The organism is Kitasatospora sp. NPDC001664 (assembly GCF_053596675.1).
The window spans coordinates 1-47,806 of record NZ_JBSFGS010000046.1; the positions used below are offsets into that span (position 1 = coordinate 1).

At 72.9% G+C, this 47,806-nt stretch carries 40 protein-coding genes; 24 read left to right on the plus strand and 16 right to left on the minus strand.

Annotation, left to right across the window (positions count from 1 at the left end; genetic code table 11):
- Positions 1–127 precede the first annotated feature (127 nt).
- From efeB to ACWCYY_RS37970, 5 genes are all read left to right on the plus strand, one after another.
- A complete protein-coding gene (gene efeB / locus ACWCYY_RS37950) occupies positions 128–1,423 on the plus strand; it encodes an iron uptake transporter deferrochelatase/peroxidase subunit (protein WP_345288747.1) in 1,296 nt (431 codons plus the stop codon).
- Positions 1,424–1,467: 44 nt separating this feature from the next.
- A complete protein-coding gene (gene efeU / locus ACWCYY_RS37955; protein WP_345288746.1) occupies positions 1,468–2,298 on the plus strand; it encodes an iron uptake transporter permease EfeU in 831 nt (276 codons plus the stop codon).
- 86 nt (positions 2,299–2,384) lie between these two features.
- Positions 2,385–3,548: a magnesium and cobalt transport protein CorA gene (locus ACWCYY_RS37960; protein ID WP_345288744.1), complete on the plus strand. Its 1,164-nt coding sequence runs from the start codon at positions 2,385–2,387 to the stop codon at positions 3,546–3,548.
- Between the two features lie 31 nt (positions 3,549–3,579).
- Positions 3,580–4,332 (plus strand): GntR family transcriptional regulator, encoded by a 753-nt coding sequence (locus tag ACWCYY_RS37965; protein WP_449798641.1) that lies wholly within the window; start codon positions 3,580–3,582, stop codon positions 4,330–4,332.
- 174 nt (positions 4,333–4,506) lie between these two features.
- Positions 4,507–6,009 carry an alkaline phosphatase family protein gene (locus tag ACWCYY_RS37970; protein ID WP_449798642.1) on the plus strand — a complete coding sequence of 501 codons (1,503 nt, stop codon included), beginning with the start codon at positions 4,507–4,509 and terminating at the stop codon, positions 6,007–6,009.
- Positions 6,010–6,013: 4 nt separating this feature from the next.
- Here the strand turns inward: ACWCYY_RS37970 and ACWCYY_RS37975 are convergent, their stop codons facing one another.
- Positions 6,014–6,523: a GNAT family N-acetyltransferase gene (locus ACWCYY_RS37975; protein ID WP_449798643.1), complete on the minus strand. Its 510-nt coding sequence runs from the start codon at positions 6,521–6,523 to the stop codon at positions 6,014–6,016.
- Between the two features lie 101 nt (positions 6,524–6,624).
- Complete coding sequence (locus ACWCYY_RS37980) at positions 6,625–7,299, minus strand: scabin-related ADP-ribosyltransferase (RefSeq protein ID WP_345288740.1); 675 nt, start codon at positions 7,297–7,299, stop codon at positions 6,625–6,627.
- Positions 7,300–7,498: 199 nt separating this feature from the next.
- Here ACWCYY_RS37980 and ACWCYY_RS37985 point away from each other — a divergent pair, with 199 nt between their 5' ends.
- Positions 7,499–8,530: an aminoglycoside phosphotransferase family protein gene (locus ACWCYY_RS37985; protein ID WP_449798644.1), complete on the plus strand. Its 1,032-nt coding sequence runs from the start codon at positions 7,499–7,501 to the stop codon at positions 8,528–8,530.
- A gap of 95 nt (positions 8,531–8,625) precedes the next feature.
- Here ACWCYY_RS37985 and ACWCYY_RS37990 read toward each other — a convergent pair whose 3' ends face one another.
- On the minus strand, positions 8,626–9,249 hold the full coding sequence (locus ACWCYY_RS37990; RefSeq protein ID WP_449798645.1) for a hypothetical protein: 624 nt from the start codon (positions 9,247–9,249) through the stop codon (positions 8,626–8,628).
- 169 nt (positions 9,250–9,418) lie between these two features.
- On the opposite strand from ACWCYY_RS37990, the gene ACWCYY_RS37995 reads away from it, so the two are divergent.
- Genes ACWCYY_RS37995 through ACWCYY_RS38005 form a run of 3 tightly spaced genes read left to right on the plus strand, consistent with a single transcriptional unit; the run spans position 9,419 to position 15,232 of the window.
- Positions 9,419–14,341: an HD domain-containing protein gene (locus ACWCYY_RS37995; RefSeq protein WP_449798665.1), complete on the plus strand. Its 4,923-nt coding sequence runs from the start codon at positions 9,419–9,421 to the stop codon at positions 14,339–14,341.
- Positions 14,334–14,657: a hypothetical protein gene (locus ACWCYY_RS38000; protein ID WP_345281777.1), complete on the plus strand. Its 324-nt coding sequence runs from the start codon at positions 14,334–14,336 to the stop codon at positions 14,655–14,657. Before ACWCYY_RS37995 ends, ACWCYY_RS38000 begins: the two co-directional genes overlap by 8 nt.
- Positions 14,654–15,232 carry a hypothetical protein gene (locus ACWCYY_RS38005; RefSeq protein ID WP_449798646.1) on the plus strand — a complete coding sequence of 193 codons (579 nt, stop codon included), beginning with the start codon at positions 14,654–14,656 and terminating at the stop codon, positions 15,230–15,232. The genes ACWCYY_RS38000 and ACWCYY_RS38005 overlap by 4 nt, the downstream gene beginning before the upstream one ends.
- 59 nt (positions 15,233–15,291) lie before the next feature.
- Here ACWCYY_RS38005 and pdxR read toward each other — a convergent pair whose 3' ends face one another.
- A complete protein-coding gene (gene pdxR / locus ACWCYY_RS38010) occupies positions 15,292–16,704 on the minus strand; it encodes a MocR-like pyridoxine biosynthesis transcription factor PdxR (RefSeq protein WP_449798647.1) in 1,413 nt (470 codons plus the stop codon).
- 78 nt (positions 16,705–16,782) lie between these two features.
- Here pdxR and ACWCYY_RS38015 point away from each other — a divergent pair, with 78 nt between their 5' ends.
- Together ACWCYY_RS38015 and ACWCYY_RS38020 are read left to right on the plus strand one after the other, a co-directional pair.
- Positions 16,783–17,535 carry a metallophosphoesterase gene (locus ACWCYY_RS38015; protein WP_449798648.1) on the plus strand — a complete coding sequence of 251 codons (753 nt, stop codon included), beginning with the start codon at positions 16,783–16,785 and terminating at the stop codon, positions 17,533–17,535.
- 281 nt (positions 17,536–17,816) lie between these two features.
- Complete coding sequence (locus tag ACWCYY_RS38020) at positions 17,817–20,327, plus strand: collagenase (protein WP_449798649.1); 2,511 nt, start codon at positions 17,817–17,819, stop codon at positions 20,325–20,327.
- Between the two features lie 77 nt (positions 20,328–20,404).
- Here ACWCYY_RS38020 and ACWCYY_RS38025 read toward each other — a convergent pair whose 3' ends face one another.
- Together ACWCYY_RS38025 and ACWCYY_RS38030 are read right to left on the minus strand one after the other, a co-directional pair.
- Positions 20,405–21,595 carry an aminotransferase-like domain-containing protein gene (locus tag ACWCYY_RS38025; protein ID WP_345281794.1) on the minus strand — a complete coding sequence of 397 codons (1,191 nt, stop codon included), beginning with the start codon at positions 21,593–21,595 and terminating at the stop codon, positions 20,405–20,407.
- An 80-nt stretch (positions 21,596–21,675) separates the two neighbouring features.
- Positions 21,676–22,710, minus strand: a complete 1,035-nt coding sequence (locus ACWCYY_RS38030; RefSeq protein ID WP_449798650.1) for a phosphatidylinositol-specific phospholipase C domain-containing protein — start codon at positions 22,708–22,710, stop codon at positions 21,676–21,678.
- 201 nt (positions 22,711–22,911) lie between these two features.
- On the opposite strand from ACWCYY_RS38030, the gene ACWCYY_RS38035 reads away from it, so the two are divergent.
- A complete protein-coding gene (locus tag ACWCYY_RS38035; protein WP_449798651.1) occupies positions 22,912–24,258 on the plus strand; it encodes a M14 family metallopeptidase in 1,347 nt (448 codons plus the stop codon).
- 72 nt (positions 24,259–24,330) lie between these two features.
- Here the strand turns inward: ACWCYY_RS38035 and ACWCYY_RS38040 are convergent, their stop codons facing one another.
- Complete coding sequence (locus ACWCYY_RS38040) at positions 24,331–25,167, minus strand: helix-turn-helix transcriptional regulator (protein WP_449798652.1); 837 nt, start codon at positions 25,165–25,167, stop codon at positions 24,331–24,333.
- Positions 25,168–25,325: 158 nt separating this feature from the next.
- Here ACWCYY_RS38040 and ACWCYY_RS38045 point away from each other — a divergent pair, with 158 nt between their 5' ends.
- Both ACWCYY_RS38045 and ACWCYY_RS38050 read left to right on the plus strand, forming a co-directional pair.
- Positions 25,326–26,369, plus strand: coding sequence for an NAD(P)-dependent alcohol dehydrogenase (locus tag ACWCYY_RS38045; protein WP_449798653.1), 1,044 nt, complete (start codon positions 25,326–25,328; stop codon positions 26,367–26,369).
- 7 nt (positions 26,370–26,376) lie between these two features.
- Positions 26,377–26,664, plus strand: coding sequence for a putative quinol monooxygenase (locus ACWCYY_RS38050; protein WP_449798654.1), 288 nt, complete (start codon positions 26,377–26,379; stop codon positions 26,662–26,664).
- Here ACWCYY_RS38050 and ACWCYY_RS38055 read toward each other — a convergent pair.
- Together ACWCYY_RS38055 and ACWCYY_RS38060 are read right to left on the minus strand one after the other, a co-directional pair.
- A complete protein-coding gene (locus ACWCYY_RS38055; protein WP_449798655.1) occupies positions 26,657–27,535 on the minus strand; it encodes an Fpg/Nei family DNA glycosylase in 879 nt (292 codons plus the stop codon). The two genes, ACWCYY_RS38050 and ACWCYY_RS38055, sit on opposite strands and share 8 nt — an antisense overlap.
- A 75-nt stretch (positions 27,536–27,610) precedes the next feature.
- Positions 27,611–29,050: an aminotransferase-like domain-containing protein gene (locus tag ACWCYY_RS38060; protein WP_449798656.1), complete on the minus strand. Its 1,440-nt coding sequence runs from the start codon at positions 29,048–29,050 to the stop codon at positions 27,611–27,613.
- Here ACWCYY_RS38060 and ACWCYY_RS38065 point away from each other — a divergent pair.
- Both ACWCYY_RS38065 and ACWCYY_RS38070 read left to right on the plus strand, forming a co-directional pair.
- Positions 29,049–29,999, plus strand: a complete 951-nt coding sequence (locus ACWCYY_RS38065) for a DMT family transporter (protein ID WP_449798657.1) — start codon at positions 29,049–29,051, stop codon at positions 29,997–29,999. The genes ACWCYY_RS38060 and ACWCYY_RS38065 overlap by 2 nt on opposite strands.
- A gap of 53 nt (positions 30,000–30,052) precedes the next feature.
- On the plus strand, positions 30,053–30,580 hold the full coding sequence (locus ACWCYY_RS38070) for a hypothetical protein (protein WP_449798658.1): 528 nt from the start codon (positions 30,053–30,055) through the stop codon (positions 30,578–30,580).
- A gap of 80 nt (positions 30,581–30,660) precedes the next feature.
- Here the strand turns inward: ACWCYY_RS38070 and ACWCYY_RS38075 are convergent, their stop codons facing one another.
- Both ACWCYY_RS38075 and ACWCYY_RS38080 read right to left on the minus strand, forming a co-directional pair.
- Positions 30,661–31,743 (minus strand): sugar ABC transporter substrate-binding protein, encoded by a 1,083-nt coding sequence (locus ACWCYY_RS38075; protein WP_345279341.1) that lies wholly within the window; start codon positions 31,741–31,743, stop codon positions 30,661–30,663.
- Positions 31,744–31,960: 217 nt separating this feature from the next.
- Complete coding sequence (locus tag ACWCYY_RS38080) at positions 31,961–32,920, minus strand: EamA family transporter (RefSeq protein ID WP_345279339.1); 960 nt, start codon at positions 32,918–32,920, stop codon at positions 31,961–31,963.
- A 250-nt stretch (positions 32,921–33,170) separates the two neighbouring features.
- On the opposite strand from ACWCYY_RS38080, the gene ACWCYY_RS38085 reads away from it, so the two are divergent.
- Together ACWCYY_RS38085 and ACWCYY_RS38090 are read left to right on the plus strand one after the other, a co-directional pair.
- Positions 33,171–34,595 (plus strand): lipase maturation factor family protein, encoded by a 1,425-nt coding sequence (locus ACWCYY_RS38085; RefSeq protein ID WP_345279337.1) that lies wholly within the window; start codon positions 33,171–33,173, stop codon positions 34,593–34,595.
- Positions 34,596–34,787: 192 nt separating this feature from the next.
- A complete protein-coding gene (locus tag ACWCYY_RS38090; RefSeq protein ID WP_449798659.1) occupies positions 34,788–36,515 on the plus strand; it encodes a hypothetical protein in 1,728 nt (575 codons plus the stop codon).
- 58 nt (positions 36,516–36,573) lie between these two features.
- On the opposite strand, the gene ACWCYY_RS38095 is transcribed toward ACWCYY_RS38090, so the two are convergent.
- Complete coding sequence (locus ACWCYY_RS38095; RefSeq protein ID WP_449798660.1) at positions 36,574–37,062, minus strand: cupin domain-containing protein; 489 nt, start codon at positions 37,060–37,062, stop codon at positions 36,574–36,576.
- Between the two features lie 155 nt (positions 37,063–37,217).
- Between ACWCYY_RS38095 and ACWCYY_RS38100 the strand changes: the two genes are divergently transcribed.
- Positions 37,218–37,583: a hypothetical protein gene (locus tag ACWCYY_RS38100; protein ID WP_345279331.1), complete on the plus strand. Its 366-nt coding sequence runs from the start codon at positions 37,218–37,220 to the stop codon at positions 37,581–37,583.
- Positions 37,584–37,613: 30 nt separating this feature from the next.
- On the opposite strand, the gene ACWCYY_RS38105 is transcribed toward ACWCYY_RS38100, so the two are convergent.
- The 3 genes from ACWCYY_RS38105 to ACWCYY_RS38115 form a co-directional block, all read right to left on the minus strand.
- Positions 37,614–38,315, minus strand: coding sequence for a GNAT family N-acetyltransferase (locus tag ACWCYY_RS38105; protein WP_449798661.1), 702 nt, complete (start codon positions 38,313–38,315; stop codon positions 37,614–37,616).
- Between the two features lie 112 nt (positions 38,316–38,427).
- Positions 38,428–40,647, minus strand: coding sequence for an NADP-dependent isocitrate dehydrogenase (locus ACWCYY_RS38110; RefSeq protein ID WP_345279327.1), 2,220 nt, complete (start codon positions 40,645–40,647; stop codon positions 38,428–38,430).
- Positions 40,648–41,016: 369 nt separating this feature from the next.
- Complete coding sequence (locus ACWCYY_RS38115) at positions 41,017–41,748, minus strand: maleylpyruvate isomerase family mycothiol-dependent enzyme (RefSeq protein ID WP_449798662.1); 732 nt, start codon at positions 41,746–41,748, stop codon at positions 41,017–41,019.
- A 174-nt stretch (positions 41,749–41,922) separates the two neighbouring features.
- Here ACWCYY_RS38115 and ACWCYY_RS38120 point away from each other — a divergent pair, with 174 nt between their 5' ends.
- Positions 41,923–42,567, plus strand: coding sequence for a DUF6426 family protein (locus tag ACWCYY_RS38120; protein ID WP_345279323.1), 645 nt, complete (start codon positions 41,923–41,925; stop codon positions 42,565–42,567).
- A gap of 32 nt (positions 42,568–42,599) precedes the next feature.
- Positions 42,600–43,637, plus strand: a complete 1,038-nt coding sequence (locus tag ACWCYY_RS38125; protein ID WP_345279321.1) for a Fic family protein — start codon at positions 42,600–42,602, stop codon at positions 43,635–43,637.
- Between the two features lies 1 nt (position 43,638).
- On the opposite strand, the gene ACWCYY_RS38130 is transcribed toward ACWCYY_RS38125, so the two are convergent.
- Positions 43,639–44,115, minus strand: a complete 477-nt coding sequence (locus ACWCYY_RS38130) for a hypothetical protein (protein WP_449798663.1) — start codon at positions 44,113–44,115, stop codon at positions 43,639–43,641.
- 159 nt (positions 44,116–44,274) lie between these two features.
- Between ACWCYY_RS38130 and ACWCYY_RS38135 the strand changes: the two genes are divergently transcribed.
- The 3 genes from ACWCYY_RS38135 to ACWCYY_RS38145 all read left to right on the plus strand — a co-directional run bounded on the left by ACWCYY_RS38135 (position 44,275) and on the right by ACWCYY_RS38145 (position 47,715).
- Positions 44,275–45,036 carry an EI24 domain-containing protein gene (locus tag ACWCYY_RS38135; protein ID WP_345279319.1) on the plus strand — a complete coding sequence of 254 codons (762 nt, stop codon included), beginning with the start codon at positions 44,275–44,277 and terminating at the stop codon, positions 45,034–45,036.
- Positions 45,037–45,098: 62 nt separating this feature from the next.
- A complete protein-coding gene (locus ACWCYY_RS38140; RefSeq protein WP_380150536.1) occupies positions 45,099–46,346 on the plus strand; it encodes a cytochrome P450 in 1,248 nt (415 codons plus the stop codon).
- 94 nt (positions 46,347–46,440) lie between these two features.
- Entirely contained in the window at positions 46,441–47,715 is a 1,275-nt protein-coding gene (locus ACWCYY_RS38145) for an ATP-binding protein (RefSeq protein ID WP_449798664.1), read from the plus strand.
- Positions 47,716–47,806 lie beyond the last annotated feature (91 nt).

Here is a 47,806-nt window from a genome sequence, read left to right on the forward strand (position 1 = left end):
AGGTCGGCGACACCGAGCGCAAGGCCTTCTCGGACGCCGTCAACGCCCTGGCCGAGCCGCTCTCCAAGCTCGCCGCCGCGACCGTCGTCAACTGAAGTCCGAGAGTCCGAGAGCCCGAGGGGCAGTCATGACCGAGCAGCAGGAGACGGCCGCGGCCGTCGCGACGACCACCGAGGCGGACGCCCCCGCCGGCGTCAGCCGCCGAGCCGTGATCGGCTGGGCCGGTGCCGGGGTGGCGCTCGGCGCCGCCGCGGTCGGCACCGTGGCCGCGGCCACCCGGGACTCGTCGGAGCAGGCCGAGGCCGCGCTCAAGGCCGTCCCCGAGGTCCCGTTCTACGGGGAGCACCAGGCCGGCATCGCCACCCCGGTCCAGGACCGGCTGCACTTCGCGGCCTTCGACGTCTCCACCACCAGCCGCGACGCGCTGGTGCGGGTGCTGAAGGAGTGGACCAAGGCGGCCGCCGTGATGACCGGCGGCCGCGAGGTCGGCACCGGCGCCACCGGTCTGGCGGAGGCTCCGCCGGACGACACCGGCGAGGCGCTCGGCCTGCCGCCGTCCCGGCTGACCCTCACCATCGGCTTCGGCCCGACCCTGTTCGAGAAGGACGGGGTGGACCGCTTCGGCCTCAAGGCCAAGCGGCCCGAGGGCCTGATCGACCTGCCCAAGTTCCCCGGCGACGCGCTGGACCCGGCCCGCAGCGGCGGCGACATCTGCGTGCAGGCCTGCGCCGACGACCCGCAGGTCGCGGTGCACGCGATCCGCAACCTGGCCCGGATCGGCATGGGCGTGGTCAACGTCCGCTGGTCCCAGCTCGGCTTCGGCAAGACCTCCTCCACCACCCCGGACGCGCAGACCCCGCGCAACCTGATGGGCTTCAAGGACGGCACCCGCAACATCGCGGGCACCGACGACAAGACCCTCGCCGAGCACGTCTGGTCCGCGCCCGGCGACGGCCCGGAGTGGATGACCGGCGGCTCCTACCTGGTGGCCCGTCGGATCCGGATGCACATCGAGACCTGGGACCGCACCCCGCTCAAGGAGCAGGAGGACATCTTCGGGCGGACCAAGCGCGAGGGCGCCCCGTTCGGGAAGTCCAAGGAGCACGACGCGCCCGACCTCGCGGCCATGCCCAAGGACTCGCACGTGCGCCTGGCCCACCCGGAGAGCAACGGCGGGGCCCAGCTGCTGCGCCGCGGCTTCTCCTTCACCGACGGCACCGACGGCCTCGGCCGCCTGGAGGCGGGCCTGTTCTTCCTGGCCTACCAGCGCGACACCCGCAAGGGCTTCGTCACCGTCCAGCGCCGGCTGGCCGCCAACGACGCGCTCAACGAGTACATCCAGCACGTCGGTTCGGCGCACTTCGCCTGCCCGCCCGGCGTCCGCAAGCCCGGCGAGTGGTGGGGCCAGTCGCTCCTCGGCTGACCCCCTGACCACCCGTCACCAGCATTGAAACGGAGGACACGCGCGTGTTCGGCAACTACCTGATCGGCCTGCGCGAGGGTCTGGAAGCCAGCCTGGTGGTCTGCATCCTGATCGCCTACCTGGTCAAGACCGAGCGCCGCCAGGCGCTCACTCCGGTCTGGACCGGGGTGGGCGTCGCGGTGGGCCTGAGCATGGCCTTCGGCGCCCTGCTCACCTACGGCTCCTCGCAGCTGACCTTCGAGGCCGCCGAGGCGCTCGGCGGCACGCTGTCGATCATCGCCGTCGGCCTGGTCACCTGGATGGTGTTCTGGATGCGCCGGACGGCCCGTCACCTCAAGACGGAGCTGCACGGCAAGCTGGACGCCGCCGTCGCGATGGGCACCGGCGCGCTGGTGCTCACCGCCTTCCTGGCGGTCGGCCGGGAGGGCCTGGAGACGGCCCTGTTCATCTGGGCCGCCGTCGAGGCGACCAGCGACGGCATCCGTCCGTTGGTCGGCGCCGCGCTCGGCCTGCTCACCGCCGTGGTGCTCGGCTGGCTGTTCTACCGGGGCGCCCTGAAGATCAACCTGGCCAGGTTCTTCACCTGGACCGGCGGGATGCTGATCGTCGTCGCGGCCGGCGTGCTCGCCTACGGCGTGCACGACCTCCAGGAGGCCGGCTGGCTGCCCGGTCTGCACACCCTCGCCTTCGACATCTCCTCGGTCATCCCCAAGGACAGCTGGTACGGGACCCTGCTCAAGGGCGTGTTCAACTTCCAGCCCGACCCGACGGTGCTCCAGGTCGCCGTCTGGCTGCTCTACCTGGCGCCGACGGTCGTGCTGTTCACCCGTCAGCAGAACACGCCGGTCAAGCCGGCCCCGGCGCCCGCCGCCTGATTCACCCCTCCGCGTCACCCCGACCCGCCGCGCCACCGTGCGCGGCGGGTCGTCGCGTCCCAGACTGGTCGGCGGAGGTCCTTCCCATGTCCGACTGGCGTTCCCGCGCGGCCCGAGCCGGTCTGCGGCCCTTCTCCCGCACTGACGGCCGGTCGGCCGAGCGGGCACCGGAGCATTCGATGGACCCCCGCTCCGAACGCGGCCGGGAGGAGCCCCGGGTCTCCCTGGAGCGCTCCGTGGTGGACGCCGCCGTCTACCGGGACGGCCGCCGGATCGCCGGCGCCGACACCCTGCCCGAGGTCTACCGCCAGGTGCCCGGGGAGCCGGGCACCATGGCCTGGATCGGCCTCTACCGCCCGGCCGAGGCCCAGGTCCTGGAGGCCGCCGAACGCTTCGGCCTGCACGACCTGGCGGTCGAGGACGCCATCGTCGCCCACCAGCGCCCCAAGCTGGAGCGGTACGGCGACACCCTCTTCGTGGTGCTGCGGGCCGCCCGCTACCTGGACGAGACCGAGCAGGTCGACTTCGGCGAGATCCACCTCTTCGTCGGCCCGCAGTTCGTCCTGACGGTGCGCCACTCGCAGGCGCCGGACCTCTCGGTGGTGCGCCGCCGCCTGGAGGCCGACCCGGAGCTGCTGGCGCTCGGCCCCGAGGCGGTGCTCTACGCCGTGCTCGACGCGGTGGTGGACGGCTACGCCCCGGTGATCGCCGGCCTCCAGCACGACATCGACGAGATCGAGACCGAGGTGTTCGGCGGCGACCCGGGCGTCTCCCGCCGGATCTACGAACTCTCCCGCGAGGTGATCGAGTTCCAGCGCTCGACCCGGCCGCTGCTGGACATCATGGGCAGCCTGGAGGCCGGCTTCGGCAAGTACGGCACCGACGAGGAGCTCCAGCGCTACCTGCGCGACGTGGCCGACCACGCCACCACCGCCGCCGAACGGGTCGACAACTTCCGCCAGTTGCTCCAGAACGTCCTGGTCCTGAACGCCACCCTGGTCTCCCAGGCCCAGAACGAGGAGATGAAGCAGCTCGCCGAGGCCGGCCACGCCCAGAACAACGAGATCAAGAAGATCTCCTCCTGGGCCGCCATCCTGTTCGCCCCGACCCTGATCGGCACCGTCTACGGGATGAACTTCTCCCACATGCCCGAACTGGAGTGGGTCTACGGCTACCCCTTCGCCATCGCCCTGATGGCCCTGGTCTGCACCGGCCTCTACCTGGTCTTCAAGCGCCGGGACTGGCTCTGAGCCGGTCCGCCCGGGCTGAGAGGATGGCGGGGTGGAGAACGCCGCCGACCTGCCGAACCGTTCCGGAGTGCCCGAGCACGGACGGGTGCCCAAGTACTACGCCGTCAAGGCCGAGTTGGAGGCCCTGCTCGACCGGCTGGGGGAGGGCGGGGCGCTGCCCACCGAGCGGGAGCTGGCGGCGCGGTACGAGGTGTCCCGGGAGACGCTGCGGCAGGCGCTGCGGGACCTGCTGATCCAGGGGCGGGTGCGGCGCCGGGGGCGGCAGACGGTGGCGGCCGGGCCGAAGCTGGAGCAGCCGCTGTCGCTGGCCAGCTACACCGAGGGCGTGCGGCGCCAGGGGAGGGTGCCGGGCCGCACCCTGATCGGACTCGAACGACTCGGCGCCGAGCGGCAGTTGGCGCAGCAGCTGGGGCTGGCGGAAGGGGCGCCGGTCTGGCACCTGGAGCGCGTGCTGCTGGCCGACGGGGAGCGGGTCGGCCTGGAGAGCACCTATCTCTCGGTGGCCCGGCTGCCCTCGCTGGAGGAGGAGTTCGACCCGTCCTCCTCGCTCTACGCCTTCCTCACCGAGAAGCTCGGCATCGGCTTCGGCGGCGCCCAGGAGCGGATCGAGACCGTCCTGGCCACCCCGCGCGAGGCCCTGCTGATCGGCACCCCGCCCGCGCTGCCCATGCTCCTGCTGCACCGCCTCACCCAGGACACCGAGGGCGTCCCGCTGGAGCGCGTCCGCTCCCTCTACCGCGGCGACCGCTTCAGCTTCACCACCCAGCTGGGGCCCGTCGCCTGACGGTCCGAAGGGCAGCGCGTGCGGGCCCGTACGGTCACGAGAAGGTAACGGGTCTGGACCGAAGTTCGGGCGGTGTTCATGCGTGGTACGGCGATTGGGGGAGACCGCGCCACCGGCCGGCCGGACATTGGTCGGCGCCCCGCCCCGCTCCCGACGCTTCCCCAGGAGAACGCCGTGACCGCAGGACTCCCCCGCCGCAGCGTGCTGTTCGGCGCCGCCGGCACCGCTGCCGCCGCCCTCACCGCCGGCCCGCTCGCCCGGACCGCGCTCGCCGCCACCGCCCTCACCCCCAAGGTGCTGGTCATCGGCCTGGACGGCACCATGCTCAACCGGATCAAGGACGCCGACGCCCCGAACCTGGACGCCCTGATGGCGGGCGGCATGACCTCCGCGAGCAGCCTCTACGCCAACCCGATGGCCGAGACCTCCTCCGGCCCCGGCTGGTCGACCATCGCCACCGGCGTCTGGCCGGACAAGCACAACGTGGTCAACAACAACTTCACCGCGCCCAACTTCGCGGCCTACCCGGACTGGCTGACCCGCGCCGAGAACGCCCGCCCGGGCCTCTCCACCTACGTGGTGGCCTCCTGGGCCTCGATCCCCAACACCATCTACTCCTCCAAGGTCGACACCCGGATCGCCACCCCGAGCGCCGAGTACGACACCGGCACCACCTCCCGCGCGGTCGCCCAGCTGAGGGACGCCAACCCGGACGCGGTCTTCGTCCAGCTCGACAACGTGGACCACGCCGGCCACGCCAGCGGCTCCGCCAGCCAGGCCTACCTGGACGCCATCAAGGGCGTGGACGCCCAGGTCGGCCAGATCGTCGCCGCCGTCCGGGCCCGCGCCACCTACGCCCAGGAGAACTGGCTGATCATGGTCACCGCCGACCACGGCCACACCCCGACCGGCGGCCACGGCGGCTCCACCTGGGAGGAGCGGCAGACCTTCGTCATCGCCAACGGCGGTGGCCTGGCAGCCGGTTCGGTCCGCTACGACGTGCGGATGGTGGACATCGCCCCCACCGCCCTGGCCCACCTCGGCATCGCCATCGACCCGGCCTGGGGCCTGGACGGCGCCCCGATCGCCAGCCTCACCCCCGACGCCTTCGACTCGCTGCGCCCCCAGCTCACCGGCCGGGTGGACGAGACCGGCATCGCGGCCGGCGTGCTCGGCTTCACCCACACCCCGCCGAGCGGCTGGGCGGTGGACAACTCGGCGATGGGCACCGGCGGCGTCACCGAGTGGCGCGGCTGGTCCTTCACCACCGACGAGTTCTGGACCAAGACCCAGCGCGACCAGTACCGCGAGCTCAACGTCCGCTCCCGCAACGTCTTCGCGGTCGCCGACTCCGACGAGTGGGCCGACAAGTCCTTCTCCGGCAACTACGACACCACCCTGGTCAGCCCGGCCTACCCGGTCTCCGGCCTGACCACCGTCAAGGTCGAGTACACCTGCTACTACCAGCAGGAGGGCTCCCAGGCCGCCAAGGTGCTGGCCTCCTGGAGCGGCGGCACCCCCGTCCAGATCGCCTCCTACAGCGCCCTGGTGAACGGCCGTCAGACCCTGACCCTGACCGTCCCCGCCGGCGCCACCGACCTGCGCCTGCGCTTCCGCTACACCGGCAGCAACAACTGGTACTGGGTCCTGGACAACGTCCGGGTCTACGGCGCCTGATCCGTCAGGCGGTGGCCTCCCGGCCCAGGCTCCGACGGAACGTCAGGGCCGGGAGGCCACCGCTGAGCGTCGTCTCCCCGGTGACGCTGAACCCCGTGCGGGCCAGCACGGCCCGGGAGGCGGCGTTGCCGACCGTGGTGCCGGCCCGCAGGGCGGTCAGGCCGTAGTCCCGGGCGGCGAGTTCGCAGAGCGCGCGCACGCCGGCGGTGGCCAGCCCGCGGCCGGCCGCCCCCTCCGCGACGCGGTACCCGAGCTCCGCCTCGCCGTCGGCCACGTCCACCAGGTTGAACCGGCCCAGCACCGCGCCGGTGGCCTCCTCCAGCAGCACGTGGAAGTAGCAGACCCTGGCCGCCTGTTCGGCCAGCAGTGCGCGGTGGCGTTCGCCGAAGGCGGCGAAGTACTCGTCCCCGCGGTCGGGGACGGAGGCGGCGAAGTACGCCCGGTTCGCCCGCTCGAAGGCGAGGACCGCGGACGCGTGGTCGGGACGGAGCAGCTGGAGCCGGATCTCGGACATACCGAGGACGCTACGCCGGCACTCCGCCCGTCGCCTCCCCGTTTCCTGGGTGAACGTCCCTAGTCCGGTCGGGAGTTCACCCAGGCCTCGGTAGGAGCGCGTCAGTGGGAGACGGCGGCTGCCGGGTCGAAGTGGTCGTTGGTCTTGCAGCCGAGGTTGTCGTAGGTGTTGACCCGGGTCTCGGGGTCGGTCCAGAGGAGGCGGAACTTGCAGGCGCCCTTGATGTGCTCCCCGGTGATGCCGCCGGGGAAGTCGATCTCCTTGTTCCAGAGGTAGGGCGACTGGTAGCCGTTGACGGCGGCGGTGGCGTTCACGTCGATGCCGCCCGGGGCCTCGATCTCGTAGACCCAGCCGGTCTTGGCGGCGCCGTAGGTGGCGAACCGCTGGGCCACCCACTTCTCGCAACTGGTGCTCAGGTGCGCGGTGTTCTGGCCGCCGCCCTTGACGATGTACTCGTCCAGCGGGGCGAGGTAGTCGCCGCGCGGGGTGAAGCCGTCCTCGAAGATCTGCTCCACGGTCTCCCGGGTGTCGCCGCGCCAGAGGGTGTTGGTGTCCTCGCGCCACTGCCAGTTCTCCGCCACGGAGGCGTGCAGGACGTCCGGGACGAGGGTGGAGGAGGTCGAGGTCGTGGTGCGCCACCAGTCGGAGAGGTGGACGGGCCCGACGGGGCCGCACGGGCCGGTGTCGGGGCCGGCGGCCTCCGCCGGGGTGGTGACGGCCAGCGAGGCGAGGGCGAGGGAGGTGGCGGCGGCGAGGCGCAGAGCGGCCTTGAGCATGGTGAGAGCCCATCAGGTGATCAACGGGGGACGGGCCCTTTCTACAGCGCCGGATGATCACCGGGGCTGCCGAAACGGTCCGCCCTCACCCCTGTGGGCTACCCGGCGACGGAAGGCCGATCAGTGTGACAAGTCCGTTGTCCCACAAGGCGATCGGATAATCACGGACGTTCGTTCGGCCACGTGCGAGGATGGCCGGATGTGGTCACGAGTGCCGTTCGGGGATGAGCTGCGCGCCGAACTCGGCTCGCCGAAGCGCGCCCGCCGCCTGGTCAGCAGCCCGCGTTCGCGCGTCTGGAGGGTCGAGCTGGACGGGCGCCCGGCGGTGGTGAAGCAGGCGGTGGAGGGGGCCGACGCCGAGGAGCGCTACACCCGCGAGCTGGCAGGGCTGCGGATCGCCGCCCGTGCCTCCGCCCCGGTGGTGCCGGCCGTCCTGGGCGCCGACCCCGCCGCCCGGGTGCTCGTCCTGGAGCACCTGGACCACCAACGACCGTCCCGGGACTGGATCGTGGCCTACGCCGAGGCCCTCGCCCGGATGCACGCGACCGCCGGCCCGCAGGATGCTGACGCACTGCCCCGCTGGCAGGGCCCCTCCCGGGCCGACGTCGACTCCTTCCTCGCCCTGGCCGCCACCCTCGGCGTCCCCGCCCCGGCCGGCCTGGCCACCACCCTCGGCGAGCTCGTCGACCGGCTGGGCCACGCCCCCGGCCACGCCCTGCTCCACGGCGACCCCTGCCCCGGCAACGACCTGCACGCCCCCGACGGGGTCCGCTTCATCGACTTCGAACAGGCCTCCCTCGGCAGCGGACTGGTCGAACTCGCATACCTGCGCATCGGGTTCCCCACCTGCTGGTGCGTCACCTCCGCCCCCGACCCGCTGCTCTCCCGCGCGGAGAGCGCCTACCGCACCGCCTGGCACACCGCGACCGGCGTCCCCCTCGCCGACACCGACCTCACCGACGCCTGCACCGGCTGGCTCCTCCGCGGCGACGCCCTCGTCCCCCGCGCCGAACGCGGCACCACGGACCACCTCGCCCGCCTCCCCGCCCACGACTGGACCTGGGGCACCACCACCGCCCGCCGCCGCCTCACCCACCGCCTCGGGGTGGTCCACCAGTTGGCCTCGACCCGCCCCGACCTGACCACCCTGGCCACTCTCTGCGCCGACCTCCGCAGCGCCCTCCTGACCCGCTGGCCCACCCTCCCCCCGGTCCCGGCCGAACGCCCGTAGCCCGAAGCACGGGCGGGGCCCGCCGAACCCGAAGGACGGCCCGAGACGGACGCGTCCACCGCACGGGAGGCTCACGCATGAGCGCTGGTGGCGGACTACGGGTGCCCGCCGAGGAGGTCGGAGCCCGGGCGGGCCGGGGAGACCGTCACCGGGATGCCGTCGGTCAGGTGGGTGAGGGCCTGTCGTAGCTCGGGGGAGTCCACTCCGGCCGGTTCGACGCCGACCTTGATGCCGGAGGCGTCGTACTCCATCGAGGCCTCCTGGACGGTGAAGGGGAGTGCCCCGGCCTGGGAGCGGTCCATGATCCGGTCCATGACGGCGTCGATCTGCTTCCGCGAGTAGGGGCATTTGACGACGCGGACCAGGGTGGTGTCGATCTCCGGCTGGGCGACCTTCGCGGCGGTGATCAGTGCGCTCGCCCGCCGTTCGTCCGTGGAGTAGAGGGTCACGGTGTTGCCGGGCCCGTTCAGGACGAGGCTGCCGAACACATCGGTGAACGGTCCGCCCCGTCCCTGGTCGCCGAGCGCGGCGGCGACGTCCTGTAAGGCGGCACTGGGGGTCGTGACGACGGTGGGCGAGGGCGAGGGCGAGGGCGAGGCGGGCGGGGAGGGCGGGGCAGCCGGCTGCGAGGTCGCGGCGTCCGGTGCGGCGGAGGTGGAGGTGCAGGCGGTGAGCAGGGCCGCGGCGAGCAGCAGGACGGAGGCGTGGCGCAGGCGCATGACTGTGGTCTCCCGGGTCCGGGGCGGGCCGTTCTGACGGGGTGTCGGGTGGCACGCCGTTCGGATGCTTCCCACTCCTCCCCGTTCCGCACCGTGCGGCACGTCCCCCGCTCCAGGGCCGATAGGCTCGTCCGCCGGGGGAGCGATCAAGGGGTGGGGTTTGGCTGAGGTGCGGCACGCGTTGTTGATCGGCGTGGGGGAGACCCCCGCCGCGGAGCGGGAGTTCGGGTCGCTCGCGGAGCCGGTCGCCGCCGACCTGGCCGCGATGCGTACGGCGCTGGAGGAGTCCGGGTACCTCGTCGAGACCGTCACCGGGCGGGATGCCGGGCGCTCGGGCATCGCCACCGCGATCGAGGAGGCTGCCTCCGCCGTCCCCGAGGGCGGCACCTTCCTGCTGTACTTCTCCGGCCACGGCGTCCGCCACGGCCGCACCGACTACCTCGTTCCGGCCGACGCCCGTGCCCCGGTGGAGGGGCCGTGGCGCCGCTCGCACCTGGAGTCGCTGCTCCCGGCCGACGTCAGCGACTACCTGACGGACTGCCGGGCGGGCCTGGTGCTCTGGCTGATGGACGCCTGCCGCGACTCGCTGAACGGGGCGGACGAGGGGTTCGGCACCGCCGTCACCCGGGGCCAGCCCGTCGGCCGCTACGCCGTCGTGGTCGGCTGTTCCCCGGGCCAGCGCAGCGGTTACTCGGAGGAGGGGAGCTTCTTCACCCGCGGCCTCGCCGAGGCGCTCGGTCCGCTCTCCGCTCCGAGGACGGTCCAGGAGGTGTTCGAGGCGGCCCGGGCCAGGACGGTCCGTTCGGCGGCGATGGCGGGGCACCGGCAGGACGCCTGGATCCGCTACGGCGCCGATCAGGAGGAGGCGGCCAGGGGGACGGAGATCTGCGGCGGACGGCAGCTGCTGAAGGAGTGGGAGGCGGCGGTCACGGCACCCGCCCTCTGGGAGGTGGTGGCGCCTGGTCAGGAGGAGGTCGTCGGCCGGCTGCGGCAGGCCCTGGTGGAGCTGGTGCGGGACTGCGCGCGGTCGGTGCACCGTGCGCGGTCCCGGCTTCCGGACCCGTGGGCCGACGAGGACTTCCCGCTGCGGCTGCTGCGGGTCCTGCCGCAGCTGTTGCCGCGGGGTCGGGGCAGCTGCCTGCCGGTCGAGGTCGCCGTACTCGCCGCCGCGCCCTTCCTGCACGAGCAGGCGCGAGCCGACCGCTGGTTGCAGCTGGCCGAGATCGAGCCGCTGAGCGCCGAACGCCGCCCGGGCGGCGGACAGTTGAGACGTCACCTGGAGCAGGTGCACGACCACTACCGCCACCTGGCCCGGCGGCTGGAACGCTGCCAGGAGGGCAATCGCCCCGGGGACGCCGAGGCCTTGGCGCTCTGGCTGGCCCACCGGTGGGTCAACGAGCGGTTCGAGACGGACGCGGTCGCCGTACCGGCGCAGGCGGCCGGGGAGTTCGCGGAGCTGGTCGGCGGATCGCGATCGGTCGAACTCACCGCGGCACTAAGGGAGTTGGCGGGCCAGATCGGGCTCGACCTGCCCGCCGAGTCGGAGGCGGGGCGGGAGGAGGTCCGGATCCGCCCGTTCGGCCTGGCCGCGCAGTCGTTGCGGATCCGTCCGTTGGCCGCCCTGCTCCGGTTGGCGGCCGCCCTGGCCGCCGACGCGCGGGCGCTGCCTTCGGTGGTCGCCGACCACCTGGCGGTCTCCGACCCGGTGACGCCCGACCTCCTGCTGCGGGTGGTCCGGGAGGCGGAGTGGGAACGCGACGCCCAGGGGCTTCTCCACCTGTACCTGGTGAGTCCGCACCAGGCCGTGCACGCCGCGATGGCCGAGGTCGTCGAGCGGGCCGACCGCATCGCGGAGGGCATCGGCCGGGGGCGCGAACGGCTGCCGGCCCGGGAGGCGGACCTGCTGGCGGCCGTTCCGCAGCGCGTGACCGACAACCATCTGGAGGCGGGCTCCCGGGACGGGCGGGCCCGGTACGAGGTCCCGTTGTTGCGCTTCCAGTTGGCGCAGTCGGAGGTGCGGGAGCTGTTGATGGGTCGGCAGCTGTACGGGGAGCCGGAGTTGGCGATCCGTGAGCTCTACCAGAACGCGATGGACGCCTGCCGCTACCGCGCGATGCGCTGGCGGTACCTGCGCGCCAAGGGGCCGGTGCCGGTGCCGTGGACGGGGCGGATCTCCTTCACGCAGGGGGTGGACGCGGCTGGGCGGCGGTACGTGGAGTGCCGGGACAACGGTGTGGGGATGGGCCGGGAGCAGCTGAAGTCGACGTTCACGCGGGCGGGGCGGCGGTTCGAGCAGTCGCGGTCGTTCCGGCGGGAGCAGGCGGCCTGGCTGCGGCACGACCCGGAGCTGCGCCTCTACCCCAACTCGCGTTTCGGGATCGGGGTGTTGAGCTACTTCATGCTGGCCGAGGAGATGACCGTTGTCACCCGCGAGGTCTTCCCGGACGGCGTGGTGGCCCCGCACGCGCTGCGGGTGGAGATCCCCAGCAGCGGCAGTCTCTTCCGGATCCAGCAGCAGACCGACCCCACGGAGGACGACCTCCCGGAGGGCGGCACCCGGGTCCGGCTCTACCTGCGCCAGGACGCGGACCTGGCCGAGCTGTCCTGCGTGACGACGCTGGACCGCCACGTGGCGGTCAGCGAGTTCGCGATGGAGGCGAGGGACGGGCACCTGGCGGAGGAGTGGGTGGCGGACGTCCTGCGCCCGGGCCCGTGGAACGCCGACGGGGACGCCCAGCCGGCGGTGGACAGGACGCTCTGGTGGGTGCGGGGGAGCGGGGCCGTGCTCTGCGACGGGATCGTCTCCGACCGGCGGCCGACCGGGTACGTGCTGAACCTGACCGGGCCGCGGGCCGGGCGGCTGAGCGTGGACCGCAAGACGCTGCAGGAGTACGACCGGGAGTGGGAGACGGTCACGTGCCTGGCGGGGCTCGACGCGCTGATCGCCTGGCCCCGGATCAGCATGGAGTGGTTCTGGCACCTGGAGCTCCGTGAACTCCCGCTGGCCCGGGCTCTCTGGCCGAGGCTGAAGGACCGGGGCCTGGCCGTGCCGGTGGCCGTGGAGCGGGAGGAGGAGGGCCGCTACGTCCGTTTGGGCGAGGCCGGCTGGTGCCATCTCGACCGAGACCCCTATGCCGCGGACCTGCACAGACTCTCCAGCTCCGTGTCCTCCGCGCTCATCGACTGGCGCACGGCTGCCCGGTGGGCGGCCCGGACCTTGGAGGGGCAGGTGCCGCCGCGCCTCCTCACGGGCTACCCCGTCGCCGCACCCGGGGACTTCGCCAGGGCCGAGGTCCTGGCCGACGGTTGGAAGGCGGTCCTGCGGGAGGCATCCGACCGGGGTCTGAGCCTGGGCGACTTCCAGCGCGAGGGACGCGCTCTGCGGATCTGCCACCCGGAGCTGGCCGCTCCACGCCTGGTACCGGAGTTGGCGCGGTTCGCCCTGTCCGACGGTGACCTGCCCCTGATCGACGCGCTCGACTGGGCGCTGCCGGCACAGCAGACGGACAGTCGCTTCTACACACGCATGTGGCTCTCCGAGCTGGACGGCCTGCTCTGGGCGTCCATGCTGCTCCGTCGACCGCTGGGTGAGTTGGTCGACCGCCTGCACCGGCTCGCGCCGCTGCACGGCCTGGAGCTTCCCACCGTCCCGGACCACCACCGGGACCACGTGACCACGGCGGCGGAGATCGACGTGCTGTACGTCGGCACCGGTCGGGTCACGACGTACTGGGACGTGTTGGAAGTGGCTCCGGACGGTGACGTGGAGACCGTTCTGGACACCCTGGAGGCATACGGCTGGCTCGGGTGGACGTGCCCGGACCGGTCGGCGGTCACGGCCTGGTCGGTACTCCCCGCCGAAGTGCGCTCGGCGCTCACGAAACTGACGGTCCGCCGGGAGGACGGCTGGCAGTTGCTGCCCCTGGCGGAGGTGGCCCTGGCGCACGAGCTGGAGATCACCGTGCGGCGGGCGGCCGAGCTCGTCGCCGAGCTGGCGGGGGAGTTGGGCCTGGCCCGTGCTCCGGGGCCCGGGCGAGGGGAGTCGCTGGACGAGCTGATTCCCTCCCGGGTCACGGCCGCGATGTGTTCCGATCGGGAGCAGAGGGAGACCGGGCTCGGGGCGATGGTGCGGGCAAGCCTGTTCGCACACCCCGACGAGGTCCTCGAGGCGGTGGAGGAGCTGAGCCGGCTGGGTGTCCCGCTGCCGCCCGGGAGCGAGCTGATCCGGGAGTGGCGGGAGCTGCGCCTCCAAGCCAAGGTCGTGCTGGCGAACGGCAGCTCCGAGGGTGAGGACAGCATCAGTCCGGCCGAGCGCATGACCGAAGCGGGCCTGTTCGCCGCTGCGCGGCGTCTGGGCGAGCCGCTGGAGGAGGTCTGGGCGCTGGCCCGGACGATGGCGGACCGGTTCGGGCTCCCCTGCCCGGAGCTTCCACCGGGCCTCGCCGGCTTCCGGCCCGGCCCGCAGCACAGCAGGGCGCTGCTGGAGGGCGGCGAGTCCGATCCGCTCGCCCTGCGGGCGGGTCGCCCCGCCGACCCGCCGAAGTGGAAGCAGCTGACCGGCGAGCTGCTGGCCGAGTTCGCCGGGCTGGAGGGCAGACGCGACCCCGGGGACGCGTACCGGGAGTTGGCGAGGGTCCGCGATTTCGGCGCGCTGGTACCGGAGCTGACGTCCGAGCAGATCGCCGCGTTGCACTCCGCCTCGTGCGACGCACCCACCCGCGCAGCGCTGAAGGACGACTACCGGGTCAGCGATTCCGGCACTCCGCTGGTGCCGTTGGACCTGGTGAGCATCGCCGGCCGGCTCGGCGAGTCGGTCGCCGAGGTGTGGCGGCGGATCGAGCCCTACCTCGCGCTCGGCCCGGCGCCGCAGGTGCCGGAGCGGCCCGACGTGCTGCCGCTCTGGCAGGACTTCGCGATCCTCTCCGTGTACCTGGACGGGCTGCTCCCGGCCGTCACGGGGCGGGTGAGCCGCGAGGACGTGGCGTTCGTGGCGGGGGAGATCGGCGAGGGCGAGGAGTGGGTCTGGGACCGGCTGGAGCTCTACCGGGGAATGTTCGGGCTGGACTTGGGAGAACGGAAGCAGGATGGCTGAGCACAGGTTCGAGGAGCCGTACGTGGAGCAGCGGCTGCCCGACGCACCGCAGGCGGACTACACGCGCACGGAGGACGGCAAGGGCGTCCGGGTGGTGGGCCCGTGCCCTCGGTGCCAGGGGCGGACGGAGACCAACTGGGCCCACGGGCTGGCGGGCACCGGGACGAAGGCGATCTTCCGGCGGAACCGGGCGGTGCCCGCCGAGCCCCTGCCCGAGGTGCACTACTGCGAGTGCGGCTATCCCCATCCGGGGATGGCGCCGAACGCCCCGTTCACCGGCTGCGGCGCGAGCTGGCAGATCGGGGTGGCGCCGTGAGCGAGCAGGCGGACCGCCGATGGGAGGCGCTGGCACGGGAGTTGGAGTTCACCCAGCTGCCGGAGCTGCGCAAGCAGGCCGAGGGCTGGCGCAACGGGCTGTCGGGCCTGGCCGCCCTGGTGGCCGTGCTGACGGTCCTCAAGGGGAGGGACGGGCTGGCCGAACTCCCGGACGGGCTGCGCAACCTGGCGGGCATCGCGGTCGCCACCGCCTTCGTGCTGCTGGTCTCCGGGACGCTGCTCGCCGTCCGGGCCGCGCACGGCAGCCCGGGGGAGACCATCCTGCGCAACGGCCCACGGCTGCGGGCCTGGACGGACCGGGAGATCGGACGGGTCACCAAGGGTCTGCGCAGGGCGACCTGGTGCTGCGTCGGCGGTCTGGTGGCCGTCACGGCGGCCGTGGCGGTGGCCTGGTTCGGGGCGCCGCCCGCGCCCGCGCACCCGGTGCGGGTCGGTGAGGTGTGCGGCGATCTGGTCTCGGCCGGGCCGGACGGGATCGTGCTCAAGGTGAACGGCGAGGAGAAGCGGCTGGCCCCCGGGACCGTGACGGCCGTGGGGAAGTGCGCCCAGCAGTGAGGCGCGGGTAGCCGGTACCGCTCGTGGGCGGGGCGGACCGGTCCGGCAGGGCAGGTCGGTCAGCTGGCGAGCGCCTCGTCCAGGGCGTGGAGTGCGAGCTCGAACCCGTGGTCGGAGGTGGCGGCGAAGCCGATCAGCAGGCCGCCGGGGCGGCCCGGGGCGGCGGCCGGGTCGTGGTGGAGCTCCGTCAACCCGCGCAGGGCGATGCCGAGTTCGGCGCAGCGGGCCAGCAGGGCGGCCTCCTCGCGGTCGGTGGTGGCCAGGGTGTGCAGTCCGGCGGGAACCCCGTGCGGGGTGAAGTCCGGGTGGCGGTCCAGGAGCCGGTGCAGCAGGAGGCGGCGCCGGCGGTAGCGGAGCCGGGCGGCGCGGACGTGCCGGTCGTAGGCGTGGGTGTCGATCAGCTCGGCCAGCACGAGCTGGCCGAGGGTCTCGGTGTAGAGGTCGGCCCGCTCCTTGGCCTCGACCACGGGGCGCACCAGGTGCGGGGGCAGGGCGAGCCAGCCCAGGCGCAGGGCGGGGCCGAGGGTCTTGGAGGCGCTGCCGCAGTAGGCCGTGCGGTCGGGGGCCAGCGCCTGGAAGGCGCCGACCGGGCGGCGGTCGTGGCGGAACTCGCCGTCGTAGTCGTCCTCGATCACCAGGCCGTCCGTGCGGCGGGCCCAACTCGCCAGCGCCCGGCGGCGGTCGGGGTGCAGCGGCACACCGGTCGGGTACTGGTGCGAGGGGGTGAGCAGGACCGCCGATGCCGTCAGGGTCTCCACCCGGGCGCCGTCGCCGTCCACCGGGACGGGCAGCACCCGCAGCCCCGCGCGGGCCACCACCTCGCGGTAGGTGCGGTGGCCCGGGTCCTCGGCCGCCAGCTCGGTGGCTCCGGAGGCCCGCAGGACCTCGGCCAGCAGGCCGATCGACTGGTAGAACCCCGAGGTGATCACCACCTGCCCGGGCGTCGTCAACACACCCCTGGTGCGCCCTAGTTGGGCGGCGAGCGCGGCGCGCAGCTCGTACCGGCCCTGCGGGTCGCCGGGGCCGAAGTCCTCGGGGCGGGCCCTGGCCAGCACCCGCCGGGTGGCGGCCAGCCAGGCCCGGGCGGGGAAGGCGCTGCCGTCGGGCGTGCCGGGCCTCAGGTCATGGAGGACGGGTGGGGCCGGGCGGGCGGTGGTCGCGAACGCGGAAGCGGTGGGCGGGAGTTCGGCGACGGTGGTGGCCGCACCGGGCCGGGTGAGCAGCAGGCCCTCGGCCACCAGCTGGTCGTAGGCGGCGGTGACGGTGCCGCGGGCCAGGCCGAGTTCGCGGGACAGCGCCCGGGTGGAGGGCAGGGCCGAGCCGGGGCCGAGGCGGCCCTCGCGGACGGCGGCCCGCAGGGCGTCCTCCAGCCCGGCCTGCCGCCGGCCCGGACCGAGGGCGCCGACGTCCAGGTGCAGATCGAGCGCGCGGGGCGCGTGGTTCGCCGACGTACTGGACCAGTCCTCCGCCATGGAACTGGACCTTACCCCTGGTCCGGACACTGCTTAGCGTGAGGTGCGTCCCCCTCGTGAACCGCCTTGGAGAGCCCCGTGACCGTCATCGCCCACCTCAGCGACACCCACCTGGACGGCTCGCCGCGCGCCGCCGACCGCACCCGCGCGGTGATGGCCTACCTCGACGCGCTGCCGTACGACCTGGACGCGGTGCTGGTCAGCGGTGACGTCGCGGACCACGGCAGCCCGGCCGAGTACCGGGAGGCCCGGGAGCTGCTGAGCACCCGTCACCCGCTGCTGGTCCTGCCGGGCAACCACGACGAGCGTGCGGCCTTCCGTTCCGTCCTGCTGGGGGAGGGGCCAGCGGGGGCGGACGGTGCGCCCCTGAACCGGCTGCACGTCGCAGAGGAGTTCGCCGTCGCGCTCTGCGACTCGACCCGGCCCGGCCGGGACGACGGGCTGCTGGACGAGGGGACGCTGGAGTGGCTGGACGGCGCGCTGGGTTCGGTGCGGGTGCCGGTCCTCGTCGCCTTCCACCACCCGCCGGTGCGGCTGGGCATCCCGTACCTGGACGGGCTGCGGCAGTTCGGCGCCGAGCGGCTGGCAGCGGTGGCGGACCGCCATCCGCACGTGGCGGCCTTCCTCTGCGGGCACGCGCACCTGTCGACCGTCACCACCTTCGCCGGCCGCCCGCTGGTGGTCGCGCCGGGCGTGGTGTCGACGGCGCGGCTGCCCTGGGAGGGTCGGCCGGCCCCGGAGGCGCACGTCCACCACGAGCTGCCGCCGGCGGCGGCGTTCCACGTCCTGGACGGGGAGGGGCGCTTCGCCACGCACGTGCGCAGCTGCTGAGACGGGCGGGGCACGAACCAGCCGAGCGGTGCAAGGGAGAAGGCAGTTGAGGGGGCGTCAGGTTCTCAGGAAACCTTCACCCACCCCTTCCGGAGCCATGTGATGTGTGCCATGGTACATGGCACACTCCCCACCGTGTTCACGTCAGGCGACACCGGAACGACAGCACCACTCCCGTCGCCCTTCACGGTCCGCACCCTCAGACGCCGTGCCCCGAATCACGGCTCGCAGACCGGCCCGGAGGCCACTCCATGCGTAGTTCCCCCACGACGAAGGACCTCGTGCGGCTCCTCGTAGCCGCGTTGATCTGTTGTCTGGGTCTTGCCCTGCTCACCCCCACCACCAGGGCCGCGGCCCGCGACACCAAGGGTCCGCAGCCCGTCCCTGCGCCCCGCGCCGGTGCCGCCCCGCAGCCCGCGATCTCCTCCATCGCCCGGGACGCCCGCGCCGAGGACGGCCACGGCGCCGTCGACGCGGCGCAGCGCGCCCCGTTCCAGACCGTCGAGACCCCCGCGAAGAGCGAGCAGATCCGCTCCAAGCTCTCGGCCGGCGCCGCCGCGGCCGCCGCTGCCGCCTGCACCGTCTCCGACTTCACCTCCAAGACCGGCGCCGCGCTGGTCCAGCAGGTCAAGTCGGCCGAGCCCGGCTGCGTGAACACCCTCTTCACCCTGAAGGGTGCGGACGCCCGGGCCGCGTTCCGCGAGGCGCAGATGGTCACCATCGCCGACGCGCTGCGTGCCAACGTCGCCAACTACCCCGGCGACAACAGCATGTCCACCCTCCAGCTGGTGCTCTTCCTGCGGGCCGGCTACTTCGTCCAGTGGTACGACACCGCCGTCGGCGACTACGGCCCGGCCCTGAAGAGCTCCATCGAGGGCGCACTCGACGCCTTCTTCGCGGCCCCGCGCTCGGCCGACGCCAATGACGCCAACGGCAACATCCTGGCCGAGACCGTCACCCTGATCGACAGCTCCCAGCGCAACGCCCGCTACCTCTACGTGGTGAAGCGCCTGCTGACCAACTACACGAACTCCTACAACAGTTCGTGGTACATGGTCGCCGCGACCAACAACGCCTACAACGTGCTGTTCCGCGGCCACCAGATGGACGACTTCCTGCCCGCCGCGCAGGCCGACCCGGCGCTGTTCACCGTGCTGCGCGACTTCGCCGTCGCCCACGACGACCTGCTCGGCACCGACCAGTGGTACCTGGCGGCCAACGCCGGCCGCGAGCTCGGCCGCTTCCTGCGCCACGACGCGCTGAAGCCGACGATCCGCCCGCTGGTCAAGGAGCTGCTCGGCCGCAGCAGCATCACCGGCCGCACCGGCTCGCTCTGGATCGCGCTGGCCGAGATGGCCGACTCCTACGACCAGGCCAACTGTGCCTTCTACGAGGTCTGCGACCTGGCCGCCAAGCTCAAGGCCGCCGTCCTGACGGTCAAGTACACCTGCAGCCCGAGCATCCGGATCGTCGCCCAGGAGATGACCGAGGCCAACCTGGCCGCGGCCTGCACCAGCCTGACCAGCCAGGACGCCTACTTCCACAAGGTCGTCCAGGACAAGGGCCCGGTGGCGGACGACAACAACACCTCGATCGAGGTCGTGGTCTTCAACTCCAGCGCCGACTACAAGAGTTACGCCGGGAAGATCTTCGACATCTCCACCGACAACGGCGGCATGTACCTGGAGGGCAAGCCCGAGGTGGCCGGCAACCAGCCGCGCTTCGTCGCCTACGAGGCGGAGTGGCTCCGGCCGGACTTCCAGATCTGGAACCTGAACCACGAGTACACCCACTACCTCGACGGCCGCTTCGACATGTACGGCGACTTCAGGGCCGGGCAGACCACGCCGACCGTGATGTGGGTCGAGGGCTTCGCCGAGTACGTCTCCTACTCCTACCGGGGCGTCACGTACGACCGGGCGGTCACCGAGGCCGGCAAGAACACGTACAAGCTCAGCACGCTGTTCGACACCACCTACGACAACTCCGACTCCACCAAGGTCTACCAGTGGGGCTACCTGGCGGTGCGCTACCTGCTCCAGTCCCACCCGCAGGACGTGACCGCGCTGCTGGCCGAGTACCGCACCGGTGACTGGGCCGGTGCCCGCACCCTGCTGACCTCGACCATCGGCACCCGCTACGACGCCGACTTCGCCGCCTGGCTGGCGAAGTGCGCGGCCGGCGACTGCGGCACCACCGCCCCGGTCAACCAGGCTCCCTCGGCCGGCTTCACCGCCCTGGCCACCGGCCTGTCGGTCAACTTCACCGACGTCTCCGTCGACCCGGACGGCACCATCGCCTCCCGCGCCTGGGACTTCGGCGACGGCACCTCCACCACCACGGCCAACCCGACCAAGGTCTACACCGCGGCCGGCACCTACACCGTGAAGCTCACCGTCACCGACGACAAGGGCGCCACCGCCAGCACCAGCAAGCCGGTCGCCGTGGTGGCGCCGCCCAAGGGCGAGTGCACCTCGGCCCGGACGGACGAGTTGGGCAAGAACTGCCAGCGCTCGAACGTCTCCGCCACCGCGGGGAACCACAGCGCCTTCTTCGTCTTCCTCCCGGCCAAGGTCAACTCGCTGAAGATCACCGTCTCCGGCGGCACCGGCGAGGCCGACCTCTACTACAACCCCAACGGCTGGGCCACCACCTCCGACTGGACCGCCCGCTCGGTGAAGACCGGCAACGCGGAGACCCTCACCATCAAGAAGCCGCCGGCCGGCTACGTCTACATCAGCCTCTTCGCGGCCAAGAGCTTCGAGGGCGTCACCGTCAAGACCGAGTTCTGAGCGGCCGGTTGACCTCCCGCTGAACCGAACGGCCCCGCCCACCGTGACCCGGTGGGCGGGGCTTCCGGCTCGCTTCCTCAGTGCTCGGCGATAGCGGCGGCCAGACGGCGCAGGCCCTCCTCGATCTCCTCGGGGGAGTGGGTGGTGAAGGACATCCGCAGGGTGCGCGGGTCCGGGTCGACGGCGTGGAACGGGGCACCGGGGACGTAGGCCACGTCGTGCCGGACGGCGGTGGCGAGCAGCTCGGTGGCGTCGTAGCCCTCGGGCAGGGTGACCCAGAGGAACATGCCGCCCTCGGGCCGGTTCCACCTGCTGCCCGGAGGAAGGGCCTTGGGCAGCCCGGCGAGCAGCGCGTCGCGCCGCTCCCGGTAGGCCGCGGTGATCTTCGCGAGGTGCGCGTCCAGGTCGGCGTCGCGCAGGTACCGGGCGGCGGCGGCCTGGTCGATGGTGGAGGTGTGCAGGTCGGCCGACTGCTTGACCACCGTGCAGGCCCGGCGCAGCGCGGCCGGCGCGCGCAGGTACCCGAGCCGCAGGCCCGGCGCGAGCACCTTGGAGAAGGAGCCCAGCAGCACGGTGCGGTCCTCGGCCCCGGGCAGTCCGACGATCCACGGCTGCGGCTCGCCGTCGAAGCGCAGCTCGCCGTACGGGTCGTCCTCGGCGATCCAGAAGCCGTACCGCCCGGCCAGCTCGGCCACTCGGCGGCGGCGCTCGGCGGGGAGCGTACGGCCGGTCGGATTCTGGAAGTTGGGCACCAGGTAGAGCAGCTTGGGCCGCTCGGCCGCCACCACCTCCTCCAGCGCCTCCGGGACCAGCCCCTGTTCGTCGGTCGGCACCGGCACGACGCGGGCCCCCGCGAAGGCGAAGGCCTGGAGCGCGGCGAGGTAGCACGGATCCTCGACCAGCACCACGTCCCCCGGCTCCAGCAGCGCGGTGATCAGCAGCGTCAGCCCCTGCTGCGACCCGGTGGTCACCACCAGGTCCTCCGCCCCGGTCGCCAGCCCACGCTCCGTCAGCCGCTCGGCTATCGCGGCCCGCAGCGCCGGATCGCCCTCAGTGGTGGAGTACTGCAATGCCTGGTCCGGCGTCTCCGCCAGCACCCGGTCGAAGGCCGCCCGCAGCCCGGCGACGTCGAACAGCTCGGGGGCCGGCAGCCCGCCCGCGAACGACACCACCTCCGGACGGGCGGTCAGGGCGAGGATCTCCCGCACGGCGGAGGGCGCCACGGAGGCGGCCCGGCTGGCGAACGACGGCAGCTCGGCTCTGGTCATCCCCCGAGCGTACGAGGTGACCCGGTCCGGTTCGAGCCCCTTTCCACGGCTTGAGAATCGGACCTCCACCTGCCGGGGCGTCAGCCCCGGGGGAGGACCAGGGACTGGACGTCGGGGAGGGTGCGCCAGTCGCTGGTGGCGATCGAGGCGTGGGCGGCGGCGAGTTGGGTGATGCGGGCGCGGGCCTGGTCGGGGGTGGGGGTGGTGGCGGAGATGGCGGGGGCGACGCTGTGGGCGTCGGTCATCACCAGGAGGTAGTGGTTGCGGTCGTACCAGGAGAGGTCGGCGCCGTTGGTGAGGTAGTCGGCGGCGTCGCCGTCGAAGACGGCGAACCAGGGGCGGATGGTGGTGTCGGCGTACTTGGTGCGGGGGTCGCCGCCGGCGGCGCCGTGGACGGCGGGGAAGACCTGGGCCTGGGAGAGGCGGCCGGCGGCGGCCAGGTCGCGGAGGTGGCGGGCGTACTCGACGTCGGTGTGCAGGGTGTCGAAGGGGTTCTGCTCCTCGACGGTGCCCGGGATGACGTGCAGCAGGACGCGGCCGGCGAGGGCGGTGCGGGAGGGCCAGGCGCCGGCGCGGGCGGCGGCGTCCAGGGTGGGGTGGGTGCCCAGGAGGTCGGCGGGGCGGAAGACGGCGGGGCCGAGGTGGGCGGCGATCAGGGCGTCGAGCTGGTCGGGGCCCATGCCGCGGTTGGCGGCGAAGCCGCCCTTGAGTTCGAGCTTGACGACCAGGGGGCCGGAGGTGGGGTGGGCGCCGAGCCAGAGGCGGATGTCGTCGAGGCAGTGTTCGAGGTTCTTGTTGCCGGAGCCGGTGTAGAGCTGGGCGGCGGAGGTGGCGGCGACGCAGTTGTTGGCGTTGCCGAGGGGGTTGGAGTGGCTGACCTTCCACTCGGTGGTGACGGTGTCGGTCCAGGCGTCGAGCTCGATCAGGGAGGTGCCGGTGTCCAGGGCCTTGGCCAGGTAGGGGAAGGCGGCCGGGTCGTAGGTGTTGTGGATGCCGACCGTGGTGGCGCCGATGAAGGGGAGCGGGCCGGCGGGGGCGGCGGAGGCCGGGGCGTGCGGCAGGAGCACGAGGGTGGCGGCGGCGAGCAGGGCGGCGGCGGTCCGACGGAGCGTCAAGGGTCTCTCCAGGAAGCAGGGGCGAGGGCAGCTCAGGGTGGACCATGGGAGTGGACGCGCGGTGACATGACAAGGAAGTTGGCAGGAAGCCTGCGTCACGGGCGCCTTGACCCCGGCATGCCAGGGCCTCACCATCGTGCTGGCGCGCGCCGCAGCTCCTCCCTCCATTCCGTCCTACCGGACCCCCACAGGAGGACAGTCATGCGACTGCCCCGTCGCGGAAAGCCCGCCGTGGCTGCTGCCGCGCTGCTCGCACTCGCCCTGGCGGTGCCGCTCGGCACCGACGCCAGCGCCAAACCCATTGCGCCGAACGAGAGTTCCGTCGCGGACGAGACCATCACCCAGTACGCCGTCGACGGCCCGAGCACGGTGGCCGACCGCTCGGCGATCGCCGCCACCGGGGTGTCGATCGACGAGGTGGACGCCCGCTCGGTGGTGGTGTCGGCCACCAAGGGCGAGGCGGCCCGACTGCGCACCATGGGTTGGAAGTTGACCGCCCTTCCGGGCCAGGAGAGCCAGCAGCTCCCGGGCGCGAAGGACATCACGATCAACGACTTCCCGAGCAAGGACTCGATGTACCACAACTACGCCGAGGCGACGGCGGAGATCAACGCCCTGGTGGCCAAGTACCCGGCCATCATGAGCAAGCGGGTGATCGGCAAGTCCTACGAGGGCCGCGACCTGTTCGCCATCAAGATCAGCGACAACGTGGCCACCGACGAGGCCGAGCCGGAGGTGCTGTTCACCGCCCACCAGCACGCCCGCGAGCACCTCACCGTCGAGATGGCGCTCTACCTGATGCACGAGTTCGGCGACAAGTACGCCACCGACAGCCGGATCGCGGGCGTGGTGAACAGCCGCGAGATCTGGATCGTGCCGGACGTCAACCCGGACGGCGGCGAGTACGACATCGCCACCGGGAGCTACCGCAGCTGGCGCAAGAACCGGCAGCCCAACTCCGGTTCCAGCAGCGTCGGCACCGACCAGAACCGCAACTGGGACTACAAGTGGGGCTGCTGCGGCGGCAGTTCGAGCTCCACCTCCAGCGAGACCTACCGGGGCAGCGCGCCGGAGTCCGCCAAGGAGGTGAAGGTGGTCTCCGACTTCGTGCGCAGCCGGATCGTCGGCGGCAAGCAGCAGATCACCGCCGCCATCGACTTCCACACCTACAGCGAGCTGGTGCTCTGGCCGTTCGGGTGGACGTACAACGACACCGCGCCGGGCATGACCACCGACGAGCGCAACACCTTCGCCACCCTCGGCAAGACCATGGCGGCCAGCAACGGCTACACCCCTGAGCAGTCGAGCGACCTCTACATCACCGACGGGACCATCGACGACTGGCTGTGGGGCGCGCAGCGGATCTTCGCCTACACCTTCGAGATGTACCCGACCGGCAGCGGTGGCAGCGGCTTCTACCCGCCCGACGAGGTCATCAGCCGGGAGACCAGCCGGAACCGGGACGCGGTGCTCAAGCTGCTGGAGACGGCGGACTGCATGTACCGGGTGATCGGCAAGCAGCAGCAGTACTGCGGCATCGCGTCCTGATGACCGCACCGTGAGTTCGCTCCGCCGGCCGGGCCTGCCCGGGTCCCGGCCGGCGGGGCGTCAGGAGGAACGTCAGGACGCCGCGGAGACCCGGGAGTTGATCAGGCGCAGGGCCGCCTCGGAGGGCGACCCCGGTTCGGCGGTGTAGACGACCAGGAACTGGGCCGTGTCGTCCGGGACCAGCAGGCACTCGTAGTCGAGGGTGAACTCCCCGGCCGCCGGGTGCCGCAGGTGGTAGCGGCCGTGGTTCTTCTCCCGCACCTCCTGGGCCTCCCAGTGCCGCCGGAAGTCGTCGCTCTCGGCGGAGATCCGGGTCAGGAAGTCGTGGAACTCCGGGTCGCACTGGTGGCGGCCGTGGTCCATCCGCAGCTGGGCCACCAGGTCGGCGGCCTTGGTCTCCCAGTTGACGTACCGTTCGCGCACCACGGGGTGGCAGAACGCCAGCCAGGTCTTGTTGCGCCGGGCGGGCGGGAGGGCGTCGAGGTCGACGTCGAGCAGGGCGGCGAAGAGCTCGTTCCAGGCCAGGATGTCGGTGCGGCGGCCGAGCACGAAGGCCGGGGTGTCCGCCATCGAGTCGAGGAGCCTGCGGAGCCCGGGGCGGACCTGCTGGGCGGGGCGGGCGCCGGTGTGGTCGGGGCGGACCAGGTGCAGCAGGTGCTGGCGCTCGAACTGGTCGAGGCGCAGCGCCGTGGCGACCGCGTCGATCACGGTGTCGGAGACGTTCTCCGCGCGGCCCTGCTCGAAGCGGACGTAGTAGTCGACGGAGACCCCGGCCAGCTGGGCCAGCTCCTCGCGGCGCAGACCGGGCACGCGGCGGCGCTCGCCGTACTGGCGCAGGCCGGCGTCCTCGGGCTTGATCCGTGCTCGGCGGGAGCGCAGGAAGGTGCCTAGTTCTGCTCGGTTGCCCATGGGGACGATCCTACGGTGGGTGGGTGTGGTGCCGGAGGGTGGTTCTCGCAGACCTAGGTTGGACGGTTCCCAGGTCGAACGGGGCGCTGGGTGAGTCGCGGGGGGACGGGCAGCATGGTCGGTGACAGGTAGACAGTGACCATGGAGGGTCCATCCCGATGAGCATCACCACCGTCCCCGCGTACGCCGCCCCGGCCCCGAAGGCCCCGCTGGAGCGGACCACGGTGCCGCGCCGCCCGGTCGGCGAGCACGACGTCCTGATCGAGATCAAGTACGCCGGCATCTGCCACTCCGACATCCACCAGGTGAACGAGGACTGGGGCCAGGCCCCGTTCCCGATGGTGCCCGGCCACGAGATCGCCGGGATCGTCGCCGAGGTCGGACCCGGTGTCACCCGGTACGCGGTCGGCGACCGGGTGGGCGTCGGCTGCTTCGTGGACTCCTGCCGGGAGTGCGTCAACTGCCTGGCCGGGGTGGAGCAGTACTGCCTCAAGGGGATGAGCGCGACCTACCCGGTCAGCTCGGACGGGCAGCCCGCCTACGGCGGCTACAGCAGCCACATCGTGGTGGACGAGAACTACGCGCTGCGCATCCCGGAGGGCATCGACCTGGCCGAGGCCGCCCCGCTGCTCTGCGCCGGCATCACCCTCTACTCGCCGCTGAAGCACTGGCAGGCGGGCCCGGGCAAGAAGGTGGCGATCGTCGGGCTCGGCGGGCTCGGCCACATGGGCGTGAAGATCGCGCACGCGCTCGGCGCCGAGGTCACCGTGCTCAGCCAGAGCCTGCGCAAGAAGGAGGACAGCCTGCGGCTCGGCGCCACCGACCACCGGGCCACCTCCGACCCGGCCACCTTCGCCGAACTGGCGGGCTCCTTCGACCTGGTGGTGAGCACCGTCTCGGCCGTGCTGCCCTTCGACGACTACCTGGGCCTGCTGAAGACCGACGGCACGCTGGTGAACGTCGGCGCCCCGGCCGACCCGATCACGCTCAACCTGTTCTCGCTGATCGGGGGCCGCCGCTCGCTGGCCGGTTCGATGATCGGCGGGATAGCGGAGACCCAGGAGATGCTGGACTTCTGCGCCGAGCACGGGCTGGGCGCCGAGATCGAGGTGATCTCGGTGGAGCAGATCAACGAGGCGTTCGCCCGGGTGCTGGCCGGTGACGTGCGGTACCGCTTCGTCATCGACACCGCGACGTTCTGATCCGGTCGTGGTGCTGACGGTGGTGGTCCGCTACCAGGCCCGGGCCGGCCGGCAGGACCTGCTGCGGACCGAGTTGGAGGCGCTGCTGGAACCGGCGGCGGAGTGGCCCGGCTGTCTGGCGTACGAGCTCTACGTGGACCCCAACCGGCCCGAGCGGATGGCGGTCTTCGAGGAGTGGAGCTGCCTGGACGGCTGGGAGCACCACCGGCGCTGGTCGGCCGGGCGGACGGCGGGGCTGCTGGCCCGCCCGGCCGCCGTCCGGCTCCAGTACGGGGGCGGCGGGCCCGCTACTTGAGCAGCCGGGAGAGGCGGCGGTCGGCCAGTACCCGGCCGCCGGTCTGGCAGGTGGGGCAGTACTGCAGCGAGGAGTCCGCGAAGTTGACGGACCGTACGGTGTCGCCGCAGCGCGGGCAGCGTTCGCCGGCCCGGCCGTGCACCGCCATCCCGGCCCTCTTCTCCGCCTTGAGCGCGTCGGCGGTGGTCTCGTGCGCCCGGGCCACCGCCGCGCCTAGGGTCTCGCGGATCGCGGTGTGCAGGGCGGTCAGCTGCTCGGGGGTGAGGGTGGAGGCCAGGGCGTAGGGGGAGAGCCGGGCCTCGTGCAGGACCTCGTCGGAGTAGGCGTTGCCGATGCCGGCCAGCACGGTCTGGTCGGTGAGGAAGGTCTTCAGGCGGTGCCGCTGACCGGCGGTCAGCTCGGCGAGCCGCTGCTCGGTGAAGTCCGGCCCGAGCGGGTCGGTGCCCAGCCGGGCCACCCCGGGCACCAGCTGGGGGTCCGTCACCACGTACGCGGCCAGCCGCTTGGTGGTGCCCTGCTCCGTGACGTCGAAGCCGGAGCCGTCGTCCAGCACGATCCGCAGCGCGAGCGGCCCCCGGCCGGGCCGCCCGCCGCCGGCACCCGGCTTGGGCGGCGGGAACGAGACGCGGTGGCGGATCCAGCCGGCCCGGGCCAGGTGCAGCACCAGGTGCGGCCCGTCCCCGGCCAGCAGGTCGAGGAACTTCCCGTGCCGGGTCACGGAGCTGACGGCCTGTCCGTGCAGCGCCGTCACCGGCGGGTCGAAGGTCTTCAGCACCTGAACCGAGAGCACCTCCACCCGCTCGATGGTGCGCCCCGCGGAGAGCTCCGCGATCCGCTCGGCCAGCGCCTGCACTTCCGGCAATTCGGGCATGTTGCCCAGCCTAGGTGCGATCGAACGGTGATCATGACGTGACCTGCCGGTACGAGCACACCGGCTGACTCGCCGTCAGGCGCCCGGCAGGGCGCGGGCCAGGCGGGTGATGCCCTCGGTGAGGGCGGTGGGGTGGGGTGCGGCGCCGTAGGAGAGGCGGAGGTGGGGGGCGGGGGCCTCGGCGGGGAAGTAGGGGCGGCCGGGGGTGAGGGCGACGCCCTCGCGGCGGGCGGCGGCGGCGAGTTCGCGGTCGTCGGTGCCGTCGGGGAGGCGGAGCCAGAGGTGGTAGCCGCCGAGCGGGAGGGGGTCGGGCAGCAGGCCGGGGAGGTGCTGGGCGAGGGCGGTGGCGGCGGTGTGGCGGCGTTCGGCCAGGGCGGCCGAGACGGTCCGCAGCTGACGGGCCCAGGCGGGGGCGCCGACCAGTTCGAGGGCGGTCTCCTGGAGCGGGCGGGAGACGAAGAAGGAGTCCACCGCCTGGACGGCGCGCAGCCGTTCGAAGGCGGGCCCGCGCGCGGTGAGGGCGCCGACCCGCAGGCTGGCCGAGGTGATCTTGGTGAGTGAGCGGACGTGCACCACCACGCCGTCCGAGTCGTCCGCCGCCAGCGGGGCGGCGGGTGACGGTGCGTCGGCGTGCACCAGCATCCGGGCGAAGTCGTCCTCGACCACGAAGGCACCGGCGGCGCGGGCGATCCGCAGCACCTCGGCCCGCCGGTCGGCGGCGAGCACCGCGCCGGTCGGGTTGTGGAAGAGCGGCTGGCAGACGAAGGCCCGGGCCCCGCTCGCGGCGAAGGCCTCGGCCAGCAGCTCCGGCCGGACGCCGTCCCGGTCCACCGGCACCGGGACCGGCCGCAGGCCGGCCGCCCGGGCCGCCGCCAGGGTGCCGGGGTAGCCGGGCGACTCGATCAGGATGGGGGCGCCCGGGTTGACCAGGGAGCGCAGGGCGGTGGAGAGCGCGCCTTGTCCGCCGGCCGTGATCAGCACGTCCGAGGCGTGCAGGGTGCCGTCCGGGCCGCCGATCTCGCGGGCGAACCACTCGCGCAGCTCGGTCAGGCCCTCCACGGGCGGCCGGCCCCAGGCGCCGGGGCGGCGGCCGGCCCGGGCCAGCGCGGCGGCCAGGGCCCGCTCGGGCTGGAGGGAGGGGTGCAGGTAGCCGCTGTTGAGGTCGATCACCTCGGGCGGCTGGACGGCGAGCGAGGTGAGCACGCCGGTGGCGTCGGCACGGCGGTCCGGCCCCGGGGAGGGCTCGGCGGAGAGGGCGACCTCCTGCCAGGAGACGTCCCGAGGTTCGGTGGCGGCGACGGTGCGGGTGGCGGCCTTGAAGACCCCGGAGCCCGGTCGGCTGACCACCAGCCCCTCGGCGGCCAGGGCGGCGATGGCCCGGGAGACGGTCACCGGGCTCACCTGGTGACGGTCGATCAGGGCCCGGCTGGACGGCAGCTTCTCGCCTGGAGAGTAGCGGTCCAGATCGTGGCGGAGGATGGCGGCCAGTTCGGTGACGCTGCTACGCTCGTGCATGAGAGCACACGATAGCGCTATTCAGTCCAGCACGATAGCGGTCAGCGGCACCGGGAACACTGCGGGGAGCGCTGCCGGGAACACGGCGGCGGCGGGCGGCACCGTCCGGGCCGCCTTGGGCGTGGTCTGCTTCTCGCTCAGCTTCCCGGCCACCGTCTGGGCACTCGACGGCTTCGGCCCCTGGACCTCCACCGGCCTGCGCGGCCTGCTGGCCGCCGCCCTGGCCGCCGTCTGCCTCAAGCTGAGCCGGGTCCCGCTGCCCGCCCGCCGGCACTGGCCCGGACTGGTCGCAGTGGCGCTCGGCTGCGTCCTCGGCTTCCCGCTGCTGACCACGCTGGCGCTGCAGACCTCCTCCACCGCGCACACCGCCGTGGTGGTCGGACTGCTCCCGCTGGCCACCGCCACCGTCGCCGCGCTGCGCTCGCGCACCCGGCTGTCGCGCACCTTCTGGGGCGCCGCGCTCGGCGGGGCCGCCGTGGTGCTGGCCTTCACCCTCCAGCAGAGCGGTGGCGCGTTCAGCCTGGCGGACCTGTACCTGGCCGGGGCACTGCTGGTCTGCGCGGTCGGCTACGCCGAGGGCGGCCGGCTGGCCCGGGAGATGGCGGGCTGGCAGGTGATCGGCTGGGCCGTGGTGGCGGCCGCCCCGCTGATGGCCGTGGTGACCGCGCTGGCGCTGCCGGCCGAGCCGGTCCACCTGACGTTCCGTGCGCTGACCGGCCTGGCCTACGTCGCGGCCGTCTCGCAGTTCGGCGGCTTCGTGCTCTGGTACCGGGGCATGGCCCAGATCGGCGTCCCCCGGGCCAGTCAACTCCAGCTCGCCCAGCCGCTGCTGACCCTGTTCTGGGCCGTGCTGCTGCTCTCCGAGGAGCTCCCGCTGGCCGCCCCGATCACCGCGGTCGGCGTGCTGGCCTGCATCGCGGTCACGCAACGGGCGCGTACGAAGGGCTAGTTGGGGCCGAAATCCACTGTCGCGGCCGGCGGGGGCGTGCCACGCTGCTGCGCATGGGATGGACGTTCGAGCGTCAGGCCGGTGTGACCGCCGCCGCCGGTGTCGTGCTGTTGGCCGCCGCGGTGCTGACCTGGCTGCCGGGGCTTCAGCCGTGGGCCGGGAACAGCTGGCTGGTCCTGGGGGAGTTCGGAGTGGTGCTCGGGCTGGCCGTCGCCATGTTCGTGCGGGTGGCCCGCATGTGGCCGACGGACCGGCAGGAGCTGGGCTGGGCGATGCTGAGCGTGCCGCGCGCCGTACTGGGCGGGTTGCTGCTGCTGTTCGTCGCCGCAGCAGTGGTCACCGGGTCGAGCGTCCGGATGGACGGTGCGCTGCAGGACGCCGGCGCGCGGGACGGGCACTACTACGCCCACGGCGCCACCCCGGAGGGCACCCGCGGCGAGGTGGAGATCACGCGTGCCCAGTACGAGGAGGTGGCGGAGTCCGACACCCGGGCGATGGAGGCCGGTCCGGCCGCGGCGCTCGCGGTGATCGCCGCGCTCGTGCTGGCCGCAGGGGAGCTGCGGCCGAGGGCCGTCCGCTGAGGACGTCCGCCGGGACGGGCCGCCGCCGAGGGCGGGCCCGTCCCTGACCGGGCGTCAGGCACGCGGCGTCGGGCTCGGCGTCAGTTGATGCCGGCCGCGGCGCAGGCCTGGGCGTGCTCCGGGTCGCAGATGTCCTCGCGCTTGTACAGGCCGCCCGCGATGACGGTCTCGGCGATCTTGGCCTTGGTGACCACGACCGGGGTGAGCAGCATCGAGGGGATCTGCTCGCCGCCGCTCTCGGTCACCGAGCTGGCCACGCCGGTGATGTCGATGCCGTTGAGCAGGTAGACCGCGATGGAGGCGGCGGTGTCGGCCTCCGGCTTGTACGGCTTGTAGATGGTGTAGGTCTGCTCGCCCGTCAGCAGGCGGCGGATCGCCTCGACCGAGGCGTCCTGGCCGCCGACCGGCACGTTCTTGACGCCGGCGGCCTTGAGCTGGCCGATGATGGCGGTGGCCATGCCGTCGTTGGCGGAGTAGACGGCCTGGAAGCCGTCCTTGCCGAGGGAGTTGACCGCCTCGGTGGTCTTCTGGGCGGCCACCTCCGGCTTCCACTCGCCGGACTGCTCGTAGCCGATCTTCTTGACCTTGCCGTCCAGCACCTTGTGCGCGCCGGCCTTGAACATCGCGGCGTTCGGGTCGGTCTCGGAGCCGTTGATCATCACCACGGTGGACTGCGCGGCCTTCGCGCCGAGCGCGTCCACCAGGGCCTGGCCCTGGAGTTCGCCGGTGCGGTGGTTGTCGAAGGAGACGTACGCGGCGACCTTGCCGGCGGCCAGCCGGTCGTACGCGACCACCTTGACGCCGCGCTTGGTGGCCTCGGCCACCCACGGGGCGGTGCCCTGGGCGTTCACCGGGTCGAGCAGCACCACCTTGACGCCCTTGGCCAGCAGGGCGTCGAACTGCTGCTTCTGCACCGCCTCGTCGCCGTCCGCGTTGGCGTAGTCCACCACGCACTTGGTGCACAGGCCGCCGATGGCCGACTCGATGAGGGGCTTGTCGAAGGCCTCGTACCGGGTGGAGGAGGAGCGCTCGGGCAGCAGCAGGCCGATGGTCTTGTTGCCGGTCGAACCGGCCGACGTGCCGTCCTGGCCGCAGGCGGCCAGCGTCAGCGCCGTCGACAGCGCGAGCATGCCGACGAGGGTGCGACGCAGTGGTGCGTTCATGGTGGGTGGTGCCTCCCTGACTGCCTGCCGCAGCGTCGCGGCAGTGCTGAGGGAGTCAAGCCCGTGAGCCGACTTGCCGTCAATAATTAAACCCTACGAAACGGAGCGCGACTCCAATCGTTATGGACTCGAAGGCAGTCGCCCGATTGGTCGGTATATGCCAAGGGCCCGCCTTCACCTTGAGAAGGTGGGCGGGCCCCGGAGGCTTGATGCGGCGTCAGCGTTCGGTGCGCACCACCAGGACGACGGCGGCCACCACGATCGCGCCGCCCAGCAGCACGGGCAGGGTGAGCGGCTCGGAGAGGATCAGCCAGCCGAGCAGCACGGCCACCACCGGGTTCACGTAGGCGTAGGTGGCGACCAGCGGCAGCGGGGCGGCCTGGAGCAGCCAGGCGTAGGCGGTGAAGGCGACGATCGAGCCGAAGACCACCAGGAAGGCCAGGCCCAGCCAGGAGGCGGTGGAGACCTCGGAGGGGTGGAAGCGCTGCGGCTCGCCCTTGAGGAGCGAGACCGCCAGGCAGCCGAGTCCGCCGGCGATCATCTCGTAGGCACTGGTGGCGAAGACGTTGGCGGGCATCGTGATCCGCTTGGCGAGGAACGAGCCGCCGGCCCAGGAGAGCGTGGCCAGCAGGATCAGCGCGACGCCCAGCGGCTTCACCTCGCCGCTCAGACCGGAGCTGGAGAGCACCCCCAGGCCGATCAGGCCGAGCAGCACGCCGGCGACGGTGGTCCAGGCCGGGCGCTGCCCGGTGGCCCAGCGGGCCAGCACCAGCCAGAGCGGGACGACGGCGATGATCAGCGCGGTCAGGCCGGACGGCACGTCGCGCTCGGCCAGCACCACCATGCCGTTGCCGCCGAGCAGAAGCATCAGGCCGACCAGGGCGGCGGAGGCCAGTTGGCGGGGCGTCACGCGCAGGGCGGCCGTGCCGCTCCTCGCCGCCACCAGGGCGAGCAGCAGCAGGCCGGCGGGTATGAAGCGCGCGGTCGCGGAGAGGAACGGGGGCATGGTCTCGACCACGACCCGGATGGCCAGATAGGTGGAGCCCCAGACCACGTAGACCACCGCGAGGGCGGCCCAGACGGCAGGGGTGATGGAGCGGAGGGGGGAGGCGGAGGTGGGGGTGACGGTGGGGGACGTCCTGGCGGAGTGCGCGGATTGCTGGGGCGCGGCGGTCATGAGCCTCTCCTGGATTTGGTGCTGTCGCCGCACATGGCACCACACCCCGCGCCACCTGCGCGAGTTCGTTTGCTGCCAAGCTCGGACGACTTGCTGCCAGCCGGCTGTGCCCCGCGCCCCCGGGATGGCCGCCTTCGCGGCGCCGGAGGGTCCAGGCGTGCGCCGAGTGGCTGACGCCGTCGGTGGGGCTGGGGGCCAGGACGGGACCCGAGTGGTAGTCATGGGACCGGTCCGGCGGGAGGAGGGTGGGGTGGAGTGGGTGGCGGCGCCCGAGTACTGGCTCGGGCGGCTGGCTTTCCAACGGCTGGTCGCCGCCGTCTACCTGCTCGGGTTCGTGGCCGCCGCACGGCAGTTCCGCGCGCTGATCGGTGAGCACGGCATGCTCCCGGTGCCCCGCTTCACGGCCCGGACGGGCTGGCGCCGGGCACCCAGCCTGTTCCAGTTCCACTACACGGACCGGGCGTTCGCCCTCGCCGCCTGGACCGGGGCCGCCCTCGCCGCCGCCGTGCTGGCCGGAGCCGCGGACCGGCTCCCGCTCGGCGCGGCGCTGCTGCTCTGGGCGGTGCTCTGGCTGCTCTACCTCTCGATCGTCAACGTCGGGCAGGCCTGGTACTCCTTCGGCTGGGAGTCCCTGCTGCTGGAGGCCGGCGTCCTGGCCGCCCTCCTCGGCAACGATCGCGTCGCACCCCCGCTCCCGGTGCTGCTGCTGGCCCGATGGCTGCTGTTCCGGGTCGAGTTCGGGGCCGGGCTGATCAAGATGCGCGGGGACGCCTGCTGGCGCGACCTGACCTGCCTGCGCTACCACCACGAGACCCAGCCGATGCCGGGCCCGCTGAGCTGGTTCTTCCACCACCTGCCCGCCCCGCTGCACCGGGTCGAGGCCGCCGCCAACCACGTCGTGCAACTCGCCGTCCCGGTCGGCCTGTTCCTGCCCCGGCCGGTGTCCGGGGTCTGCGCCGGTCTGATCATCGTCACCCAGCTCTGGCTGGTGCTCTCCGGCAACTTCGCCTGGCTCAACTGGCTCACCATCGCCATCGCCTGCACCGCCGTCCCGGCCGCCCCGCACCCCCGCCCGACCGGGCCGGACTGGTGGCTGGGCCTGGTCGCCGCGTACACCCTGCTGGTCCTGGTGCTGAGCTACCGCCCCGCGCGCAACCTGCTCTCGCACCGTCAGGTGATGAACCGTTCGTTCGACCGCCTCCATCTGGTGAACGCCTACGGCGCGTTCGGCTCCGTCAACCGGATCCGCTTCGAGGTGGTGGTCGAGGGCACGCGGGAGCCCGTCCCCGGGCCGGGGGCCGACTGGCGGGAGTACGGCTTCCGCGGCAAGCCCGGCGATCCGCGGCGGATGCCGCGTCAGTTCGCGCCCTACCACCTGCGGCTGGACTGGCTGATGTGGTTCGCCGGCATCTCCCCGGCGTACGCCCGGCCCTGGTTCACCCCGTTCGTCCACCGCCTGCTCACCGCCGACCGGGACACCCTGCGGCTGCTCGGCCACGACCCGTTCGCGGGCGAGCCACCCGCCTACGTCCGTGCCCGGCTGTACCGTTACCGCTTCACCGACCTCCGCACCCTGCGCGGCACCGGCGCCTGGTGGGAGCGCACCCTGGTGCGCGAGTACCTCCCACCGGTCGCCCTCGCGGACTTCCCGCAGGTGCGCGGCGATCCGCACTGAACCCGCACCACACCCGCGCGGCTCGGGCACACCACCCCGGCGCGCGGTGCGTTGGGGCCGGGTTGCGTGCGGGCCTCGAACGCCCACCCGTATCCTGGCGTCCACACCGGACGCCCCGCACCCTCGTCCGTGCCGGCGGAGACCGCCGCCGCCACCGCCCTGTCCGCCCAGCCACGAACCCGGACTTCACACATGACCGTGAACTACCTGAACGACGCCGACCACCCGGCGGTGGACACCTCTTCCTCCGCGACCGCCGCGCCTTCCGGCGAGGCCCGCGAGGACCTCGGCCGCTACGCCGAGCTCGGCGGGCTCTCGCTCGCCGCCGAGACCAACCCGTGGGTCTCCGCCGCCGAAACCGTCCGCACCCCCGAGGACGCCCGCGCCGGCTCCACCGCACTGGCCGAACTGCGCAGCCACGACCTGCTCGCCACCCGCGACGCCCTGGCCGAACTCCTCGGCACCGCCGCCACCCCCGCCAGCCTGGCCGAACTGACCAGGCTCACCGCCATCCTCCAGCGCGCGCACGGCACTTCGGCCACCCTGCGCCCCGAGGTCTACGACACCGACCTGGACGCGCTCACCGCCGCGCTCGCCCCCTGGCGGGAGCGCCGCGAGCAGGGCGTCAAGCTCGGCTGGGGCCGCCGCCGCGCGCTCCGCGCCCAGGCCAAGAACCTCGCCGTCGACGGCCGCACCCGCCGGGCCGACCTGCTCGACGCGGTCCGGGCCGCCGCCGCCACCCAGGGCGAGTGGGCCTCGGCCGGCGCCGTCGGCCGTCCGGCCCCGGTCGCCGACCCGGCCCGGCTGACCGCCCTCGCCCAGACCGTCGAGGAGCTCGGCCAGGCCGCCCGCGCCCTCGGCGCGCTGCTCCCCGACTACCCGCTGGACGCCCTCCCGCTGGGCGAACTCGCCGACCTGGTCGACCGGTTGGCCGCCGACGAGGGCACCCTCTACCGGCTGCCCGCGCTCCGCGCCCTGCGCGCCTCGCTGCTCGCGGCGGAGCCGGAGCTGCTCGACCTGCTGGGCGAGCTGGCGGACCGTCAGGCCGACCGGGACGCGGCGCTCGCGGCGTACGACCGGCTGCACGGCACGGCGACCGAGGCGGAGGCCATCCAGGTCCTCGCGGCCGGTCCCCGGGAGGCGGAGCCGGCTCCGGCGGTCGTGGAGGCCGTGGCGGAGGAGCCGGTGGCTGAGGTTGAGGCCGAGCCGATCGTCGAGCCGGAGCCCGTGGCCGAGGTCGAGCCCGTGGTCGAGGTTGAGCCGGTGGCTGAGGTTGAGGCCGAGCCGATCGTCGAGCCGGAGCCGGTGGCTGAGGTCGAGCCCGTGGTCGAGCCTGAGGTCGAGGCCGAACTCGAGCCCGTGGCCGAGGCGCTGACGGAGGCTGAGCCCGTGGTCGAGGTTGAGCCGGTGGCTGAGGTTGAGGCCGAGCCGATCGTCGAGCCGGAGCCGGTGGCTGAGGTCGAGCCCGTGGTCGAGCCTGAGGTCGAGGCCGAACTCGAGCCCGTGGCCGAGGCGCTGACGGAGGCTGAGCCCGAGGTCGCGCCGGAGCCGGCCGCCGAGGAGCCGGTGGCCGTGGCCACGGCCGTGGTCGAGCCCGAGCCCGAGGTCGTCGTGGTCGAGGAGGCCGTGCCGGTGGTCGAGCCGGAGCCCGTCGTGGCCGAGGTCGCCGAGGAGCCGGAGGCCGCCGCGCCGGAGAAGAAGGCGCGGCGTCCGAAGAAGCCCGCGATCACCGCCGGCCGTGCCGTGACCGCTTACGAGCCCGCCGAACTGGTCGCCCTGGTCCGGTGGTTGGACACCGACGGCACGGAGCGCAGCGAGGACGAGCTGCTCCGCGCCGCCGTCAAGGAGCTCGGCTTCTCCCGGGTCGGCCCCCGCCTGAAGGAGGCGCTGGCCCCGGCCGTCGCCGAGGTCCGTTCCTGACCCGCAGTCACACGTGCGGAACCCCCTGGACCCGACGGGTCCAGGGGGTTCCGCACGTTCAGCGCCCGGTACGGGCCTGCCAGACCTCGCTCTCGACGTAGTGGTTGTCGTAGTGCTCGCCCGACTCGCGGATCTCCTGCCAGCTGGCCTCGCCCTTGTTGACCCGGTCCAGCAGGCGGTAGTAGTCGAAGCGGTCCATGCCCGGGGTGAAGAGGACCAGCACGTCGGCGGTGGAGCCGGCGGTGGGGGCGAAGGCGTGCCTGGTGCCGGCCGGGACGGCGAGGAAGTCGCCCTGCCGCAGGGTCTCAATGCGGTCGTCGAGCAGCACGTCCAGCTCGCCGTCCAGGCCGAAGAAGAACTCGGTGGCCCGGGTGTGGAAGTGCGGCGGGGCGCCGGTCGCGCCCTTCTCGAAGGTGGCCCGGTTGCTGGTCACCTTGCCGCCGGTGGTGGCGGAGTCGGCGAACAGGGTGATCAGGCTGCCGGGCGCGTCGGTCAGCACCTCGGCGGCGGCGGCGCGGACCAGGACGACGTCGTGATTCTCGGTCATGTGTGGTTCCCCCTCGTGCGGTTCTCGCTTGCTTCGATGATCAGCCTACGGCGCAAGCGGCCCAAGCATCTGGTCCATTCGATCATCCGATCCCTTGGGCCATTTCGGGAACTGCTAGACTTTGAACGCGTTCAAGAGAGCTTGTGGGGGGAACCATGGCACCTGATCCGGTCCGTCTGTCGCCGCGCGTGCTGGCCGCCCTGGCCTCCGTGACCTGCGCCGCCGCATTCGTGGAGGGTCTCTCCAGGGACGACATCGACCTCGACAAGCTGGCGGCCCTGTTCGGGGTGCTCACCCTGCTGCCCCAGATCTGCCGCGACCGATGGCTGTTCCGCGTCCTCTCAGCGATCGTCGGCATCCTGGCCGCGTTCCTGGGCGTGGGGTTCACCTTCTCGGGAGGGCTCACCCTGGTGCCCGCCGGGATGTTCCTGATGCTGGCCGCCCGGCAGGCGAGCGAGAAGCCCCGCTGGGTGCCGGCCGTCCTCGGAGGCGTGCTCGCCGTCCTGGTCCTCTGGCTCTGAACCCTCCCCCGCTCGACGGCTGACCGCTGATCAGGCGTCAGCGGCCTCCCCGCCCGGGGCCACGGTGCCCAGGAAGGTCATCGGGCGGCTCTGGGTGAAGCCGAGGGCCTTGTAGAGGCGGATCGCGTCCACGTTGTCGCCGGCGGCGTGCAGGAACGGGACCTCGTCGCGGTCGCGGATCCCCGCTGCGACCGCGCGGACCAGGCGGGCGGCCAGGCCCTGGCCGCGGTGGGTGGGGGCGGTGCAGACGGCGCTGATCTCGGTGTGGCCGACCGGGTGCATCCGCTCGCCCGCCATCGCGACCAGGACGCCGTCCTGACGGATGCCCAGGTACCGGCCCAGGGCGATGGTGCGGGCCTCGAACGGGCCGGGACGGGTGGCCGCCACCAGGGCCAGCATCTCCGGGACGTCCTCGGGGCCCAGCTCCACCGCCTCCGGGTCGTGGGCGTGCACCAGCCGGTCGCCGACCAGCTGGACGCCGTCGAGCGAGAAGGTCACCCGCCAGTCGGCCGGCGGGGTGATCCCGTTCCCGGCCAGCAGGGCGAAGCCGCCCGGCCCGGTGAGCCCGGCCAGGTCGGCCCAGTCCGCCTCGGTCGGGTCGTCCGGGAGGGCGTGGAAGGGGGAGACGTCGGCGGGGTAGCGGGCGGCCCGGCCGCGCCGCTCGGCGAGCCCGGCGTGCGGGCCGAGGAGCGCGGAGTGGGCCGGGTTGGCCAGGGGGTCGGTGTGCGGCATCGCTGATCCGTTCTCGTGGTCCCGGGCAAGTCCTGGGCAAGTCCTGCGGAAAGGGGGAGGGGCCCCACGGCACAGCCGCGGGGCCCCTCCTTCACGCGCTCCTGACGGTGCGTCAGCCCAGCTGGGCCAGCGCCTCGTTGAAGGTGGCGGACGGACGCATCACGGCCGCGGCCAGCGCGGGCGACGGCTGGTAGTAGCCGCCGATCTCGGCCGGGGCGCCCTGCACCGCGATCAGCTCGGCGACGATGGTCTCCTCCTGCTCCGCCAGGGTCTTGGCGAGGCCGGTGAAGGCGGCGGCGAGCTCGGCGTCGGCGGTCTGCTGCGCCAGCTCCTGGGCCCAGTACAGGCCGAGGTAGAAGTGGCTGCCGCGGTTGTCGATGCCACCGAGGCGGCGGCTCGGCGACTTGTCCTCGTTGAGGAAGGTGCCGGTGGCGCGGTCCAGGGTGTCCGCGAGGACCTGGGCGCGGGCGTTGCCGGTGGTCTGGGCCAGGTGCTCGAAGCTGGCGGCCAGCGCGAAGAACTCGCCCAGGCTGTCCCAGCGCAGGTAGTTCTCCTTGACCAGCTGCTGGACGTGCTTCGGGGCGGAGCCGCCGGCGCCGGTCTCGAACAGGCCGCCGCCGTTCATCAGCGGGACGACCGAGAGCATCTTGGCGCTGGTGCCCAGCTCCAGGATCGGGAACAGGTCGGTCAGGTAGTCGCGCAGCACGTTGCCGGTGACCGAGATGGTGTCCTCGCCGCGGCGGATGCGCTCCAGCGAGTAGGCGGTGGCCTTGACCGGGGAGAGGATCTCGATGGTCAGGCCCTCGGTGTCGTGCTGCGGCAGGTACGCGTTGACCTTGCCGATCAGCACCGCGTCGTGGGCACGGGTCTCGTCCAGCCAGAAGACGGCCGGGGAGCCGGTGGCGCGGGCGCGGTTGACGGCCAGCTTGACCCAGTCCTGGATCGGGGCGTCCTTGGTCTGGCAGGCGCGGAAGATGTCGCCGGCCTCGACGGCCTGCTCCAGCACGACCTCGCCCGAGGCGTCGACCAGGCGGACGGTGCCCGCGGTGGCGATCTCGAAGGTCTTGTCGTGGCTGCCGTACTCCTCGGCGGCCTGGGCCATCAGGCCGACGTTCGGGACCGAGCCCATGGTGGCCGGGTCGAACGCGCCGTGGGCGCGGCAGTCCTCGATGACGGCCTGGTAGACGCCCGCGTAGGAGCTGTCCGGCAGGACGGCGAGGGTGTCGGCCTCCTGGCCGTCCGGGCCCCACATGTGGCCGGAGGTGCGGATCATGGCCGGCATCGAGGCGTCGACGATGACGTCGGACGGCACGTGCAGGTTGGTGATGCCCTTGTCCGAGTCGACCATCGCCAGGGCCGGGCCGTCGGCGAGCTCGGCCTCGAAGGAGGCCTTGACCTCGGCGCCGTTGGCGAGCTTGTCCAGGCCGTCCAGGATGCCGCCGAGGCCGTTGTTCGGGTTCAGGCCGGCCGCGGCCAGGTCGGCGCCGTACTTGGCGAAGGTCTGCGGGAAGAAGGCGCGGACCACGTGGCCGAAGACGATCGGGTCGGAGACCTTCATCATGGTGGCCTTGAGGTGCACCGAGAACAGCACGCCCTGGGCCTTGGCCTCGGCGACCTGGGCGGCGAGGAACTCGCGCAGCGCGGCGACGCGCATGACCGAGGCGTCGACGACCTCGCCGGCCTGGACCGGGACGGACTCGCGCAGCACGGTGGTGGTGCCGTCGGCGGCGACCAGCTCGATCTTGAGCGCGCCGGCCTCGGCGATCACGGTCGACTTCTCGGTGGAGCGGAAGTCGTTGACGCCCATGGTGGCGACGTTGGTCTTGGACTCCGGGGTCCAGGCGCCCATGCGGTGCGGGTGGGCCTTGGCGTAGTTCTTCACCGAGGCGGGGGCGCGGCGGTCGGAGTTGCCCTCGCGGAGGACCGGGTTGACCGCGGAGCCCTTGATCTTGTCGTAGCGGGCGCGGACGTCGCGCTCCTCGTCGGTCTGCGGCTCGTCCGGGTAGTCCGGGAGCGCGTAGCCCTGGGCCTGCAGCTCGGCGACGGCCGCCTTGAGCTGCGGGATCGAGGCGGAGACGTTCGGGAGCTTGATGATGTTGGCCTGCGGGGTCTTGGCGAGCTCGCCCAGCTCCGCGAGGGCGTCGCCGATGCGCTGGCCCTCTTCGAGACGCTCCGGGAAGGCGGCGATGATGCGGCCGGCCAGGGAGATGTCACGCGTCTCCACCCGCACGCCCGCGGTCGAGGCGTAGGCCTGGACGATCGGGAGGAACGAGTACGTCGCCAGGGCGGGCGCCTCGTCGGTGTGGGTGTAGATGATGGTCGAGTCAGTCATCGGTACTCCGCTTCACGGCTACAACGTCTCGACATCAAGATATCCCGTGACAGCTCCTTTTTGACAACCAACCCCGCCCAGACTTCTTCCAGTCGGCGGGCGGGGTCGGGAGCGGCCGGGGGTCGGTGGGCGCCGCCGGCGGGGGCCGGGGCGGGGCCGACGGGACGGGGGCGGGCGCAGCCGGAGGCTCCCGTGCTCCTGCGCGGACCCCGGCGGTGCAGGAAGCGAGAGGCCTTCCCGCCCCCCGCCCCGCCGCTCCCGCGGCCCTGCCGGAGGCGACCGGTGTTCCCGCGGCCCCGCCGGAGGCGTCTCCCCGTTGCTGCTCCCGTCCCGCCGGAGGCGACCGGCGCTCCCGCGGCCCCGGGGGGATCAGTCGCGGCGGAAGGCGGTGAAGGCGGCGGCCAGGTCCTCCGGGGAGCCGAAGACCTCGAGGTCGGCCGGGGTGCGGCGTTGCCAGAGGAAGAGGAGCAGGTCGGAGGCGGTGCCGCGGACGGCGACGGCGCCCTTGGCGTGTTCGGTGAGGAGCTGCCAGGTGCCGTCCCCGGCCACCCGCAGGGTCCACTCGCCGGGGCCGTCGGTGGCGTGCAGGTGGAGGCCGTCGGCGGGGAAGCCGGCCGGCGGGGTCTCGTGGCGGCAGACCGTGAGGAACTCCTCGACGCCGTCGGCGGCGAGCTCGCGCTCGATCGCCTCGTCGCGGCCGAGGGCGTCGAGTGCGTCCCAGGTGTGCACGGCGGTCTCCTGGGCCAACCGCCGCTGGATGAACCCGGCGTCCTTCCGGGTGGACCAGGACCACCGCGGCTCCGCCGGATCGAGCACCTCCACGGTGGCAGCGGCGGCCTCGGCGCCCGCCGCCAGCCAGGCCGGCAGCTCGGCAGGGTCCTCGGGGACGTCGTCCGCGCCGGTCCAGGTGTCGGGGTCGGTGAGGGTGCCGTCGGCGATCCGGGTCCAGAAGCGGTGCACGGTGCCGGTGTGGAACAGCAGGTCGTCGAGGGTCCAGTCGGGGCAGCTGGGGACCGGGGTGGTGAGGTCGGCGTTCGCGGTGGCGTCGGCCATCAGCCCGGCGTGCCGGCGGAGGGCGGACACGTAGTCAGATCTGTTCACAGGGCCGGACTTTAGACCATGGGGATTCATATGAGCTGATGCAATGTTGGCTTGAATTCATCCTGGCTGATGGTCTGACGCTGTGTCAGTGTTGCGGCCGCCCCCAGCGTTCGGAGGTCATCCCTCCGCCGGCGGGGCGTGCCAGAGGTGCCCGATCGCCACCGAGGAGAAACCGTGAAGCTGAGGACCATGCTCGCCACCGTCGCACTGGGCACGTCCGTGCTCACTGCGGTGCCCGCCGTCGTCTTTCCGAGCATCGCCTCGGCGTCCTACTGCGACGGGTACACCAGTCAGTGCGACGACGACTGGGACATGAGCTCCAACGACCTGGGCGACGAGTACATGCAACAGGTGATCATCGAGGGCCTGTCCGAGATGCCCGAGGTGCCCTCCTCCCTTCCGGTGTGGAACGCGGACTGGGCCAACGCCGGCGGAGGCGGCGGCGACGGTTCGGGGAGGGACTATCCGTCGACGAAGATCGCGGAGGGCACCAAGGAGGAGGTGCGGCAGAACTGCATCAAGAACAACAGCACCACCCCCGTGAAGGAGACCATCAACTCCTCGTACAACGTGACCTACCAGGTGACCGGGAACATCTCGGCCTCGGCCTACTCGATCCTGTCGGCGAGCCTCGGGGTCACCTTCGGCGAGACGACCAGCGTGAGCCACGCGATCGAGGTCACCATCCCGCCCGGCATGAGCTGGGCGATGTACGTGGAGTACCAGAACAACTACTACAAGATCCTCACTCCGAGCGGCCCGGAGTACGCGACCGTCAAGGAGCCCACCGGCGTCGTCCGCTCGGGTCCCTGTCAGTGAGTTCTCCCGTCTCTCCGACGGCGGGTCGGCGGGTGCTCCCCGTCGACCCGCCGCTGGACGCCGAGGCGGTCCCCGCCGGGGACCGCCTGCGGGCGCTGGCCGCGCTCGCCGAGTTGACCAAGGCCGCTTCCCGCCTCGACAACCCCGACCTCTTCCACCGTCCCCGGTTCCGGACGGCCCTGCACCACCGGCACCTGCACACCACGGACGAGGGCGAGCTGGCCGAGGCGATCTCGAACGCCGCCGAGCAGCGGACCAAGGCCGGCCTGCTGGCCGTCCACTCGGTCCGGGAGGAGCTGCGCGAACACCCGGGCCGGCGGCCGTGCTTCGCCCCCGACGCACTCGCCGAACTGCACCGGCTGATCGCCGCCGCCGACCCCAGCATCCCGGGCCGGGGCGGGTTCCGCCGGGGGAACGTCACCGTCACCCGCGCCGACGGCGGGCTCGTCCTCTTCGGCACCGCCCCCGGGGCGGAGCTGAACGAGCAGGTGCGGCGCTGGTACGCGTGGGGCCTGGCGACCACCTCCCCGCCGCTCGACGCCTCGGCGCTCTCCACGATCCGGCTGCTGACGATCCATCCGTTCGCCGACGGCAACGGGCGCATGGTGCGGCTGCTGGCGCAGTGCGACCTGGTGGCCGCCGGGCTGATGCCCGGGCTGCTGCTGGACCTGGAGGGCTGGGTGCACGGCAATCGCCAGGCGGACGACGACGCCTTCGCCGCCGCGGTCGACGGCGACCTGATGGCCTGGGGGGCGACCTTCGCGCGGATGGTCACCGAGACGGCGCACCACCGGATCGCCACCATCAAGGCGTACCGGCGGGTGCTCGACGCCGCGATGGACCGGGCCAAGGGAGATCCGGCGGCCCGGGAAGTCCTGGCCCACCTCCGCGCGACCCCCGCCGTCTCGGCCCAGTGGCTGAAGGGCCGCACCACCCGCGCCCCGGGCCCCGCCCTGGACCGCCTGACCCGGGCCGGGGTCCTGACCCCGCACCCGCGCCTGCCCGGCGCGCTGTTCCACCCACGCCTGGTCGCGATCCTGGACGAGCCCTTCACCGCCGGCGTCCACTGAGTCAGCGGCGCCCTCGGCGGGAGCGGGAGCGGGAGTCGGCGATGTTGCGGATCCGACGGGTCCGGCCGCCCTCGGTGAGCGTGGCGAGGGCGGTGGGGGAGTCGCTGGTCTCCGCGAGGCGCAGCTGGAGCCAGTTGGAGGCGGTGAGCAGCTTCTCGGCCGACCAGGGCTCGTCCAGGGCGACCGTCCGCAGCAGGGCCCACTCCGCCAGGCGGCGGGCGGAGAACTCGTCGACCGCGACGGGCCCGGCCATCTCCTGCTGCCAGGACGGGAACTGAGGGTCCGTCAGCAGTGCGGCGGCCCGGCGGTCCAGGTACTCGCAGACGGCGCTGTTGGCCATGGCGCGGTCGGGGTCGGTGAGCACCCGGGTGACCAGGGCGGCCGCCTCGGCCGGGGTGACCTCATCGAAGAGCCGCTGGTAGTGGTGGTAGCGGACGTGCTCGTCCGGGTCCTGGGCGGGGTCGTGGGCGTCGGTCATGAGAGGCGAGCCTACGTGCCGCACGACCACCCCCGGATGCGGGAGGACGCCGACTTCGGGGAGTCGGTGCACATCCCCGAGCCGTTCGGGTTCGTGCTCGACACCGCTGTCCTGCTGCCCTACTGAAAGCCGCTGATCCACGGCCCGTAGGCTGCGGGCATGCGTGATTTCGTGGCGGGGATGGGCTATCTGGTCAAGGGCCAGAAGTGGGTGGCGCGGCACGGGCGGTGGTGGGGGTTCGGGATGATCCCGGCGCTGATCGCCCTGGTGGGGTACGTGGCGGCGCTGGTGGTGCTGGGGGTGTACGCGGACGACGTCGCGGAGTGGGCGACGCCGTTCGCGGACGGGTGGGGGTCGCCGTGGCAGGGGCTGGTGCGCGGGGCGGTGCAGGTGGCGGTGCTCGGGGGCGGGTTCGCGCTGTCGGTGGTGACGTTCACGGCGGTGACGCTGCTGATCGGGCAGCCGTTCTACGAGTCGCTGTGCGAGAAGGTGGACGAGACCGAGGGTGGGGCGCCGGCGCGTCAGGACCTTTCGCTGTGGCGGGAGTTGGTGGTCTCGGCGCGGGACAGCCTGTACGTGCTGCTGCGGGTGCTGGGCTTCGGGGTGCTGCTGTTCGCCGCGGGGTTCGTGCCGGTGGTGGGGCAGACGGTGGTGCCGGTGCTCGGGATCCTCGTCTCGGGGTACTTCATGGCGGCCGAGCTCTCGGCCGTGGCGCTGCAGCGGCGCGGGGTGGACCAGCCGGAGCGGCTGCGGCTGCTGCGCGGGCGGCTGGGGCTGGCGCTGGGCTTCGGGGCGCCGTTGATGGTGCTCTTCCTGGTGCCGTTCGTGACGGTGCTGGCGATGCCCGGCGCGGTGGCCGGTGCGACCCTGCTGGCCCGGGACCTGGTGCCGGTGGAGGACGAGACGGAAGACGATGAGTAGGTAAATAGGACAAAGCTAGTGGAATTTGACATTCCGCCAGAAGCTGCACGATAACTGCCCGCATGAGGGCAACGGTGGACACCGGTCAGCGTCAGCACACCCCGGGCGGGATCGATCTCGCCGACCCGGAGTTCTGGCGGCTCCCGCTGTCCGAACGGGCCGCCGCGTTCGCCCGGCTGCGCGCGCTGGACGGCCCGCTGCACTTCACCGACCTGCGCACCGGCCGCGGCTTCCACGCCCTGGTCCGGCACGCCGACGTGGTCGCCGCCAGCCGTACCCCGGAGGTGTTCGTCAGCGGCCCAGGCGTCACCACCCCCGAGCCGGCCCGCTGGGTGCGGACGGTGTTCGGCGACTCGATGGTGAACCTGGACGACCCGCGCCACGCGGACCTGCGGCGGATCGTCTCGCGGGCCTTCACGCCGCGGCTGGTCTCCAAGGTGGAGGAGGACATCCGCGCGGTGGCGGGGGAGTTGGTGGAGGGTCTGGCGGCCGAGCGGCCCGCCGACTTCGTCGGAGCGGTGGCCGCCCAGCTCCCCTATCGGGTGATCTGCAACATGATGGGGGTGCCGGAGCGGCAGCGGAACCGCATCCTGGCGATGGTCAACGACGCCTCCGAGAACACCGGCGTGGCCCGCAGCCGGCTGCGCGTCCCGGGCCGCGGGCTGATGGCACTGGCCCGGATGCAGGGCATCATCGCCGCGCTCGGCCGCGAGCGCCGCCGCCGCCCCACCGGGGACCTGATCTCCGCCCTGGTCACCGCCGACGTGGACGGGCGGCGCCTCAACTCCCGTGAGCTGGGCGCCTTCTTCTCGCTGCTGCTGGTCGCCGGGGTGGAGACCACCCGCAACGCGCTGGCCCACGGGCTGCACCTGCTCTCCACCCACCCCGAGCAGCGCGAGCTGCTGACGGCCGACCTGGACGGGCGGATCGGCGGCGCGGTGGAGGAGATGGTCCGCCACTCCACCCCGATCATCCAGTTCCGCCGCACCGTGGCCGTCGACCACGAGCTGAACGGCACCCGGTTCGCCGCCGGCGACAAGGTGGTGCTCTTCTTCGGCTCGGCCAACCGGGACGAGGCGGTCTTCACCGACCCGGACGCCTTCGACATCACCCGCTCGCCCAACCCGCACCTGGGCTTCGGCGGCGGCGGCCCGCACTTCTGCCTCGGCGCCTACCTGGCCCGGCAGGAGATGAAGGTGCTCTTCCGCGAGCTGCTCACCCGGCTGCCCGAGATCCGCTCGGTCGGCGAGCCGACCCTGGTGCACTCCAACTTCGACAACCGGGTCAAGTCCCTGCGCCTCGCCTACTGAGACCGGGCAAGCGGCGGGACGTACGGTTCGGCGCGGCGGATTGTCCGTTCCGGCGGTCTGTCCGGACCGCCGCGCGGGCCTAGCGTTCCGGGCCATGAACGAGTGGCTGATACACGACTACCGCGAGGACGACCTGGCGGCCGTGGTGCACCTGATCGACACCACCGCGGGCCTCGGCCAGGAGTCGGTCTTCTCGCTGGCCGAGTGCATCTCGGCGCTGACCGACCGTCAGCCCGCCGTGGTGGCGGTCCGGCGCGGCGAGCCGATCGGGGCGGCGCTGGCCCACCTGGCGGGGGACCGGGCCTGGGTGATGCGGATCGCCATCGCCCCCGGCTGGCGAGGCCGGGGCCTGGCCAGCGCGCTGCTGCGGGAGCTGGAGCGGCGGCTGCTGGAGCGCCGGGTCCGCCGGATCGCCTACGTGCTCCCCGAGGAGGAGCAGCTCGGCGAGGGGCTGCACAACGCCGGGTACACCCGCCGCCCGGCGGTGGCGTACTTCGAGAAGGACGAGCCGCAGGCCGGCCCGGGCGGCGGGCTGTTGGACGAGCTGGGCGGGCGGCTGCTGCCGGGCGACCTCTGGGAGCGGGTGGCCGGGATGGGCACCGAGAAGGACCTGATCGAGCGTCGGGTGGTGCAGCCGCTGGCCGAACCGGAGCGGGCCGCCCGGCACGGGGTGCGGCCGCCGCGGGCGATCGCGCTGTTCGGCCCGCCCGGCACCGGCAAGACCACCTTCGCCCGGGCGGTGGCCTCCCGGCTCGGCTGGCCGTTCGTCGAGCTGCTGCCCTCCCGGCTGGCCGACGGCGGCAACCTGGCCGCCGCGCTGCGCACCGCCTTCGGGCGGATCGCCGAGCTGGAGCGGGTGCTGGTCTTCGTCGACGAGGTGGAGGAGATCGCGCCGGTCCGGGGCGAGGCGGTGGACTCCGCACTGCACGGGGTCACCAACGAGCTGCTCAAGCTGATCCCGGGCTTCCGCGAGGGCGAGGAGCGTTTGCTGGTCTGCGCCACCAACTCGATCCGCTCGATCGACCCGGCCTTCCTGCGGCACGGCCGGTTCGACTACCTCATCCCGATCGGCACGCCGGACGCGGTGGCCCGGCACGCCATCTGGTCGCGCTACACGGCCGGCCGCGAGGGCGTCGACCTGGACCTGCTGGTCGAGCGGAGCGCGCTCTTCACCCCGGCCGACATCGAGCACGCCGCCCGGGCGGCGGCCCAGGCGGCGTTCGAGCGGGACACCGGCGAGGACCCCTCGGCGACGGCCGGCGCGACCACCGCCGACTACCTGGCGGCGATCGCCCAGTGCCGCCCGACCGTCACCCCGGAGCTGGTCGCCGACTTCGAGGCGGACATTGACACCCACGCCCGGCTCTAGGGCGTTTCTTTCGGATCATCGTGCTGACCAGATGAAGATGGCGGCGAGGTGGAGTCCGGCAAGGTAGATGGTGGCGGTCTTGTCGTAGCGG

Bases quoted from the DNA above. Each gene is read 5' to 3' on its own strand.
- ACWCYY_RS38070 (WP_449798658.1), top strand. From the start codon at position 30,053: ATGGGATGGACGTTCGAGCGTCAGGCCGGTGTGACCGCCGCCGCCGGT.
- ACWCYY_RS38135 (WP_345279319.1), top strand. From the start codon at position 44,275: ATGCGTGATTTCGTGGCGGGGATGGGCTATCTGGTCAAGGGCCAGAAG.
- ACWCYY_RS37975 (WP_449798643.1), bottom strand. From the start codon at position 6,523: ATGTCCGAGATCCGGCTCCAGCTGCTCCGTCCCGACCACGCGTCCGCG.
- ACWCYY_RS38040 (WP_449798652.1), bottom strand. From the start codon at position 25,167: ATGGGCAACCGAGCAGAACTAGGCACCTTCCTGCGCTCCCGCCGAGCA.
- efeB (WP_345288747.1), top strand. From the start codon at position 128: ATGACCGAGCAGCAGGAGACGGCCGCGGCCGTCGCGACGACCACCGAG.
- ACWCYY_RS38095 (WP_449798660.1), bottom strand. From the start codon at position 37,062: ATGACCGAGAATCACGACGTCGTCCTGGTCCGCGCCGCCGCCGCCGAG.
- ACWCYY_RS38000 (WP_345281777.1), top strand. From the start codon at position 14,334: ATGGCTGAGCACAGGTTCGAGGAGCCGTACGTGGAGCAGCGGCTGCCC.
- ACWCYY_RS38110 (WP_345279327.1), bottom strand. From the start codon at position 40,647: ATGACTGACTCGACCATCATCTACACCCACACCGACGAGGCGCCCGCC.
- ACWCYY_RS38090 (WP_449798659.1), top strand. From the start codon at position 34,788: ATGACCGTGAACTACCTGAACGACGCCGACCACCCGGCGGTGGACACC.
- ACWCYY_RS37985 (WP_449798644.1), top strand. From the start codon at position 7,499: ATGTGGTCACGAGTGCCGTTCGGGGATGAGCTGCGCGCCGAACTCGGC.
- ACWCYY_RS38060 (WP_449798656.1), bottom strand. From the start codon at position 29,050: ATGCACGAGCGTAGCAGCGTCACCGAACTGGCCGCCATCCTCCGCCAC.
- ACWCYY_RS38105 (WP_449798661.1), bottom strand. From the start codon at position 38,315: ATGCCGCACACCGACCCCCTGGCCAACCCGGCCCACTCCGCGCTCCTC.
- ACWCYY_RS37960 (WP_345288744.1), top strand. From the start codon at position 2,385: ATGTCCGACTGGCGTTCCCGCGCGGCCCGAGCCGGTCTGCGGCCCTTC.
- ACWCYY_RS38100 (WP_345279331.1), top strand. From the start codon at position 37,218: ATGGCACCTGATCCGGTCCGTCTGTCGCCGCGCGTGCTGGCCGCCCTG.
- ACWCYY_RS38045 (WP_449798653.1), top strand. From the start codon at position 25,326: ATGAGCATCACCACCGTCCCCGCGTACGCCGCCCCGGCCCCGAAGGCC.
- ACWCYY_RS38075 (WP_345279341.1), bottom strand. From the start codon at position 31,743: ATGAACGCACCACTGCGTCGCACCCTCGTCGGCATGCTCGCGCTGTCG.
- ACWCYY_RS37990 (WP_449798645.1), bottom strand. From the start codon at position 9,249: ATGCGCCTGCGCCACGCCTCCGTCCTGCTGCTCGCCGCGGCCCTGCTC.
- ACWCYY_RS38025 (WP_345281794.1), bottom strand. From the start codon at position 21,595: ATGACCAGAGCCGAGCTGCCGTCGTTCGCCAGCCGGGCCGCCTCCGTG.
- ACWCYY_RS38080 (WP_345279339.1), bottom strand. From the start codon at position 32,920: ATGACCGCCGCGCCCCAGCAATCCGCGCACTCCGCCAGGACGTCCCCC.
- ACWCYY_RS38055 (WP_449798655.1), bottom strand. From the start codon at position 27,535: ATGCCCGAATTGCCGGAAGTGCAGGCGCTGGCCGAGCGGATCGCGGAG.
- pdxR (WP_449798647.1), bottom strand. From the start codon at position 16,704: ATGGCGGAGGACTGGTCCAGTACGTCGGCGAACCACGCGCCCCGCGCG.
- ACWCYY_RS38035 (WP_449798651.1), top strand. From the start codon at position 22,912: ATGCGACTGCCCCGTCGCGGAAAGCCCGCCGTGGCTGCTGCCGCGCTG.
- ACWCYY_RS38130 (WP_449798663.1), bottom strand. From the start codon at position 44,115: ATGACCGACGCCCACGACCCCGCCCAGGACCCGGACGAGCACGTCCGC.
- ACWCYY_RS38065 (WP_449798657.1), top strand. From the start codon at position 29,049: ATGAGAGCACACGATAGCGCTATTCAGTCCAGCACGATAGCGGTCAGC.
- ACWCYY_RS38140 (WP_380150536.1), top strand. From the start codon at position 45,099: ATGAGGGCAACGGTGGACACCGGTCAGCGTCAGCACACCCCGGGCGGG.
- ACWCYY_RS38145 (WP_449798664.1), top strand. From the start codon at position 46,441: ATGAACGAGTGGCTGATACACGACTACCGCGAGGACGACCTGGCGGCC.
- ACWCYY_RS37980 (WP_345288740.1), bottom strand. From the start codon at position 7,299: ATGCTCAAGGCCGCTCTGCGCCTCGCCGCCGCCACCTCCCTCGCCCTC.